The following is a 57,671-nucleotide window of genomic DNA, read 5'->3' as shown; positions in this document are numbered from 1 at the left end:
AACCTGCCGGGCGTGGCTGCGGAATCAAGATGCGGCGCGACGCGAACTTCGGCAGGTCTTTGAGCAAACGTATGGGGCCGACGAGGCGAATCGCTGGCACAACCGCTGGCGGATGTTCTTTATCGCGTGTGAAGAGCTGTTCGCCTACGCCGGCGGCCAGCAGTGGTTCGTTTCTCATTATCTGTTTCAACGATGTCCACAGAATTGAGCGAAGTCTTCCTCAGCTCGGCAAGCGTCATCGCCGGGTTCATGACGCTTGTCTGGGTGGTTAGCTTATGGCGCAAGGACGCCAGCGTCGTCGATGTGGCGTGGGGCTTGGGGTTTGTCCTGATCAGCTGGACGTCGTTTGGGGTGAGCCAGCACGCGAGCCTTCTATTGCCCCTACTGACGACCTTGTGGGGCGTGCGGCTGAGCGGCTATCTCGCCTGGCGGAACCATGGCAAGGAAGAGGACTACCGTTATCGTGAGATGCGCGATCACTGGGGCGCCGCGTTTCCCTGGGTAAGTCTGGTGACGGTCTTCGCGCTGCAAGGCTTTGTGATGTGGGTCGTTTCGCTACCGATTCAGGCCGGAATCGCGACGGAAGCGCCGCCGATGATTTGGCTAGCGATCTTGGGGACCGCCGTCTGGGCGACGGGCGTTTTCTTTGAAGCGGTCGGCGATTGGCAACTGGCCCACTTTCGCGCGACTCGCGCAGATGAGAACGCGGTGCTCGATCGCGGCCTGTGGCGATATACGCGTCATCCAAATTACTTTGGCGACTTTCTGGTTTGGTGGGGCCTTTACCTGGTCGCACTCGCACATGGCGCGCCATGGTGGACGGCGGTTGGACCGGCGGCGATGTCGGTCTTCTTGATGAAGGTCTCCGGCGTGACTTTGCTCGAGAAGTCGCTATCGCAAAAAAAGCCGGGCTACGCAGATTATGTCGCCCGGACCAATGCATTCTTTCCTGGAATGCCGCAAGAGAAGTAGGCGACCTACTTCTCGATCGACAACTTGCGGCGATAGATATTCTTGCCGTGGGCGATGAACAGCGTGCTGTGATCTTCGCCCGCCAGCATGCAGGTGGTCAGCGGTTGATCGGGGTCAACCTTTGGCAGCACGCCGCACGGCCGGCAAGTTGGATCAAAGACCTGGACGCCCAGCGCGCTGGTGACGTAATAGCGGCCCGCCTTGTCGATCGCCATGCCGTCCCCCTTCGCCGCGGCGACGTACGGCGGCGGCTGATTGAAGCGAAACTCTCCCTGGGGATCAATCGGCAGCCGCATCGGCATCGTCGATTGTTTGGCGTCCAGAACGCCGCCCGGGTTAACGCGGAAGGTCCACGTATGGTCGCCGCCGTAGTCGGAAACGGCCAGCGTACCGCGATCGTTGGTCAGCGCGATCCCGTTGGGCTTGGCGATGCCGACGTCGGCCGGCGTCACTTCGCCTGTCTTTGGATCGATGCGGGTAACCTGATGGGCGCCCGTTTCGGTGATCAGGATGAAGCCGTCCTTGGTGACCGCCAGGTCGTTCGGTTTGACCCCTTCGGCGACCGTCTTGATCTCGCCGCTTTTCACATTGATCGAGATCACCCGGTTCTTCGAGCCTTGGCAGCCGTACAAAACGGTCTGATCGGGACTGAACTCAAGCCCGCTGACCGACTCCTTGGCGATTTCGGTCTTCGAGCCGTCGGCCGCGTTGATGCGGACGATCGCCGGGGCCTTCATGTCGCAGTAGTACAGATTGCCAGCATCGTCGGCACACAGGGCGTCGGCAAAGCCGAGATCCTCAGCGACCAGTTCCCAGTCTTCGCCAGGCACAAGCAACGTGAGCAGCGTGTAGTCGCTGCGCAGGTCGTCCTTGGTATTGATCTGCGGCACGTGCGTTTCGTCGCGCCAGAGCCATTTCATCGCCTCAGGGAAGCGGGCGCCGCCGAAATCGGAATTATGCGCATACCCTTCAGCCCAGTCGAAACGATGGTCGTAGCCCATGTACTTGAGCGCCGACGACATCCGCTGATTGGCCCACGGCCAACTGCCGAAGGCGTTGTCGACGTCGCCGCTGGTATCGGCCATGTAAACGCGAATCGGTTTCGGCTCGGTCTTGCGAACCAGGGCGGGGTAGATGTTGCCGCCGCGCAGGTTGGTGAAGCTGCCGACGCTGGAATAAACCTTACGGAAAACGTCGGGCCGCTCCCAGGCCGAGGTAAACGCACAGATGGCGCCCGAGCTCGACCCGCCAATCGCGTGCAGATTGGGATCGTCGGTGATGTTGTATTGCTTGCGAACCTCGGGCAGGATCTCTTCGGTCAGGAAGCGAACGTAGCGGTCGCCGAGACTGTCGTACTCGTAACCACGGTTCGAGAATTTCCCTCTCCTCGGCTCCTTAGTCTTGTCTTGACCGGGGTTGATAAAGATGGCGATCGTCGGGGGCATGTCTCCACGAGCAATCAGGTTGTCATAGACGGTCGGGACGCGCCAACGTCCTTTGACGTCGCGCATCCTTTCGCCATCCTGAAAGACCATCAGCGCCGCGGGCTGATCGGCCTTGTACTGCGCCGGCACGTAGATCGACCAATCGCGGATCGTGCCGGGGAAGATCTTCGATTCCCATGGCTCCATCTGGTGGACGGTACCTTGCGGCACGCCCTCTTGCACGACGGCGTCGGGGTGGGGTTCCCACTTTGGCTTGGTGTTGACGATCGGCACGTTGGTCGACTCGGCATTTTCATCCCACAGCCACTTCAGCGCCTCTGGCAGCACTTCGCCGGCCCACTTGCCGCTGTGACCCCCTTCGGTAAAGACCAGCTTGTAGGGGTAGCCGGCAAACTGCAGGGCGGCGGCCATGTCATGATTGCCCAGCGGCCAACTGCCGTGCAGGTTGCTGAGGTCGTCGACCCCGTCTTGCAGGTAAACCTTGATCGGCTTCGGGTTGTCCTTCGTCTGGCGGATCAAACCGGGATAGGCCCAGCCGCCGCGGATGTTGGTATAGCTGCCGATATTGCTGAGGACCTTGCCGAACTGATCGGGACGCTCCCAGGCGACCGTGAACGCGCAGATGCCGCCTGACGAACCGCCGCAAACGGCCCGCTGCGCCGGATCGGTGGTGACCTTCAAGTCTTTCAGCGCGACCGGCAGGAACTCGTCAATCAGAAAGGTAGCGTAGCGATCGCCAAGCGAGTCGTACTCGTACGAGCGATTGCTGAGGGTTTGGCCGCCGGGGATGGTGGCGGGAATCTTGCCAGGATTGACGAAGACGGCGATCGTGACCGGCAGCTCTTTCTTGTGAATCAGGTTGTCCAGAATCGTCGGCACGCGATAGGCGCCTTTCGCACTGGCGAACCCGAGGCCATCCATGCAAACCAGCAAAGAAGCAGACTGGCTGCCGTCGTATTGGGCCGGCACATAGACTTGATAGTCGCGGACCGTGCCGGGGAAGAGCTTGCTGTCGGTGAACGTACCGGAAGTCAGCTTTCCCTTTGGCACGCCGGGCTGAACGACGCGGTCCGGGTGCTCTTCGGCCAGCGCCGGAGTCAGAGCCGGCGCCAAGGCCAGGCAAGCGAGAATCCAACAGAAAACGGAACGGTGCATGAGGCGACTCCGAATGTCGTGATCGTGTACGGGGGCAATGCACCAGTGCGGCCGCAGGCGGGGAGAGCAAAGCTGGCCGGCAAACGGTGCAGGGCGGGGGGAAATGGGTTTGGTGGCGTTACAGTCTAACTGAACCAAATCGCCGGTGCGACTGCTGGAGTCTGGCCAAGGCGATTTTCGCCAGCTTCCGCGAGCGGGAGTGCCGATTTCGCCGCCGTAAATTGAAAAACGGGCCGGGACAGGGTCGCCCGGCCGATCAGAAAAGGTCCCCTCCAAAATCGATTGGTGGCGAAACCTTGCCGCTCTATAATTGACGCCGCATTCGGATTATTCGTCTCGCCGGCAAGGAAAGCGACTCGCAATGTTGGAAATCTTCGAGGCGATCACGCGGCGTCTCATCGAGTCGTGGAAGTCGGACGAGCCGACCGGTCGCCGCAACGCCTATCGGTGCCGCTGCCAGCGGCCGGTATATTTCTACAACAGCTTTTGCCTGGGCTGTAAGACGCCGCTCGGCTTTCAGCCCGATCTGTTGCAGGTGTTGGCGATGACCCCGGCCGACGAGAAAGACGCCTGGGTGGTCGCTGGCCAGGAAGAGGAAGGCGCCCTCTGGAAACGGTGCGAGAACTTCCACTCGCCGGCCGGCTGCAATTGGCTGGTTCCTGCCGAAGAAGAGGAGCCGTTGTGCCGCTCGTGCCGGCTGAATAACACGATTCCCGGTCTCGACATTGACGAGAATGGGCAATGGTGGCGAAAGATCGAGAACGCCAAACGTCGCCTGGTCGCGCAGCTGCTGCAATTGGGGTTGCCGGTCGTCTCAAAAGTGAGCGAAGACCCAGAGCGTGGAGTGATGTTCGACTTTCTCCGTTCGCCGGAGGGAGGCCCGCGGGTGATGACCGGGCATGCCAATGGCTTAATCACGCTGAACATCGAAGAGGCGAACGACTCGATTCGCGAGAAGACGCGGCACGAGATGCGCGAGCCGTATCGCACGCTGCTCGGTCACTTTCGCCACGAGATCGGTCATTACTATTGGGATCGCCTGGTCGACAAGACCGAGTGGCACAAGAAGTTTCGCGAAGTATTTGGCGATGAGCGCGCGGACTACGCCGCCGCTCTGAAGCGCAATTACGAACATGGTCCTCCCGCCGACTGGGCCAATCGGTTTATTAGCTCTTACGCGTCGGTCCATCCCTGGGAAGATTGGGCCGAATGTTGGGCCCACTATCTGCATGTGGTCGATAGCCTCGACACGGCGCTTCGCTTTGGGCTACGGGGAGAAGAAGTCGAGCAGGCGGTCGAGCCGTTTACGGTCGACGACCTGTACGACCCGAAGGACGAAGACGCCAAGCGGGTGATCCTGCTGATCAACTCGTGGGTGCAACTGACGACGGTCATTAACGAACTGGCCCGCAGCATGGGGCAGCAAGACTTCTACCCATTTGTGATGTCGCGCTCGGTGGTCCGCAAAATTCACTTTATTCATTTGCTCGTCAAGGATGCCCGCGGCGGAACGTCGCTGATCTAGCGATACGAGGCTACGCAAACAGACGAGCGCCATGCTATGACTGCGATGCCCGGGAGTAGTGATAGGTACGGTTGTTGGGGGGGCGATCAGAACGACGCGCGATCGTCGCTCCGAGCGGAGCGCTGAGGCCAAACTCTCGCAACGCGTTTATAGGGAACCTGGCAAGGGGAAAGAGATCCGCAATCGGTCACGCTGCCGCCCGATTGGCGGAGAATAACGCACCCCTTAATAATATGTCTCAAAACTATAGCGCCGCCAGCGAATTATCATGAATCCTCGCTTCGCGCGCGGCATTTTGGGCGTGGATGGCCTGTCGACCGCTTGCGGAGCAAACGACAAGTTACCAGTCTTGCATCATCTTGGCGTACTGTTTTTGTTTGTCTTCCTCAAATTGAACCAGGTCTTGGAACAGTTCCTGCAATTGGGGTGACGATGTTGTCGCGGCGAGATCGCGATAGGTGGCGATCAACTTGTCGGCGAACGCCAGGACTTGCCCGACGATTTCTTCCGCCGACATGTCGGCGGTCAATTCGATCTGTTGCAGATTTTCGTTGATGTCCTCTTCCGAGGTGAACTGCAGCCAGGTCTCCAGCTGTCCGTTTCCGCCGGCGTCTTTTTCAAAATGCCGCACGGCGATGTTGAACTCCTCTTCGTGCCGCTCGATAAACTCGAAGAGGAGCTGCATCCGCGAGTCCGGCTCGGCGGTGCGAAGCTTGCGGCACGACTTCATCACCTGGCGATGGGCCGAGCGTATTTGATCCAGGATCTCTTTGACAGGTTTGGAAGACATCGGACACCTCCCTTTCTCAAATCGGCGTGAAAAACTTGGCGGGCAGGGGGCACGCGTCACAACGGCGGTCGGACCCTCTCTTTCAGTTTACCTGACGCACTCGATCACGCTGGTATCGGCGGCAGGGATACCGAAAAGAAAGGTGGAGCTGCAGTGGCGGATCCTTCGCCCACAAATCGAGTTTGGCGGCTGGCGAGTTTCCCAGGTAGAATGGTAGGTTGCCGTCACCGGTTCGCCCCCGTCTTGGAGAAACCCCTTGTCGCATCGAATTGTCATTGCAATTCTAGCCTTTTTCGTTGGGATCGAAGCAGCCTGGGCCGCAGGTTTAGACGTCCGGCAGTTTCTCACAAGCCATTGCACCAGTTGTCATGGAGAGGATGCCCAGGAAGGCGATTTGCGGTTCGATCAGCTGACGCTGCACGAGACGACGCCGGCGACGCTCGACACCTGGCGGCGAATCGTCACGGCGCTCGAAAATGGCGAGATGCCCCCGCCCGAAGAAACGCAGCCGGCGGCCGCGACAGTTCGGTCCGCCATCGACGACATCGTGGCCAGCGTCGCCCGACCAGCCAAAGCCGTGGGACCGGCGACGCGACGATTGAACCGGAAAGAGTACGAGCATACCGTCTGCGATCTGCTGGGGATCGACCAACCGCTGGCCGATCTGTTGCCCGAGGATGGCGACGCGCAAGGCTTTGACAAAGGGGCGGCCGGGCTGAGCATCTCTTCGGTGCTGCTAGAACAATACTTGGAAGCGGCCAACGTCGCCTTCGACGCCACAATCCGTCGCATTCGTCCGCTGGAGCCCGAGACGCGGCATATCGAATTGATGGAGGTGAAGGAGAACGTCGATTCGGTCAAGAAGGCGAAAGGTGGGACGCTGGAAGCGGAAGGCTCGTTCGTCAAATTCACCCCCGGTTGGCCGCCTGCCCGGATCGATCCGGCTCATCCAATTGAGGATGGCGTTTATCGCTGCCGCGTCGCCTTGTGGCCTTATCAGGCGGGCGATCGGACGCTCTCGGTTTCGCTCTACGTCGGCAGTCTGTTTGGTTCGACGACGCGCAAGTTGATCGGCGTCTACGACGTGACCGGGACCTCCGATAAGCCGCGGGTGATCGAGTTTACGACCGCCATGAAAGCGGGCGATACCGTTCACATCTTGCCGCAGATCTGGCCCGAGCATGTCACGTGGCGCGACAAACATGAGAAGCGTCCTGGTATCGCCGTCGCGTGGGCGGAGACGTACGGGCCGCTTGATCAAGATTTTCCTTCCCAGGCACAGCGGCAGTTGTTTGGTGACGTGGACAGCCTACACTTGGTCGAAGACCAGCCAGTTTGGATGCGCCATCGCAAAGGGGTCAAGTCGTGCCGCGTTGAATCGGATCACCCCGAGGAAGACATTCGGCGGATCTTGACCAACGTCCTGCCCAAGGCGTTTCGCCGGCCGGTCGACGCAGAGACAGTCGAGCCTTACGTTGAACTGGCCTTGCAGTGTCATCGTAGCGGCCAGTCGTTTGAAGATGCCGTCCGCACTGGCGTGACGGCCGTCTTGTGCTCGCCGCAGTTTTTGTTGCTGGAGCGATCAGAGCAGCTAGACGACTACGACATCGCGTCGAAGCTTTCGTACTTTCTGTGGTCAACGGCGCCTGACCAAGAGCTGTTGGATTTGGCGGCCGCAGGCAAGCTGCGTGACAAGCAGGTGCTAAACGGTCAAGTCGAGCGAATGATCGCCGATCCACGGATCGAACGCTTTGTGACTGACTTTACGGGGCGGTGGCTCGACCTGGACGACATTGAGTTCACCACGCCCGACTCGAAACTCTATCCGGAATTTGATTTCCTGTTGCAGCAGGCGATGGTCGAAGAGACGCGGCGGTTCTTTCAGCAGGTGCTGAAAGAAGACTTGAGCGTCATCAACTTTGTCGACGCCGACTGGACGATTGTGAACGAGCGGTTGGCTCGGCACTATGGAATTGAACAAGTCCGCGGTAACGAACAGTATCGCAAAGTCGGCTTGCCGGCCGATTCGCTTCGCGGCGGCGTCCTGACGCAAGCGAGCGTCTTGAAGGTGACCGCCAACGGCACGTCGACCTCACCAGTCACCCGTGGCGTCTGGGTGTTGGATAACATTCTCGGTTGCCCGTCTCCGCCGCCGCCACCGAAGGTGCCGGCCGTTGAGCCCGACATTCGCGGGGCGACGACGATTCACGAGCAACTCGCGCTGCACCGCCAGGACGCCATGTGCGCCAGCTGCCATCGGCGGATCGATCCGATCGGATTTGCCCTGGAAAAATTCGACGTCATCGGCGGTGAGCGGCAGTGGTACCGTTCGATTGGCGAAGGGAAGAAGCTGCCCGGCAAGGTCTCTTACCGCATTGGTCAAGATCTGCAAACTGCCGGCACGCTGCCCGATGGGCAAGAGTTCGCCGGGTTTGCCGAGTTTCGCGAACTGATGGCGGACCGGCGCCCGCAGATTGCCCGAGCGATCGCCACCAAGCTGTTGGTTTATGGCGGCGGACGCCCGGTGACGTTCGCCGATCGGCGGCAGATTGAGGAAATCGTGCAGAGCACCGAGTCGCACGACTACGGTTTGAAGTCGATGATCCAAGCGATCGTCACCAGCGATTTGTTTCTGTCTCCGACCCCGAACCCCTAGGACCGCGCAAGCTGCAACAGCGCCCCAACCATTCACCTGCCGCTTGACGAAAGAGAGAAACGTAATGAAGGCGATCCACCGTAGACGATTCTTGCAGTCTTCCGGCGTAGCCATTGGACTGCCGTTGCTGGCGAGCCTAGGCGTTGGTAAAGCCAAAGCGAGCGAACCGGAACAGCCCCGCGGCGACATTCGCCGGATGCTGTCGATCTGCTCGCCCCTCGGTTATTACGGGCCCTATTTCTTTCCGGAAGGAGAAGGCGCCGACTACAAGCCGTCCCCCTACCTCGAGCCGCTGCAGGCGGTTCGCGACAAATTTACCGTCATCTCGGGGCTCAGTCATCCTGACGTCAACGGCGGGCACAGCGCTGAGAAATCGTTTTTGACCGGCGCCGCGCACCCGGGACGCCCTGGTTTTCAAAACACGATCTCGGTCGATCAATACGCCGCCGAGTTTATCGGCCGGGCGACCCGCTTTCCGTCGCTTGCCTTGGGGCTGAACGGGACGAGCATGTCCTGGACGCGAGCCGGCGTTTCGATCCCGTGCGAAAGTCGCCCCTCCCGGTTGTTCGCCAAGCTCTTCTTGGCCGGCACCGCGGCCGAGCGGGCGACCCAACTGCAGCGCGTGCAAAACGGGCAAAGCATCATGGACCTGGTCATGGATCAGACCAAGAGCGTGGCCCGCGATCTGGGAAAGCAGGATGGTCAAACCCTCGACCAGTACCTGAGCAGCATTCGCGATTTGGAGCAAGGTCTGCGGAACGCCGAAGATTGGATCGACAAGCCAAAGCCGGTCGTCGATCGCAAACCGCCGGAGGATATCGCCGATCGGTCGGAACTGACCGCCCGGATGCAGTTGATGTACGATATGATCTTTCTCGCGTTTCAGACCGATTCGACCCGGCTGATCACCTTGTCTGGCGCCGGCGACAATGGCGTCGTCGCGCTCGACGGCGTCGAAGATGGCTGGCACAACCTCAGCCACCACGGACGCGACGAAGAGAAGATCAAGATGCTGGCGATCATCGAACTGGAAGAGATGCGCCTGTTCGCCGAATTGCTGCAGAAGTTGGACGACGTCCAAGAGGGAGACGTCACGCTGCTCGATCAAACGTCGATCGTGCTAGGGTCGAACCTCGGCAATGCGTCGAGCCACGACAACTCGAACCTGCCGATCATCGCCGCCGGCGGACGCTTCCAGCATGGCCAGCATCTCGCCTTCGACCCCAAAAATCCGCCCCCCCTGTGCAACCTGTTCGTCAGCCAACTGCAGCACCTGCAGATCGAAGTCGACCAGTTCGCCAGCGGCGGCACAACGCTCGCCGGGCTATCGGCAAAGCAGGGTTAGCAGTCCGTTGATTTTCTCAACGGACTGCGAGCCGCGAAGAGCTACGCTCTGAGCCTGGCGAGGTTGAAAAATGCCACGATGGCATTTTTCAATAGGCTGCTAGTCTTGGGGCGCTTTATAGTTGCGACATCGCAGTATTTTGGGGACTTGGCTTTCGCCGTTAGGACGACCGTCTGGGAGATCGTCACGCAGACGAAGATGGACGCCGAGGGCTATGCGGTCGCGAACCTACCAAACAGGAGAGGGATGTGACGTTTACTTGTCCCAGTAACGGAGACAAATGAATTTCCATCGGCGCAAAGAAAAAGCCGCCAACGACTTACGTTGACGGCTTTTCAATCGAGCGGAGAGAACGGGATTCGAACCCGTGGAACGGTTTTACACCGTTCACCGGTTTAGCAAACCGGCGCATTCGACCACTCTGCCATCTCTCCTTGGGGAACGAACAGGTTAACTTTTGCCTTCGGTTTCGGCAATGGGGAGACGCAGAAATCGGTGGCCTGGTTCGAGGTTTGGGGGTGGAATTGTCGGACTAATCGGCATAGATTCCTGCGATTGGGAGAGAAAATCGCGGCAAACCAGCGTAAATCTGGCGTTTTGGCGGCGAACTCTCGATCCCTTCAACAGCCCCCGGTTTGTCGAAAAATCTTCCGGCGATCGTGGTGGGCTCGATATTCGCCCTGCCCGCGGAGCTGTCTGAATGACTCGCCTGTCCTCGATTTTCGTGCTTTTCGTCTGTTCTTCCTTGGCGTCCGCCGGGGAGGCGAGCCTGGGAGAAGCGGTTAATTCGATCCAAAGCGGCGAGATCCAGAAACATCTCGATATGCTGGCCGACGATTCTTTCGAGGGTCGCGAGGCGGGGAGCCGCGGCGGTCGGGCAGCCGGCAACTATCTCGTGGAGTTCCTGAAGGACCACGGCCTGAAGCCGGCCGGCGACAACGGAACCTACTTCCAATGGTTTGGCAGCGAGTACCGCAACATCCTGGCGATGCTGCCGGGCAAGAATCCAGAGCTGGCCGAGCAGGTGATCGTCGTCGGCGCCCATTATGACCATGTCGGTTATGGGAATTCGACCAACAGCTTTGGCCCAACCGGATACATCCACAACGGGGCGGACGACAACGCCAGCGGGACTTCCGGCTTGCTGGAAGTCGTCGAGGCGTTCTCGAAGCTGGCTGAACCGCCGCAGCGGAGCGTCTTGTTCGTCTTTTGGGACGGCGAAGAGAAGGGGCTGCTGGGGTCAAAGCATTGGCTGCAGCACCCAACGATCGACTTGGCGCGGGTCAAGTTCTACATCAACCTCGACATGATTGGGCGGCTGCGGAAAGGACGCGTCGAAGTCTCCGGAGGCCGAACCTCGCACGGGTTGCGCCGGCTGATCACCAGCGCGAACGAAGGGACGCAACTGGCCCTGGATTTCCAGTGGGAAGTGAAAGCGAATAGCGATCACCACCCGTTCTTCGAGCGAAGCTTCCCGTACGTGATGCTTCACACCGGACTGCACGATCAATACCACCGACCCCAGGACGACGTCGAGTTCATCTCGTACGACGGCGTCGAGTCGGTCGCGCGGATGGCGTTTCAGCTGATTTGGCTGCTGAGCAACGAAGAATTGCCGCGCAGCTTCCGCGACGCCGCCCGACGCGAAGGACCGTCGCAGCGGCGCCAGTTTGAAAGCGCCTACACGGGACGTCGCACGCGACTGGGGATTCGCTGGGCGACCGATTCCGAGATCAGCGACGGCCTGATCATCAAAGAGTCGACCCCTGGTTTGCCCGCTTACCAGGCGGGCGTCCGCAACGGCGACAAGATTGTCAAATTCGCTGGGCTGCCGGTTAACGATATCGAACAGTTCCTAATCAACGTCCAAGCCGCCCCCAACGACACGACGATCACGGTCGAACGGGAAGGGGAGGAAGCGTCGCTGGAGTTGCCGCTGACGCTGAACGAAAAGCCGTCGCCGCTCGGCATTCGCTGGCGCAGCGACGAAGCGAACCGCGACCTGGTCTTTTTGACCGCGGTCGTGCCGGGATCGCTGGCGGCCTCTTCGGGGCTGCTGGTTGGCGATCGCGTCTATGAGGCGAACGGCCAGCAGTTCCAAGACGGAAATCAGTTCTTTGGCCTCGTGACTGACTTTGCCAAGCCGCTACGTTTGGTGGTCGAGCGTCAGGGGCGTTTGCATACGATCGAAGTCGACACGACGAAGCTGCATGGGATTCTTGGCATTGGCGAGATGCCGGAAGAACTGGCCGCAGAGGAGTCGGCCGTAGAAAAGAACCCCGCTCGGGAAAACCCGGCTTCTAGTGAGCAGTAATCCAGGCATCCAGGTTCGGCGTCTTTTTGACGTTTAGTTTTCCTTGGTCTAGGGTCGTCACCGCCGCGGCATGATCGGCCTGCCGCATGAATGGGGAAAACCGTTGGTCGCTCCCATGACGCTAATGGCGGAAGCCCACGCATCGGCCTGCATCGCGGTGGGGGCGAAGACGGTGACCGTGCTACTGGTCGTGACGCCGTAACCAGTCTGCGGATTGAGAATGTGCGAATAGCGCTTGCCGTCAATCTGGACAAACTGATAGGCGTCGCCCGAGGTCGCGACGCCGCAGTTGGCCAGCTCCACCAGCATCACCTCGGCGCCCGGTTGTTTCGACTGAGCGACCGAAATCTTCCAGCCGGCCGCTGAAGGAGGCGCGTCGCCAATCGCCATGTCTCCGCCGGCGTCGACCAGCGCTTGCTGCAAGCCATGTTTGGCCAACGTGCGCAATCCCGCGTCAATGATGGCGCCCTTGGCGACTCCGCCCAGATCGATCCGCATGTTGGCGGCGGTCAGCTCGGCCGTGTGCATGGCGGGATCGAGTAGTAGCTTCTGATAGCCAACGGCCGGCAGCAGTTCGGCGATGGCTTCTCGGTCGATTTCCTTCCGGCGGCGCATCCGCCGCCATGCTTTGGTAAGCGGGCCGATCGTGACGTCGAAGGCGCCATCGGTCGCCTGACTGACCTGCTCGGAGTAGAACAGGACGTCCCACAGTTCAGGGCCAATCTGCCGCTTGCCGGGGCTCGCTTGGCTTAGCTGGGTGACCTCTGACTTGGCCTCGTAATCGCTGAGAATGCCGTTCTGCCGCTGCATCTCGGCGAAGGCGGCGTTGATCGCCTCTTCCGCTTTCGCCTGTGACGGGGCGTAGGCGACGATTTTGACCACGGTGCCCATCAGCGGACGAACGCTTTCGTACCGCTGCCACGATGCGCTCGGCTCGGCTGCGGCGATGCGCAGTAAGAAGACGAGGATCGGGGCGACAAGCAACGCGGAGCGAATCATCAGCAACTCAAGCGGGGGGAGGGCAAAAGGCGTTTGGTCCTATTATACCTTCCGCCTGGGTGATCGCCTGAGATTGAAGTCGGAGCCCTAAATTCCCGCGTGTTCAAGAAAAAAAGAACCCGCATCGAGAAGGTAGGGGGACTCGATGCGGGTTACGCAACAACGGTCTGCGAGGGGCTGGAATCCTCGCAAGCCGTCAAACAATTTGTTGCGGGTCGGAGGCCGAAACGCAGACTTCAGCCAGCGTATCGATCGGGTCATCGGCGTCGGGGGCTTTCGCCAGCCCCTCTGTCCACTTCTGTCCGTCAATCGCGCCAACCGGAGGGCGAACGACGGCGTGAGACGCAATGTCGTAGACGCCAAATAAGACGCTGACGTCGGTTCGACCGAGACTGTTGACCAGCAATCGCAGTTGGTGCGCTGATCCGGCGGCGTTGAGCATCGTGGCGACGTCGATCAACCTCTTGTGATCGGCGTCGCGGCGGAAATCGATGCCCATCGTCGACGATTGAATCGACTGGGCGGCGAGCGAGACCGCGGGATGAATGCGCTGCAAGATGCTGCGCAGACCGACCGACGACAGCCCCAGGTTCATCCCCCAAGTTTGCAGGAACGAGTCGACCGTCGCAGTGACCGCGCCGCAGCCGCTATGTCCCAGCACAACGACCGTTTTGACCGACGACATGTGCGAAAGGGAATACTCCACGCTCCCGAGGCATTCGTCCCCCATCGCCTGTCCGGCGGTACGAACTTCAAACAGATCGTTGACGGAACGGCTGAAGAGTTGCGACACCGGCACGCGGGCGTCGGAGCAGCCGCAGACGATGGCGAACGGCGCTTGCTTGGGAACCTGGCCGGTGGGGAAATCGGTTTCGAGCTTGGTGCGGCGCTGGGCCGGATCGAGCTGATCGGGCGTTTCTTGTGCGGTATAGGCGCTGGCGATCCAGTTGCGGAAAGCGAGGTTGCCTCGTTCCAGGGCAGTTTGAGCGGCGGCGGCGTCAGCTGGGCGTTCCATGGGCGTGCTGTGCAAATACTTGAGGTTCGGATTGTAGGCGAAGCCGGTAGTCACGTGACGCAATCCTAAGGGAGAACGCAGTCGCTGCGAAGTGTGGATCGGTTGGCGGCGCCTGTGGGGCGAGTCAGCGCTCGCTGCACAGGCGGTTGGTTGATCGTTTGAGCTGGTTAGCGATCGCCGCGGAACGACTGGTCCCGCTCATCGACTTCGACGTAGTCGGCGAAGGCGAACAAGGCGTATTGGCTCAACTGGGCGAACTGAGCGGCATGGATCCAGTCGAGGATCTTCGCCCCGACGTCGTTGGAGGTGATGATCTCGACTCGCAGCAGCCCGTCGCCACCGTACAGGTCGCCGGTGACGGCGTGATGTCCCTGGCCATGGCATTTGATGATGCTGTAGTAGCGAACTCCCAACTCCGAAATTTTGTCGAGCATCAGGCTCTGAAGAGCGGCGTCCATCACAATGGTGACGCGTCTTGCATTTTTGGTGGTGAACACAGGAATGACTCCAAATGAGCGTTGGTGTAGGAAAGGGAGGCCGTCGGCCTATTCGCGGGCATCAAATAACGACCGACGTACCTCCGCTGATTTCAACTGGGCCTAGGTGACCGGCAACGATTCAGTCACAAACTTCGCGAGCTCGATGTAGATCGGGATGCCCAACGTCACGTTCCAAGTAAACGTCAGACCGAGCGAAGCCGCCAGCGGCAACGTCGGGCTGGCTTCGGGAATCGCAATCCGCTGCACCGCCGGAACGGCGATATAGGATGCGGCTCCGCAAAGCACCGCCATCAAGGCGTACGTCCCCAAGTGGAAGTGATGGCCCAACGCCATGCTGTATCCGTGCAGCGCCACGATGCCGATCAGGGCGAACAGGTTAGGCGCCAGTAAACCAAACACAATGAACCCGATCCCCGCCGACTTCAGATCTTGCAGACGGCGGCAAGCGGTGATGCCCATTTCTAACAGGAACAAGCAGAGAGCCCCTTTGAACATCATCACGAAAAAGTTGTTCGGGCCTTCGACGACATGCGGATCGACAAGCGCCTGGCGACCGCTGATGAAGCCGACGATCAAACCGCCGAACAACATGAACAGGCCGGGGTTCAGGAAGACCTCGTGCAAGATCTTCGGGCTCAAGATGCCGCCGTCTTCATGGGCGCCGGCAGCCGCAGCCGCTCCGACCGATTTGGGCACGAGCTTCTGCGAGTCGTCATGAGCGTACGGATCGGACGAATCGTCGTCCAGCGAATCTTTGCCGACCGAGTCATGATAGCCCGGTTCGCCGGGCATGTTGCCCGAAGGATCCATGCCCTGGCGACGCAAACGCGAGATCAGAAACAGGCCGACCAGGCAGCCGGGGATTTCCATCACGGCCAGCATGACCGGCATATAGCTGTCGGCCAAGATGCCCAGGGTGGCGAGAATGCCCAGGCAGGTCACAAACGTACCTGCCGAGTCCGAGCCATAATAGGAACCGACGGTCACCGCATCGATCCGGCGCATCGGGGTTGTTGTTCGCAGGATCCAGGTTGCTGCGACTCCGATGAACGCGTTCACGATGAACCCCACTACGGCCAATCCGCCAGCAACCGCCAGTTCCGAAGTCGCCAGGGCCGCCATCAGCTCGCCGCCGTGCCAGCCGATCGCAACCAACAGATAAATGGTCAAGCTCTGGTACAAAGCTTTCGGAAATTCAAAGGGAACATGCAGCAGCGGAATGGCGAAGCCCATGAAGAAGAAGAGCAACAGCGGCTGAAACAAGTTCGAGACGAAGTTGTGCACGATCGATTGAACGATGCCGTCGTTCGAGTGGTCGATAAACGGCGTCAAACGCAGCGCCCCTTGGTGATCGGCGGTCCGAATCTTTTCCAGTTTCGAGCTGTCGAGCTGCAAGCCGACGACCAGGGTCGGGTAAAGTTCAGGCTCGCCATGTTCGGCGACCGCGTCTTCCGCTTCTCCTGCGCCTTCTTCGGCCGGCTTGGCGGGTTCGGGCTGTTCGCCGCGAGCCGGTTCGACCGAGTGCACGACTACCTTCTTCAGGATCTTCTCGACGTGGGCGTGATCGCCGCCGATGGTAACCAGCGAAACGTCGACCAGGTCGCCCGCTTTCACTGCCGACGGATCTTCAACTTCGACGATCGTCTTGAAGACCTTCGTACCGATCGGTCGGGTTTTCAGTTCGTCGGACGACTTTGACTTGCTCACCGGGGCCGCCTTCGCTTCCTTGACCAGCGCTTGTCCCAAGATGACCTGCGACACGGCGGTCGCTTCGCCCTCTTGCGCGGTGGCGGCGCCTGTCGTCCAGAACACGCACTGACCAACGGTCGTCAAGACAATCGCCAGGCAGGCGGCTTTCCACCACCGGCGCCGGCCGGCAGTTGCACGATTCGCAGAGCGGTTATTCAGCTCTTGCATACTTCACCTATAAAACTCGAGTGGGGTTGATCGATGGATTGAGGCGGACTTTCTGCGTAAAAGTCGACGCCAGGTTTCGCTTTGACGGCAGATTGATTTCTCGTGTAGTTCAAGTCGATCGCGCGGACGATCGGTTAGAAGAAATCAGAACTGCCGCACTTTCAAAACGAAATAAGTTCAATGTGCATGTTGGGGCGAGAAGGCGACGGGGCCTATGCCGCCGGCGGACCGCGAAGCAGAATGGCGGTCGCCGCAAGCGTTGCGTCGTGCTGCTGCCGCTCGTAGAGCACCGAGCAGGCGACGTCGTTAGCGAGGTGAGAGAGAAACGTCGTGGTCGCCTCTGGGAAGATAGACGCGACTTCCGAGTCGGCGTCGAACTGTCCCTCGGCGGTCAGCACCGGACTTTGGGATTGGCGGTCGCTGGGGGAGAAATAGGCGCTAACCAGCGCGGTCAGCAGCACCGCGACCAGCGGTATCGCCAATGAGCGAGCCAGATCGCCTCGCAGCAGGGCCATGCCGATCACCGCCACATCCGACGTCAACGTTTCGCAGCCGCCCACTTGGGGGTGCGAAGGGCGATTGACCGGGATTGCGACTTGGTGCGTTGCCATGGCGTTACTGGAAGCGAAGCTCTCTTGCGGCGGTGTTGCAAATCAAACGGCTGCGAGCGAAACGGACGCCCTCCCGGCGTCAGCAGACCTGTGCGGCGGCTGGATGCGACCGAAGTCGCAGCCGCCGCTCAGGTGCTGGGGAACGCTGCGTATCAACTGTGAATCGTGGGGTCCGCAAGTCGGTTTGTTGTCCTGTTCCAGTGCGGAATGCCGGGAACACGTGCGGAGGCTGGCATTGTGGGAATGTTTTTTTCGGGTCGTCCGTCGCGATAGTTTCGCCCGATTTTGGGGCCTGCTCATGCGGCGGGTGTTGTGCATTTCCAACGTTATGCAATTCTGCGTGGTGATGCCGAAAAGTGCAAATACGTCTAGAATTAAAAAACGTTCATGTTCCCCGCGCAGCGGCGGAATAGTGCGTAGATTTAGCGGTTGCTGCGGCAGCTCGTCTGCCGCTTGAAAACTGAAAATGACGCTTGGATTGCCGTAATGCACATTTTAGTGGTCGAAGACGAACAGCTGTTGGGCAAGTCGCTGTCGCGGGGTTTGACCGAGGCCGGGCACGAATGTACTTGGACCCGCAGCGGTGAGAAGGGGCTGGAGTATGCACGGACCCAGCAGTTTGACGCCATATTGCTCGACCTGATGCTGCCAGGGATCGGCGGGCTGGAGGTCGTCCAGAAGCTGCGTGACGAGGGAATCGGCACTCCGCTCTTGATTTTGACCGCTCTCGGTTCGGTCGATGATCGCGTGCAAGGGCTGGATCATGGCGCCGACGACTACATGGTCAAACCGTTCGCCTTTCCCGAGCTACTGGCCCGGCTGAACGCCATGTGGCGCCGCGCCACGCCGAGACCGGCGCTCAACTACGAGGCCGGCCCGCTGGCGCTCGACCTGGGAAGTCGAAAGGTGACGCGCGATGACAAAGAGATCGACCTGTCGCCTTCGGAGTTTAGCATTCTGGAATTGCTGATGCGCAACGCCGGTCAGATCGTATCGCGAAAGATGCTCAACGAGCATCTCTGGGGACAAGACTGGAACGGGATGACCAACGTCATCGACGTTCACATCAACCATCTGCGGCAAAAGGTCGATCGCGGTTTTGACGAGCCCCTGATCCACACGGTCCGTGGCCGGGGCTACGTGCTGCGAACGTCGTGATGCCGACGTCGCCTAGAATTGCAACTGACAACGAGCCGCGAAGATGTTTGCATTGCTTTCGCCAATCGTCGGATCGTTCAACATCGCATGGATGTAGTTGAACTGGAACTTGGTGAACTTATTGACGTACCAGTTCATGCCGAGCGTCAAGTCGTTCAACTGACGGCCTGGATGCGTCGCCGGATTGCCGAGCCACGCGCCGTTGAAGTCGGCGTACGACCAGCGCGCGGTCGCTTCCCAAGCCCCGATGCCGCCGTAGCACGGCTTGACGTCATGAAACGGCGTGATCGTCTTAAAGACGCCCGTCTTCCGATCGTACGGCAGCTTCTCGCCAGTCAGCACATAGCGAAACTGAATGTAGGCGCCTTCGATCGTTTCGTTGGTTCCGCCAATCTGATCCAACTGCAGCCACTGCGCTTCGGACTGCACGTACAGTCGCCCCCACGCGGCCGCCGCTTCCAGGCGGTACGAACTGATGTTGTTGGTCGGGACGGTGCCGGTGTTGATAAACGGCGGCACGCTCGACAGGATCGTTGGAATGTTCCCGGCGCTGTCGACGATTTGAATTTCAGGCTGCGACGCGAAGCCCGCCTCATTCATCGCCGGGTCGACAAAATAATAGTCGGCGCCCAGGTGAAGCAACCGTTCGCCGTCGTCTTGATAGAACGGCAGAATCGTGTAACGACCGACAAAGCCGTATCCGCCGTTATCGCCGCCGACGTTGCCGAACGAATCGCTCGGGTAGCGAATCACCGACGCCGCCCAGGTCATGTCCTCGGCTTCGTTGTTGTTAAAAAAGCCGATACCGGTCTGGCGGAAGGGCGCCATCGAGAAGATGAGCGAGCGTTCCAGAAAGGGGATCTCGCGAACGCTGGTCAGCTCGTCCATGCCGAACGGCTGTCGCCAGCGACCGATGCGTACGGTCCCCAGCATGGCGACCTCTTCAAACTGCAGCCAGACGTCGACAAACCGCGCCTGACTGATCGCAAAGTCGTACTCCATGATGTAGCTGACGTTGTCGGCGACTTTGCCCTTAGCGGCGAGACGGGCTCGGCGAAAACCGTCGCTGTTCTGTATGTCGCCGACCGTATCGAGGTTCGCCTGGTTTTGATCGAACCAGTCGGTGTCGAGGTGAAAGAAGCCGCTCACTTTGACCGTTGGATAAACGGGACCGGCCGGAGGGCAGGGGGGAAAACCGGCGTTGGTGTTGATCACCATGCCCGCCTCTTGCGCCGGGATCCCGTAGCCTGCTTCCTGGTAGGTCGGACCGACCGACTTGACCGCCGAAAGCTGGCTCCGCAACAGTTCAATCTCGTTTTCCATCATCAACAGACGCCGCTCGACATCGGTTTCTTGACCGTAGAGTCGGGGAGCCGCGATGGCGGTTGCGACCAGCACAAACAGAGTCGCTATCCGGCAAGTCATGAGGTTTACTCCAAAACAATAGATCGTTCACGATGTTGGGGGGTGCTCCACTTTCATCGGCTTGCGCATTTACCAAAGTCAAGTATTAAAATACCTTAAGGTCTCTGTGTTACCCCGTTTAGACTGCAGCTATCATGCTGGCATCGCGGGTAGGCAAGGGCGAACACGCCGAAGGTGAAGTATGAATTCCGATGAAAACTGGATCGGCGCACGGTGGAAATCGCTGAAAACGGCGTCGCAAACGCTCCGCTTTCGGTTGATGGTCTGGAACGCAATCGTCGTGGTCCTGGCCGCCGGCGCTACGCTAGCGGGACTGCGAGAAGGAGTCCGCTTCGCCCTCTACCACGAAGTTGATCAGCTGCTAGCGGAAGACATGCGGCAAATCGTGTTGATGCTCGAGGAGCGTCCCGTCGACCTGCCCGACATGTATCAGACGCTCGAGCAGCATGCCGAAGGGCATATCCAACACGGCTGGTTTGTGGCGTTCCTGGATCAAGAGGGGAAGGTCGTCTGGTCCAGCGCTAAGGCGCCCGACGAAGCGATCGATTATCCCGAGAAGCTTGCCGAGTCGCGGCCGACCGAGGTCGACGCGATTCGGTTCATCCAGCACAGGCTAGAGAAACCGTCGGCAGGGATCGCTGCGGTTCGCTTGGGAACCAGCTTGCGGTCGATCTGGGACGATCTGGCGCGGGTCGATCGACAAGTGCTGGGGGCTTCGGGCCTGGTGTTGTTGCTGGCGCCGATGTGCGGCTATTGGCTCGCCGGCCGGGCGACCGAACCGTTATCGGACATGATTCACGCTTCGGCGCGATTGCGGCCCAGTCATCTTGAAGAGCGTCTGCCGTGGCGCGGCACCGGCGACGAACTGGATCAGTTGGCCGCGACGATCAATGGTTTGCTCGACCGAATCGCCGTCCATGTCTCGCGTAAGCAAGACTTGCTGGCCAACGCGGCGCACGAACTGCGGACCCCGTTGGCCGCGATTCGCAGCAGTATCGAAGTGACGCTGAACGAACCGCGCAGCGTCGAGGACTATCAAGAGCTGCTGGGCGAATTGATCGAAGAGAACGATCATCTCGAGAATCTCGTCAACCAGCTGCTGCTTCTTTCCGAAACCGAATCGGATCGCCACTTCATTCATCTGCATCCGATTTCGCTCGACCAGGCGGTGCAGCGCTCGGTGGAGATGTTTCGCGGAGTGGCCGAAGAAAACGGGCTTGCCTTGCATGCCAAACTGCAGCCAAGCTGGGTGAAAGGCAACGTCGAGCATCTGCGGCAGGTGGTCAACAATCTGCTCGACAACGCGGTCAAGTTCACGCCGGAAGGTGGCGGCATTGACGTCACGCTCCGCCGCTCGGCCGATCAGTCAACGGTCGAATTGGCGATCGCCGACAACGGCTATGGCATCCCGACAGAGGAGCACGACAAGGTGTTCGAACGGTTCTTCCGCGGCGATGGTCATCGCGTGCCGGGAGAACCGACGCAAGGGACCGGCCTGGGGCTCAGCATCTGCGCCGCTGTGATTCACTCCCACAATGGCGAGATCAAAGTCGAAAGCGCCCCCGGCGAAGGGGCCACCTTTCGGATCACGTTGCCGTTGCACGATCTTCGCTCCGAGGATCAATACGGGGAAGTGGGAGAAGAAACGGTTGGTGAATCGGCGAAGCAGGCGGCGAAAGGGCACTAGAGCGGTTTTCTTCAATCTTTAGCAGTCCGTTGATTTTCTCAACGGACTGCGTGATCGCATGGATGCGATCCCAAAATAGCGACGTAAGTCGTTATTTTGCGCGCCGCGAAGAGCTATGCTCTGAGCCTGGCGAGGTTGGAAAATGCCACGATGGCATTTTTCAACAGGCAGCAATACCGCTGCACGATCCAGAAAACCGAAATGGCGCCTGCTTCGTCTCAATATTCGAGCGGCGGACGTGGCGAACAGTTGCCGAGACTTCTTCTCGCAGCTACGCAAAAGGTGCGTTACGCTCTAAAGGTAGCTTCACTTTCTTGCGGACTCCGCTGCGATGACGAATAGATCGACCAAACTTGCTTTGTCGCCAATGCGCCGCTGGCTACGATTTAGTCTGCGAGGAATGTTGGTCTTGGTGTTCGCGCTGGCGATTCCGCTCGCCTGGCTCGGCGCCTTGATAAACGTCTCTCAGCGCGAGACCGCCTTCGCGATGGCGGTCGGAAAAGCGGGAGGTCAGGCCCGCTTCGACTATAACGCTTACGCCGCGTCGTGCATCTCCACCGAGCCGAAGGGGCCATGGCTGATGCGGGCGGTATTCGGCGATAACATTTTTTCACGGATCAGCTCGGTTGATCTGAGCGGGGTTAGAGATACCAGCACAATCGCCAGGGGGCTGGGGCAGTTAACGCAGCTCGACACGTTGTCATTGCCTGCCGGACCGCAAGGCGACCAGTTAATCGATAGCGTCGCCCAATTGCCGCACTTGTATCAATTGACGCTCGATTGTTCGGAGATAACGCCGCAGCAGATGCGCCGTCTGTTGTCCTGTGAGTCTCTCCTGTATTTGGAGCTTCGCGGAGCGGCGGCTGCGGATGAGGTCTTGGCGGAACTGCCGCACGCCGTGCAGATGGCGCGCGTCACGATCGTCTCAGGGCCAACCACGGATCAGGGCATGAAGTCGCTAAGTGAAATCAAGACGATTCGATTTCTGCAGATCGTCGAAGCGCCGTCGATTACCAATCGAGGCTTTCGGCAATTGACCAACGCGCCCGCATTGGGAATGGTCACAATCCATGGCACGCAAATTACCGAGGAATGCGTCTGCGAATTCAAGCAGATGCCAAAATTGGAGACGCTGGCGATAACGCCTGGCACGCTGCAGTTGCGATATAAGCCGATCGCCGCGTATCGACTCGACACCGGCGAAGCGGTCCCTACGCCGCTGCGGCGGTTCGACTGTTGGCCCTCACCGCCAGTTACCGGGCTCGTCCGATGCGTTGACGTCGAACCGAACCGAATTCGGCTCGAGCGTTGGGATGTGCCGACAAACAAGACCGACGAGTAACGCGATATCTATTCGCCCAGCGACCAGCAGTAGATCGTCGCCTCATCGCGCAAAAAAAGCCGATCGCCAACCAGCGCCGGGTGAGAGAAAATCTCCATCTTCTCCTCGCTGAACTTCTGCCGCGAAAGCAGCGTAAACTTGTCCGCCTTCGCGTCGACCAGCAGCAGGTCGCCATTGCCGATCACCAGCAGACGATCCTGATCGGCGATGATCGCGCCATAGTCGCCCAAGGCGGGATCGCGCTGGCGGTACATTTCGTCGAGATCGTTCTTTAAGTCGAGACAATAGAGAAACTTGTCGACGCAAAAGACCTTGTCGCCGACGACGACCGGCGAACTCATGTCGGGCGTCAGCTTCTGGTTTTCCATCACCGGGGTTGGGTCGATCGTGCCGTCGTCTTGAAAGGCGAAAAGCCGGGCGCCGTTGTTTTCGGTGACGATCAACAGCTTGTCGTCGATCACCAGCGGCGTCGGCACGTTGAAGTCGCCCGCCAGCGGCGGCTTGTAGGTCCAGAGGCGTTTGCCGGTTTCAACGTCCCAGCCACCCAGCGAGTCGACGTCGTGCCCAACAATCTGCCGCTTGCCGCCCAGTTCGGCCACGATCAGCGAGCCGTAACTAGGGGCCGAACCGGCTGACTTCCAGGCGAGCTTACCATCGGACAGATAGAAGGCGACCAGCGAAGCTTCGGCCCCGCCGGCCTGAGCGATGACCTTATCTCCAACCACCAAGGGAGATCCGCAGTAGCCCCACGGTAACTCGGCCGTCACCGAGAACTGCGAGCGGAGGTTGGTCTTCCAGCGAATGGCGCCATCGGCGAGATTCACGCAGTGCAAGTCGCCCATGGCGCCCAGCAAGATCGCCGCGTCGCTGACGATGGTTGGCGTCGCTCTTGAAGATTGCCCATAGTCGAGCGAGTCAATCGCCAGATATTCGAGCGTCCAGAGCGATTTGCCGGTGGCGGCGTCCCGACATTGGAAGACGTCTTGAAAATCATCAAAGTCGCGATGGCTGACCAACACGTACTTGTCGTTGGCGGCCAGCCCGCCCAGTCCGCCGCTCGCCACGTCGATCCGCCACAGTTGCTGGGGAGCGGCGGCCAGCGACTTGGGAAGCTGCGGATACCGCCCGTCGCGGTCAGGGCCGCGCCACTGATTCCACGCAGGGGCGAAGTTAGCGATTACTTTTTTTTTACAGCATCCTGCGCGTCGATCGGCATGAAGCCGATCAGCGACTCCAGCTGGCCGCACAGTTCGGGATTCTTGACTACTTCGGCCAAGGCTTGGCCGAGTTCTCCCTGTTCGGCCGCAGTGAGATGCCCGGTGGCGAAGGCGGTGACGAACGGCACTTCCTTCGTTTTAGCGACGATGCGCAGCTCGCCCTTCTTAATCGTGCCGCAACCTTCCAATAGCGGCGCCGCGTAGCTGGAGATGACCGCGGCCGACTTACCGTCCAGTTCCAATATCTTACAGGCGCCATCGCTGCACGCGGCCGAGACTTCCAATTTCTCCGGCAGTTTCACGCCGGCGGCGGTCAGCAGGTCGATGGCGGCCTGATGCTTCTCGGCGGCGTCGACATCGCCGAAGATCACGTGATAGCCAGCCAGGTCGCCAGCCGTTTGAGCGGGGTCGTCTTTGGGGACCACGATCATGCCGTACTGTGTGGTTGAGCCCTCTTTGTCGGTCAGCCGAGCCAGCGCCGTAACGTCGATCTTTCCCTGTTTCCCTTCGTACCGCACGACCGAATCCTTGCCGATGATCAGGTCAACCGAATCGAGGGCAACGCCGTCCTTCTTCAACACCGACAGGGTCGGCGCGAAATGAAGCTCGACCGGGCGGCTTAACTTCTTTTCAAGGAACGCCTGCAGGGCTTCGTACTGCCGCTGGGCGTAACCTTCAACGCAAGGGCAGGAAAGGGGAGCGGCGAGCGGATCCATCACCACCATCGTCAGCTTGGCTGACTGCGGCTGATCGGCGCGGGCCGGCGACGAAGTCAGGCCAACCAACAGGCCGAGGGTGGCGAAGAGGAGAAGGTTACGCATAGGATCAGTCCGAGAAGTGAAGCGGGGTTCAGGAAATGCTCTTCTCGCGAGCACGCGAGAAGAGCAATGGCGCCAGTTGACGAGAGCCTTACAGCGAGGACTCGGTCGTTTCGACTTTGGCTTCCGCGGTTTCAGTCGCTTCCGTTTCAGCCGACTTGCGCTGCATCAACACAATGTGGTTACGGGTGATGTCCAGCATATAGACCTTATCGCTGTCGGGCGAAACGGCGATCGAAACGTTCTTGCAACCCGGCACCAGCTTCACGTCGCCGACAAACTCTTTGAACGTGCCGTCCGCGGCGAAGCGTTTGATGCGGCCGGTGTTCGACTCGGCGGTGTAGACGTCGCCGCTCTTGTTGAAGCAAACGTTCATCGGATTGCAGCAGCTGGTAAAGCCATCTTCGCCACTGCGATCGGCCTTGCCCCAGGTGATGCCGGCGACGCCATCGGCGTCAAACCGAGCGACGCGATGTCGGGCGTTCTCGGCGACGAACAATCCCGCTTCGCAGGCCTGAACGTCCATATGACCGCAGCAACCGCGGAGGTCGGTGACGACGATCTGGCCATCGGCGAACTCCGGGCTCATCCGCCAGACGTCATACGTATAGCCTTTCACGGCCGGCGCGGCGATGTAGACGAATTTGCCATCGCTGCTGACCGACGCGACGTGCAACTTGCGTTGCGAGAGGGCCTTCATCCGTACGGCGATCTTCGCTTCTTTCGATTCGCCCGACTCTTCGGGCTGCGATAGTTCAGCCGCCTGCTGCTCTTCTAGCGCCTTCTGCTCTTCTAGGCGAGTGATGTTATCGGGCAGGATCTTCAGAACCTTTTTCTCCTGGTCGTTCAGCTCTCCCTTTTCTTGCTTCGCCTGCAGTTGGTCCATCATCTTGGTGTACATTTCGATCATCGCCGCGGCGGGACGAGATATTTGCGACAGTTCTTGTTCGGCCTGCTGGCGAAGGTCTTCTTGATTGTCTTCGACCGCTTTCGCATGTGGCGATTTGGCTTTGGACAGCAGTTTGCCTTCGGGCGAGAATCGCATCACCTGGCCATTGCCGGCGACCAGGATCGTGCCATCCGGCGCGGTATTGATCGCTTCCGGTTTGATCGAAATTTGCCAGGCGGCGACTTGCTCGCCACTAGCATCGAGGATCCGAATTTCTCCGGGGCCGCTTCCCATCGCGGTCAGGAGCTGCCCTTCTGCGTTCAAGCAAAACGCGTTGATCGGGCTCTCTTTCGGAATTTCGATCAAGCCGACCTGCTCGTGCGTCGCCTTTTCGTCAATGTTCGCGGGTTGTTCGACGGCCAGCGCGAAACTACTGGTCGCAAAGATCAACGTAAGGACATAAACGAATTGGCGTATTTGCATGACAGGTTCCCCACACGTCGACGAAAAAGAGTTAGCTGAAAAGTGAGAGCGTTTGCTTCTTAATAGTGCCATTATGCCGGTTGGTTGTTCAATTTCCCAAGAGATTTGGGGTGATATTGTCCCTCTTTTTCTGAACTAAATAGTTTCTGGAAACGGGAATTATCTGACAGTCCTTTTTGCGGTCTGCCAGCTATAGGTAGTTCGCGTATCTTCTAGACGAATTCTAGACGAATTGCGCACGACTTTCGTTTTTAGTGCGCAAGACAATGCTGGCCGAAAGCTGCCAGGAAATCGATCGCGTTTGCTAAGGATTGCGCCGTGAAGGACCAATTGCGATGCTGAAGGGTGCAACCAACGCGAATTTCAGGATCCTGCCCGAGCCAAGCAAGAGAAAAACCGCTTCTGAAGAAGCGGTTCTGTACAAATCGCAAGTTGTCCGGTCGCGGCCTAGCTGCCTGTTGGAAAATGCCATCGTGGCATTTTCCAACCTCGCCAGGCTCAGAGCGTAGCTCTTCGCGGCTCCCAAAATAACGACTTACGTCGCTATTTTGGGATCGCATCCGTGCGATCACGCAGTCCGTCGAGAAAATCAGCGGACTGTTAGCGTCGACCAAAGCCGCCGAAGCTGCGAGAACGATCGCCGCCGAAACCGCCCCGGCCGCCAAATCCTCCGCGTGACGGCGGCCCGCCAGACGACGAACTCGAAGAGGAACGACTAGAAGAAGAGGCGGTCGACGCGATCGATTTGCCATCGGCGCCGAGCGCTTCTTTCGCCGTAATAAAACCGTCGCCATTCAAATCATACCGGGCGAACTCTTCCGCCTTGCTATCTGACCAGGCGGCGGAATACTCGCTCATATGGATCTGGCCATCTTCGTCCGAGTCGTTGGAGTTGAACCAGTCGGGAAGACCCTTGGGAAGACGTTCCAGCGGGCTGAGGAAACGATAGGTGTCGACCTTCTCGCCATCGCCGCGGCTCGAGAACGATGAGCGGCTGGCGAAACTCTCGATTCGCTTCTCCAGTTCGTAGGTCGAGATCTTGCCATCTTTGTTGCGGTCATATCGGCCCAGGTCATCTTTGAACCATTCCTCTTTCTCGAGGTAGCCGCTCTTGTCTTTGTCGTGCTGATACATCAGCGATTTGGCGTTTTTAGCGACGCTGTCGTCGCCGTCCGATCCGCGGCGATCATCGCCCCGCTCGTTGTCATCGTCGTTTCCACGACGATTGTTCGAGAAACCGGAGACTCGTTTCGCCAACTCCAGTCGATCAAGCTTGCCATCTTTGTTCAGGTCGGATCCTTCCGGCGGCGTTCGCCAACGCGCGCCCGACCATTCGTAATCGTCGAGGAAACCGTTTTTGTCTTTGTCGTACCGCTCTAGCATGCTGTTGACGCTTTCGATCGTTTTGGCGTCAAACTTGTTTTCCAGGGCCAAATCGCCAAGCGGCGGAGGAGCGTCAAAGCCTTGGGCCAACTCGAGATCGGAATCTTCGCCAAAACCAGGAATGGTTCCCGGGACGCCACCTTCGCGTTGTTTCTTCATGGCGGCGGTCAACTTCTCGATGTCGAGCGGTCCTTTGGCGGTATAGCCGGAACTCTCTTTCATCCGATCGAGAAATCCACGGGCTCGGTCCGAGACTTCGTCATCTTCCAGCTTGCCGTTGCCGTTGCGGTCCATCCGCTTGAGCATTTCAGTCGGATCGAAGCTACGGCGACGGTCATCGCCGCCACGGTCTCGTCCGCGGTCGTCACTACCGCGGTCCCGACCACCCCGACCACCCCGATCTCCCCGGTCGCCGCCACGGTCACCACCTCGCTCGCCCCCGCGTCCCCCCCAACCGCTTGGCGGCTGGGCGTTCGCCAGGACGGGCAGGGTGAGAGTTAACGATAGTATTAGTAGAAGGTTACGCATCGAGAGCGAGTCCCGGGCACAGCCCATATCAGGATTGTTGAATTTCGTGGTTCCCTATTATTAACAACCACGGGCCCAGAGGGTTTCGGTTTTCGAAGAATCGACCTGAAACGGCCGGAACCTCAGGCCCTCTCGCAGGTTAGATAACCGTTGCAAGTCCACAACTCACGCCTTGCCGGGCGTTTGCTTCTACCTATTCGCGGAGTTTCAGATCATGAATTTGCGGTTCGCCCGTTTGTCGCTAATGGTTGCGGCGCTTCTGGTTACGATTAGCTCGTACTCGCTCGCTCAAGGTCCCGGAGGTCGGGGACCAGGTGGTTTTGGCGGTCCAGGCGGTTTCGGTGGGCCAGGCGGAGGCGCCGAATTCGGATTGTTGATGAACCCGCAGGTCCGTGAAGATCTGGAAATTCCCGAGGCCCAATTTGCAGAGATCCAAGAGATTATGGGCTCGGTCCGCGAGAAAATGCGGGAAGTCTTCCAGGGAATGGGCAATTTCCGGGAGATGAGCGACGAAGAGCGAGCCGAATTCCGCGAAACGATGCAGTCCAAAATGGCGGAAGTGCAGGCCGAAGTGAAAGCCGACCTGGAAGAGGTTCTGCTGCCGCATCAGATGACCCGCCTCAAGCAAATTGCCTTGCAACAGCAAGTCCAGTGGGGCGGTGGCCCCGGCGGCGGAACCGGCGCGGCGAACGCGTTGCAGAGCGAGCAAGTCGCCGAAGCGCTCGGCCTGACCGAAGAGCAAATCGAAGAGCTGCGTAAGAAGCGGGAAGAAGTGACCGCGGAACTGCGTGAAAAGATTGCCGCCGCGACGAAAGAAGCGGAAGAGGAGTTGCTGAGCGTGTTGACCCCGGAACAGCAAGCGAAGTGGAAGGAATTGCTGGGCGAGCCGTACGAAATGCAATTCCGCGGTTTCGGCGGTCGCGGCCAGAATAATCGTCCTGGTCAGAATAACCGGCGCGGTGGCGACGGCGACGACGACCGCATTTAGTGGGGCGAGTGAAGCATAACCAGTCGAAAAACCCCTGGTTCGCTCGCTCGAGCCCAGGGGTTTTTTGTTGCGGCTTGTTCGATTTGCGAAACTTTCGCCTGATTTCTGGCGTTGGACCTTAGTAGCCTTACAAACCTTCGAACAATTGAACCCTTTTCCGAGACGAAGAAGTACAATGAAATCCTTCTCGTCTCCTTTTTCCTCCAGCCCCTAATCTGCCTCAATCATGGTCGAAGCCGGCGAAATCTTGGTGCGTCACGGATTGATCTCTGCCGAACAGCTAGAGATCGTCCGTCGCGAACAAAAACTACCAGGCGACGCCATCGACCGCGCCGTGGAGTTGGGGTTCGTGGATGAAGAGGAAGCCCTGAAGGCGCTGGGCGTCGAAGTGGGGCTCGACTTCGTTGATCTAACGACCGCCGACATCGATCTCTCGCTGCTGAAGACGTTGCCGCAGCGGTTGATCTATCGCCAATCGCTCTTTCCGCTGCAGCGCAACAACGGCAGCGTGGTGGTCGCCACGAGCGATCCGTTCGACCTGTATCCGCTCGACGAAGTCGCCGCGGTGACCGGGTTGTCGGTCGTGCCGGTGTTGGCCGCTCGCAGCGAAATCGCCAAGTTGATCAAAGCCAACCTGGGCGTCGGCGGCGAAACGGTCGAAGGCCTGCTGGCGCTCAAAGAAGAGGAGACCGACGACGAAGTCGAACTGCTCGACGATATCGAGTCGGACGGCTCGGAACTGTCCGAAATGGCCCAAGAGGCCTCGGTGGTTCGCCTGGTGAATGAAATCATGCTCGAAGCGATCGAATCGCGGGCGAGCGATATTCACATCGAGTCGCAAGGGAACGGCCTGGTCGTCCGTTATCGTATTGACGGCATGTTGCACTCGCAGCCGGTCCCGCCGGAGATCAACTACTTTCAGGCGGCGATCATCAGCCGTTTGAAGATTATGGCGCGATTGAACATCGCCGAAAAACGCCTGCCGCAAGATGGTCGCATTAAGTTGAAGGTTCGCGGCCGCGAAATCGACATCCGCGTTTCAATGATCCCGATGATTCACGGCGAAAGCATCGTGATGCGTGTGCTCGACAAGGGCTCGCTTACGTTCGACTTGCGCACGCTCGGCATGGACGAAGACGTCTATCACGATTTCAAGAGCATCATCTCGATGCCGCACGGCATCGTCCTGGTGACCGGCCCGACTGGTTCTGGTAAGACGACCACGCTGTATAGTTCGCTGCTTGAGATCCGGGACGAAGCGACCAAGATTATCACGACCGAAGACCCGGTTGAATATCAGCTGGACGGCATCAATCAGATTCAGGTCCATCCGAAGATCGGGCTCACCTTTGCGGCTTCGCTGCGGAGCATCTTGCGTCATGACCCCGACGTGGTGCTGGTCGGTGAAATTCGTGATAAAGAAACGGCCGAGAACGCGGTGCAAGCTTCGCTAACTGGTCACTTGGTGTTCAGTACGCTGCATACCAACGACGCCGCTGGCGCGTTCGCCCGTATGATCGACATGGGCGTCGAGCCGTTTTTGATCGCCAGTACGGTTGAAGGGGTGATGGCCCAGCGTCTGGTTCGGAAGCTCTGCCCGCATTGCAAGACGATCTACGAACCGAAGCGTTCCGACCTGCCGAGCGACTTCCCGTGGGACGAGTTCATGGAGTCGGGCGGCAAGTTGGCCCAACCGAATGGCTGTCGGCAGTGCCGCGGCGTCGGCTATCGGGGGCGAATGGGTATTTACGAGCTGTTGAAAACGACCGAAGAGATTCGCGAACTCGCCCACGAAGGACTGAGCACACACAAGATCAAACTCGCCGCGCAGCGCAACGGCATGCTAACCCTGCGTCAGTACGGCTGGCGCAAGGCGATTTCCGGCGACTCATCGATCGATGAAATTTTGCGCGTCACCAAAGGGGACGTCTAACGCGACCCGCGTCCAACCTACCGAACGCTTTCCAACCTTTTTCACGCTTCCATAGTCACCCATGCCCGACTTCAGTTACATCGCGCGAGATTCTACCGGCCGCAAGGTCAACGGCGTGCTGTCGGCGGCGACCGAACGTGACGTGATCTCGATGCTCTCGGGCAAGTCGCTCTTTCCGATCGAGGTCAAGGCCGAGTCGAAGGGGAGCGGATTTAGCATTGGCGGCAAACGAGTCAGCGCTCAACAGGCGGCGATCTTTTACGCCCAGCTTTCTTCGCTGATCCGCAGCGGCGTGCCGCTGATGCGATCGCTGAAGGTGCTGCGCGAACAAGCGTCGAACGTCGCGATGCAGGAAGTGCTGGACGACATCGTCAGCAAGGTCGAAGAGGGCGCCGCGCTCGACGAAGCGATGCGACGGCACCCCAAGGCGTTCAGCGAGATGGCGATCAACATGGTCCGCGCCGGCGCCGAAGGCGGTTTTTTGGAAGACGCGCTCGATCGCGTCGCTCGGTTTACCGAAGACCAGGAAGACCTGAAGGGGCGGACGATGAGCGCCTTGGCCTACCCGGTCTTTCTAGGCGTGGTCGGCTCCTGTGTGCTTGGCTTTTTGTTGTTGGTCTTTGTACCGCAGTTTGACGAACTATTCGGTCGCCTGCGCGAGCGAGGTCAATTGCCGGCGATTACCGACTGGCTCCTCTGGACCAGCACATCGGTCAAAAGCTTCGGCCTGCCGATCTTGATCGGCGTGATCGGCCTCGGGTTCTTCTTGAACTACCAACTGCAGACCGAAGCGGGCCGACGACGCTGGGACTGGTTCAAGATGAAGATGCCGCTGATGGGGCCGATTTTCCTTTCCTTGGCGGTCGCCCGGTTTTGTCGCGTGCTGGGGACAATGCTGAAAAACGGCGTGCCGATCTTGCGTTCGCTCGAAATCAGTCGCGACGCCGCCGGCAACGTGATCCTGGCTAAGGCGATCGAAGACGCTTCCGAAAACATCAGCGCCGGCGAATCGCTGGCGACGCCGCTCTCGACGTCCGGCTACTTTCCCCGCAACGTGGTCGAAATGATCAGCGTCGCCGAAGAGTCGAACTCGCTTGATACGGTACTGGTCGAAATTGCCGATGGTCTCGAAAAGCGGACCTCACGGCGACTCGATCTGACCGTGCGAATGTTAGAACCCATGATGCTGTTGGTGATGGCAGGCGTCGTGCTTGTCGTCGTCATCGCTCTCTTGCTGCCGATCTTCCGCATGAGCAGCAGCTTGTAAGATTCAATTTTCGTTTCAACGGTTAGGAGTATTTTTGGACATGTCAAAGCGCAATTGCCCCCAGCGCAATCGTCGTCGCCGCGGCTTTACGTTGCTCGAAGTGTTGCTCGTTCTGGTGATCCTCGTGATCCTCGCTTCGTTCGCCGGCGTCGCGATCTTCCGCGCCTACGATCAGGCGAAGGGGGACAGCGTGAAGGTTCAGGTCGAAATGCTGAACCAGGCCTGCAAGCAATACATGCTGAACGTCGGCCAACCGCCGCAAAGCCTGCAAGATCTGGTGAGCGCTCCGGCCGGTTCGACCAAGTGGAAAGGCCCTTACCTGGAAAAAACGCTGCCCGAAGACGCCTGGGGCAACCAGTTCAAGTATGAAGTCGTCAACGGCATGCCGCGGGTCTTCTCGGCTGGTCCGGATGGCGTGGAAGGGACCGACGACGACGTCCCGACCAAGGAATCGTAATTCGCTATGCAACCGCGCGCGACAACTCGAAATGCCGACGGCTTCTCGCTGTTGGAATTGCTCGTCGTGCTGACGTTGCTGGTGATTTTGTTGTCATTGGCGGCGCCGAGCATCATGGCGCCGCTCCGTGGTTCGCGGTTGAAAAATGCCGCGGATACCATCTGCGCCGAGTTCGCCAAGGCCCGCGTCGAAGCGATGGAGTCGGGCCGCGTTCGCATGTTCCGGTTTCAGACCAATACCGGCAGCTACCAGGTCGAGCCGTTTGTGCGGTCTAGCGATACGCAAGAGAACAACCTCGTCGGAGAAGGGGACCGCGTCGTCGGCAACGGCTTGATCGAGCAATCGGTCCAAGCGACGACCCGCCAAGAGATTTTGGCCGAGGGGATCGTCTTCATGGGAGAGCAGGTCGACATCGACATGCGCTCTTACGACACGACCGACGGACAAATCGCTGACGCCCAAGGAGGACTCTCGCGGCCGGTTCTGTTCTATCCTGACGGCACGACCTCCGATGCGATGGTCGTCATGAAGGCGGAAGATGGCGCCATGACGATGGTCAAACTCCGCGGCTTGACCGGCATCGCTAAAATCGGCGAGGTCCAATCAGCGGAGGATCTGTCGTTATGAGTGGTTTGATGCATAGGTTGAGTTCCCGGGCGCCAAATCGCACTTCACGCGGGTTCTCCCTGATCGAGGTCGTCCTGGCCTTCGCGATCCTGGCCGGCTCATTGGCGGTGCTGGGGCAACTGATCAGCATCGGTTTCCGCAGCGCTCGCGAGGCCGAGGGGCTAACCGAGTCGCAGATGCTCTGCCAGACGATTATGGACGAGATCATTGTTGGCGTTCGCTTGCCTGATCCGGTTAGTGACATCCCGATCGACATGCTGACCGACTCCAGCGTCGTGATCCCCAACCGAACGGCCGACTGGGTTTATTCAATCGACTCGCAGCCATCGGCGATGGAAGGTTTGCTGGCGGTGCAAGTGATCGTGCGCCGCGCCAATGCGACCTCGCTGGCCAACGCCGATCAATTTGAGTTGATTCGCTGGATTCCCGATCCGGAAGCGGACCTGCTGGAAATGCCCGACTCAAGCGATCCCAATTCAACCACCAGCAGTAGCAGCGGAGGCGCAATATGAAGACGCCTCGCCAAAATCGCCATGGGTTGTCGCTGCTGGAATTGATCGTCGCATCGGCGATCGCCGTCGTTTTGATGGCGGGGGTCAGCGCGGCGATTCATATGTACTCGAAAAGCGTCGACGTCGGACGAACCAACGTCGAAGAGGCGCAGCTCGGGCGCGCCGTCATGAAATTGATGGAAGACGATCTGCGAAACTGCATCTGGAAGAACGACATCGATTTCTCGTCGGTGGCCGAACTTGCCGCCGATCAAACGGCCGGGGCGAGCGAATTGCTTGACTCGACCGGCTTGAGCGGCGGAATCGAGATGGGGGACGAAGCGGAGACGCTCTCCAACACCACCGACCTAGCCGCTTCGACGACGCCCGCCATGCAGATCGGTCTGTACGGCAATGCGACCGAACTGCAGTTCGACATGAGTCGCTTGCCGCGAGTCGATGAGTACGATCCCGAATTTGTCGGTTTTCGTTCGCTGGCGATCGCCGACAAGCCAAGCGACGTCAAAACCGTCACCTACTATCTGTTGATCCCGGGAACCGCGTATCAAGGGGTGGTCGGCGATCCGGCAGATCGCACCGCCGAGCAAACCGGATTGGTCCGCCGCGTGCTCGACCGTTCGGTAACGCAGTGGGCGATGGAGAACGGCGACACCAAACAACTCGACGCCAGCGGCGAGATCGTGGCGCCGGAAGTCAGCTATCTCAACTTCCGCTATTTCGATGGTTACGAGTGGTACGAAGAATGGGACTCGGCCGCGATGGAAGGCTTGCCTTTGGCGGTCGATATTGTGTTGGCGATTCGTTCGGCCGACGACCGAGCCAGCGCGCAGCAAAGCGACGACCCGTTTGTGGTGGGCGTTGCTGAGGGAGACATGGTCTATCGCCGCTTGATCCGGATCCCGATCGCTGTACCAATTGATCCGTATGCCGAAGAAGAGGCGCTGACCGAAACCGACTCGAGCATGGAGTCGGGACTATGAGTCGTACGCAAACTCAAAAAGCCCGCCGCGGCGCCGTGCTGATTGTGGTGCTGGTCGTGGTGATGATGCTGTCGCTCGGCGCGTACGCGTTTACCGAGTTGATGCAGGTCGAAAGTCACGCCGTTCATCTAACCGGGCGGCAGATTCAAGCCCGAGCGTTGGCCGAGTCGGGCGAGTCGTTTCTCGAATCGTTCTTAGCCCTTGGTCCGGAAGGGATGATCGAACAGGGGGGCATCTATGACAACCCGGCCCTCTTCCAAGGGCAACTGGTTATCGACGACGAAGAAGACGATCGGCAGCGGGGGCGGTTTACGGTGCTCGCGCCGCTGGTCGACGTGGATGGCTACTTGAACGGAATTCGCTATGGCTTGGAAGATGAATCGGCCCGGTTGAATCTGAACGCCCTGTTGATGCTGGACGAACAAGCGAGCAGTGCCGCCGGCGTCGCCAGTTCGGCAGGATTGTCGGGCGAAGATGGCGCTTCGGCGGCCTCGGCAGCGCTGGGCGGTTCCAGCTCTGGCTTGAGTGGACTGGCGAGCGACGAGACGCTCACCTCCGGCAGTACCGGGCGACAGCTCTTGATGGGCTTGCCTGGCATGACCGAAGAGATCGCCGACGCCATTCTCGATTATCTGGACGAGGATGACGAGCCGCGTGAGTATGGCGCCGAGATCGACTATTACTCGGGCCTAGATCCTCCGTACGCTCCCAAGAATGGTCCGCTGGAAACGGTCGAAGAGCTTCTCTTAGTGCGCGGCGTCACGCCGCAGCTGTTGTTTGGTCGCGATGAAAACCGCAACGGGGTGATTGATCCGCAAGAGCAGACCTTCTCGGCCACCGACGATCGGATGGAGCAGCAGATGCTGGACGAAGTGCCGGAGCGCGGATGGTCGTCGTACCTGACGCTTTACAGCATGGAGAAGAACTACGGCGACGATGGTACCGAAAAGATCTTCATCAATGACGAAGATGTCGAGGCGCTCTACGGCCGGCTGCAGGAAGTGTTGCCCCAGGAGTGGTCCGACTTTATCGTCGCTTATCGAATGTACGGGCCGAGCAGCTCGTCCGCCAATGCGACCAACCAGCGGACCGTAACGACTGCGCAGTTCGACTTCAGCCAAGACCCGCAGGGAACGTTCGCAAGCGCGCTCGATCTGATCGACGCCGAAGTTTCGATTTCGCAAGGCGGCAATCAGAATGGCGGCGGAAATGGTCAGACGCAGATCATGAAGTCGCCATTCACGGCGTTCAACGCGGCCGATTGGATGCCCGACTTTATGGAACTGCTGACGGTCAACCAGTCGCCGATCATTCCGGGTCGGATCAACATCAATCAGGCGCCGCGCGAGATTTTGGTCGCCATCCCCGGCATGACCGAAGAAGCGGCCAATGCGATCATCGAGGCTAGGCTCCCCAATGCCGACGAGGATAACCCACTTAGGGCCTACGAAACCTGGATTTGGGTGGAAGGCCTGGTGACGCTCGACGAAATGAAGACGCTATTTCCGCTGATCAACGCCGGGGGCGACGTCCATCGCGCGCAGATTGTCGGTTATTACGAAGGTGGACTCGCATTTAGCCGGCATGAGGCCGTAATTGACGCTACTCAGCCCCAGCCGCGCCTATTATTGTGGAGAGATATCAGCCATCTCGGGCGCGGGCATCCCTTAGAAGTGCTAGGTATCGGGCTCGGTTATTCCGGCGCCGCCAACTAACTCGGAGCGTACGCCTTATGGCGAAAATGATTGGAATTGAATGGGACGGCAGCGAGATCCGCGTCGTCGTTGCGCGCTCGCGCATCGGCGGCTTGACGGTCGACGCTGCGTTTGCCGCCCCCCGGACCAGCGACCTGGCCGAATCGATCCGCACGGCGCTTGCCGACCGCGGCGTCGCCGGCGGACCGGTCAGCGTGACGCTGTCGCGCAGCAATGTCGAATTGCATGTCCTCACGTTGCCGCCGGCGCCGGCGGAAGAGCTGCCCGATATGGTTCGCTTCGCCGCGATGCGCGAGTTCACGGCGCTGACCGACGACTGGCTGCTCGACTACACGCCGATTGAAGAAAACGCCGTCGGTCAGTCGACCGTGTTGGCGGCAGGCATCTCCGGCAAAGGTTTGAAGAGCGTCGAGACGCCCTGTGCCAGCGCCGCGCTGACCGTCGAACAAGTCGGCGTTCGCCCGCTGGCCGCCGCGTCGTTGATTGCCCGCGATCCGGAACATGCGTCGACCGTGGCGATGGTCGTTGAATCAAGCTCCGACGATATCGAACTGACCATCATCGCCGACGGCGCCGTCGTCTTTTCTCGCTCGACTCGCTTGCCTGGCGAGGAAGGTTCGGAAGAGCGTCAAAAGGCGCTGCAGTTGGAAGCCCGCCGAACGCTGATCGCGGCGCGCAACCAGCTAGGGGCGCATGCCGTCGAGAAAATCCTGTTGTTGGGGCAGGAAGAGCTGTCGCCGATGAAGGCGTCGCTCGCCGCGACCTTAGGACTGCCGGCCGATCTGTACGATCCGTTCGCCAGCCCAGCAGTCAAGTACTCGGGCGCCGACAAGCTGGTTCACCGTGGTCGCTATGCGGGGCTGTTGGGCCTGTTGGCCGATCAATCTTCGCCCTCGGCTCACTCGCTCGACCTGCGAAATCCGCGGAAACGCCCGGCCCCGCCCAGCAAGCGGCGGATGTACGTCACCTATGGAACCGCCGCCGCGGTGATCGCCGCCTTGGTGATCGGCGTCATCTGGATGCGGCTCGGTTCGCTGGATGGTCAAATCAAAGAGGCGCAGGAGAAGCTCGCCAAGCTGAAAGCTTCGAACAAGGAAGCGGTCTTGCAGCAAAACGACGTCGAGAAGATCGATCGCTGGCTCGACTCCAGTATTCAGTGGTTGGACCAAGCCTACTGGATGGCCAACACCATGCCCCCGGCCGAAGCGACGATTCTGTCGCGGATGCAGATGGACGCGACGCAAGCAGCCGGCGGCGTGATCATGCTCGACGGCTACGTCGCCGACGATAGTGGAATCAAGAAGCTGGAAAACGCTCTGCGGGACGAGACGCACGAGGTGAGCAATCTCGGCAGTAAGCAGTCGGAAGTCTCCGGCTACGCCTGGAATTTCCAAGAGCGGATTACCGTCGCCAAGCCGACCAGCAATCCCTTTACGGATGAGCCGGAAGAACCGCAGCCAGGGAAAGCCGAGCCTGCGTCCGAAACGGCGGAAGAGAAGGAGCCTGCCAAGACCGAACCGGTAAATACCGAGCCGACGGCTGAGCCAGCTGCCGAAGAGGAGGCCCAATCATGAGCCAACGCGAAAAAGTTTTGGTCGGCGTCGTCGGCATGCTGGTCGTTTTGGGCGTGCTCTATTTCGGCTACAGCCGTTATGCATCCGCCTATGACCAACGAGCGAAACAGCTCGACTCGCTCAAACAGCAGATCGACCGCGAAGAGTATACCGAGATCCAGGCGATCTTCGCCGCCCAGCGACTCGCCACGTACCAAGAGCATTGTTTGCCGGAAGATTACCGCGCCGCCCAATCGCTCTACTCCAGCTGGCTGCATGAGAAGGTGGCCGAAGCGGGGTTTGAGGATGTGGTGATCAAGCCGGTCAGCGGCAAGAAGGTGGGCATGCATGCCGAGTACGCGTTCAGCATTCGCGCGAAAGCGCCGCTGGCGCGGGTGACGCAATTCTGCTATGAATTTTATGCGTTTGACGTGCTGCACAAGATCAAGTCGATTGTGCTGCGTCCGATCCAGGAATCGGAAAACCTGGAAGTGGCGCTGACGGTCGAAGTGGTCGGCATCAAGGACGTCGCCAATCTGGTCGACCCGAAAAAGCAACGACATGATTCGCTGCAGCATGGCAATCTGAAGGACTACCAGGAAGTGATCCTGGCCCGCGACTTCTTTCGCCCTGGCAACAAGCCGCCGCGACTCGTCTCGACCACCAAGCACACCGCCGAAATGGGGAAGACGTTTAGCTACGCCGTCAAAGCGGAAGATCCGGACAAGAAAGATCTCCTTTCTTTCAAATTGGGAGAAGGGGCGCCGGAAGGCTTGAAGCTAAGCGATCGCGGTACGCTGCTATGGAAACCGGAGGAACTTGGCCAGTACAAGTTCAACGTGATGGTCCATGATGATCGCCAGCCGAGCGTGATGGATACCAAGGAGTTTACGATCGCCGTCGTCGAGCCGAAGCCGCCCGAGACGCGTCCCGAACCGAAGCCTTCGTTTGACGACGCCCAGCACGCCTTCCTGACCGCCACGATTGTTTCGGGCGAACAGCCGGAAGCGTGGGTTAGTCTGCGGACCAAGAACAAGATGCTCCGGCTGAAGCCGGGCGAGAAGTTCGAGATCGGGCAGCTGAAGGGAAAGATCGTTTCGGTCGGCGACAAATATATCGAAATTGAGATCGGCGGCGAAACGGTCCAATTGCGAATCGGTCAGCCCTTGAGCGAAGCTCGGGGAAGCGAGGCGCTGTAGCTTCAACGCTGCTCATTTTCGACGCACGCCACACAAGCGCGCCTCTTCTGGGGGCGTGCTTTTTCTATGCCCTTCGCGCAGTGCTAGCGTCGACGCGACAGCGATGGCGCTACTCTCCTTACCGAGACGTTACATCTTCTCACGCGTGGCAAGCTGTGGCGCTTTTCCGGGCAGGAATGCTTGTAGCGATTGGTGGTCACATTCCGATCAAACCAAAAAGTCAAAGTGCGCGGTCGCTTCGTCGAATAGGGCGTCCAGTCCGAAGAAGGGTTTACTGATGCTTAGATGCATTTTGGGGCAGAAAAAATCTCTTATCGTCGCGCTGTTGATGGCGACCTGGACCGCTAGCTCGGTTCTACCTGCTCGTGCTCAGGTTCGAGCGTCAGCAAGCTCGCGAGAGATTCGCAGTTATTCGGTCGATCCCGATCGACTGCAAAACCTGCTCGAGGTTTTCCGGCAGCTATACGCCCAGCAACAAGGGGCCACGTTCACTTCCGACGCCAAGGGAGGCACGCTGGTCGTCGCCGCGACGCCGGAAGTGCAGGGCCAAGTCGAGGCCTTCCTGCAGCGATCCGGCTATCTCCGCCAAGGGGTCGTCAAACCGGCGATGGTTCGACCTGCGGCTGCAGCCCAAACGGTTCGTCGGCCGGTGACCCGCTCGCTGGGCAACGGTCAGATCGAAGTTGAGGTGAAGCTCAACCAGTCCGATTGGCGGCAGTTGGAAGCCCGCACCGCTCAGTTGTTGGGCGAACGTCCGCCCATCGCACTGACCGCCGAAGGCGCCATCGCCACGCTGACGCTGCCGACCAATGGCGACAGGAACATCGCCATGCAGGTCTACCGTAAAGACAACATGGTGGTGCTTCGCGGCGAAGAACCGGGCGTAAAGGCCTGGTCGCAAGTGGTCAACGCCATCGACGCTCAGCCCCGCAACGATCAGTTTCGCACTGATCTAGTCTCGCTTCGTAACGCCCGCCGAGCCGATGTGGCCGAAGCCTTGGCGCCGTTGACCGAAAGCGATACCGAATCGACGAAGAAACAAATCTTCGAAGCTCTCAAGCAGGTCGCCGGACAGCAAAAGATGCGCTGGAGCGGCGACATGGCGGCGATGATCTTCCAGCCGGGTGAAGAGCAAGACGGCGCCGCTGCTGAGGACGCCGCGCCCGGCGCTGACGCGCAGCCCGTCGATCAGCCGGTGGTCGAAGACGAAGTGACGCTGGGCCCTGGCGATGACGCCGGCTTGATTGGCCCGGTTCAGATCGAGTTCCTCGAAGGCCTGGACGTGATTGTCGTCAAAGGTCATCGTCGCGACGTCGAGCGAATCACCCGCATCATCAACGACATCGAACGACTGAGCGCCGAAACGCAGCCGGTCATCGAAGTTCGCGAACTGCTGCACGCCAACAGCGAGGCGGTCGCCGCAACCATCCAGCAGCTGTACGAAGACCTGCTGCAAACCCGCTACGGCGAAGTCAGCATCACGCCGCTGGGTCGTCCCAACGCCATTCTGTTGATCGGACGCCAGCAGAGCGTCGACGGCATCCTGGAACTGATCGACAAGCTGGATCAGCCGACCAGCCCAGAGCGTCTGCTGAAGGTCTTTCAGCTGAGTTACATCTCATCGGCCGACGCGCAAACCCGCGTGACCGAGTTCTATGCTGATCCGGTCAACCAGAACCCCCGAGTTCGCTCGACCGCCGACTATCGCAGTAACGCTTTGATCGTGCAGGCGGGCCCCCGCGACATGGCGGAAGTCGAATACATGATCCGTCAGATCGACGTTCCGGCGGCCGAATCGACGCTGGAGCTGAAGGTCTTTGAACTACGGAATTCATTGGCCGAAGATCTGGCTGCCGTCTTGCAGTCGGCGATCAGCGGCACGCCGGCGGCCGGTACCAACAACCAGCAGCAGGGCAACGCGAACGCCGCGCAAGTGCGGGCGGCGATGCTCTCCTTCATGACGCTCGATTCCCGCGAAGGACAACTGCTGAAGTCGGGCATCCTGACGGAAGCTCAGATCACGGCCGACACCCGCTCGAACGCTCTGGTCGTCCGGGCGCCGCGTGAAAGCATGGGCCTGATTGGGGCGTTGATCCAACGGCTCGATTCGCAGCCTTCGGCCGAATCGCAAATCAAAGTCTTCACGATCGTTAACGGCGACGCCACCCAGTTGGCCACGATGCTGGAAACGTTGTTCGGCGTCGGTACGCAAGGTGGTCAAAACCAGAACCAGTTGCCGTTCAGCGTGGGCGCCGGCGGCGACGCTTCGCTGATTCCGATTCGCTTCTCGGTCGACGCTCGCACCAACAGCATCATCTCGTCGGGCTCGGCCGCCGAACTGGCGATCGTCGAGGCGATCTTGCTTCGCTTGGATCAAGACGACGTCCAGCAGCGTCAGATGTTGGTCGTCAGACTGAAGAACTCGAACGCCGAGTTGGTCGCCGCTTCGCTGACCGAATTGCTGCAGACCGAAAGCCAACTGCAGCAGATCGATCCGACGCTGACCAGTTCGTTCCAGCAGGTCGCTCGCGAAGTGATCGTGGTGCCCGAAACGTTCAGCAACAGCCTGATCATCACGGCGACGCCGCGGTACTTCAAAGAGATCGTCAAGATCGTCGAAGAGCTTGACGCTCGGCCGCCGATGGTCTCGATTCAGGTGCTCATCGCCAACGTTCAGTTGGGCAAGGTCGAAGAGCTTGGGTTCGAGTTTGGCCTACAAGACTCGCTGTTGTTCGATCGCAGCACCGTCTCTAGCGGCACGCTTGATCCAGGTTTCAATTTCAATAACAGCGCCTTGGGCAACTCCGCCGCGGCCGGTAGCCTGGCGACCGCCAATGCGATTGGTTCGCAGGGGCTGTCTGACCTGGGACTTGGACGCACCAATTCCAGCCTGGGATATGGCGGTTTCGTCTTCTCGGCCGCCAGCGAGTCGGTCAACGTCCTGATTCGCGCCCTGCAGCAAGACCAACGGTTGGAGGTGCTGGCTCGCCCGCACGTCATGACGATGGACAACCAACCGGCGTTCATTCAGGTTGGTCAACGCGTGCCGTACATCACCGACACCCAGGTCACCAACCAAGGTACCGTCAACTCGATTACGCTGGAAAACACCGGCGTTATCTTGAACGTGATCCCGCGCATCAGCCCCGACGGCATGGTTGTGATGTACGTCCAGGCCGAACGTTCGGAAGTCGGCAACGAAGCGGACGGCATTCCGATCTCGATCAACCAGAACGGCGACGTCATTCGCGCTCCGCGGATCGACACCCAGACGGCGACGACTACGGTCAGCGCTCGCTCGGGCCAGACGATCGTCCTGGGTGGGCTCATTCAGAAACGAACGACCGTGGTATCGCGACGCGTTCCGATCCTGGGCGACATTCCGGTGGTCGGTACGCTGTTCCGCTACGACAGCTTTGACGGCGACCGTAGCGAACTGATGATCATCTTGACCCCGACGGTCGTTGATTCGGATCAAGATGTCGAACGTCTCCGCGAACAAGAGATGGGCCGCATGAGCTGGTGCCTGGCCGATGTCGCCGACATCTATGGGGCCGAGGCGTTGTACGGCGTCGATCACTCGATTCCGGAAGGGGAAATCATCGAGATTCGCCCTGACTCGAATCCGACCGGCGAAACCCAGTTGATCATGCCGGGCCCCGAGATGATTCCGGCTCCTGCGACGCAGCCGGTTGGATCCGGCGTGATGATCCCGGCCGGAATGCAATCGACGGGGGCGAGCATGAACCACTCGCCCGATATGCAGCCGGCCGTTTACAACAACTCGGCCAATCCGAACGGGGCGCCGCAATTGACGCCGGCGTCGCTGCAACCGGCCAGCAACTTTGGAGTAGCGCCAGCCGCGTACAACGGCATGTCGTATCCGCAACGTCCGCAAATGATTCGCCTGCCGGCAGTTGGCCGGTAGAAGTGGTGCGGCGGCGGTTTTCAGGCAGATACAACGACAACGACGGAAAGGGACAAGGATGTTCCAAGCTTCAAGACGCGGCGCGATTCTCGGGCTTTTGATTCTGACGATTGGCGTCGGGTGCAACACGATCACGCGTCGCGCACCGCGGATGCCTTGGCAAGACAAGGACGAAGAGGAATATGGCGAACCGGCCAAGCTGGTCGCCATCTGGAAAGATCAGGTAATGGTGCCGAGCGGCGGGCGTCCAACCCGCGGCTTTGGCGGCCGCGTTTATTTCTATGATGCGACCCAAAAACCGATTCGCGTTCGCGGTACATTTACCGTCTACGCCTATGATGACGACGCCCAGCAGGTGAGTCGCACCAACAAACCGGATCGCAAATTCGTGTTTGATGAATGCGATTTGCAGAGTCACTACAGCGCGTCGAAGATCGGCCACTCGTATAGCTTCTGGATTCCTTGGGACGCCATGGGAGGAGAACAATGCTGCATCACGCTGGCGCCGTTCTTCCAAGCTGAGGGGGGCTCGCTAGTTTCCGGTGAGCAGAGCCGTACGATCTTGCTGGGACATGTCAGCGGCGAAGAAGAGACGCAGCCGGCGGAACAAGTGCCGTCAGGCCCGGTGATGATCAACTACGCCACGCAGCCCGCATCGTACGTGCCGCCTGGGCAACAACCGATGCAACAGCAGCCGATGGCGCCGCAGCCGACGCTCAATCGCGAGCACCTGCGGACGACGACGATTCCGGTTCCCTCGATGCTCGAGCAACGGCTCATGATGCAGGGCGATACCAGCGGCATCAACCGCAAGCCGATCACCCAGCCGGCTGTGCCAACTCCGCCGCCGGTGCAGACCTTCAATCGGTACCAGCCGCGCAGCTTTTACCAGCAAGGCGCCGCTCAGTATCAGCAGCAAGGCGCCGCGGCTTATCCGGCGGCTCCGGTTCAATACCAGCAACAGCCGGTCCCGCCGCAGTATCGTGATCCGCGGCAGCCGCAAGCGGCGGCGGGTCAGACGTACCAGCCATGGCAGCGAGAAGGCGCCGGCGGAATGCATGCCGGCGTGAACATCCGGAACTTTCGCCCCGACTTTCACAACTCGGCGGAGTTCAGCGAGTATCTAGCGACCGGGCGTCGGTCTACTGGCGAAGAGGTTGCGGTTCAACCTGCAACTCATTCTTTACCTCCGCAACCCCTGGCTCCATCTTCACAAACCGTTCCGCCACAGTTTTCAGGTCCTCAGATTCAACCGAACCAGTCAACGTGGCCACAGAGCCATCCATCGCAACCGATACGTTAGGCCATGGCAGCGAACGCCGAAGCGAGCGGCCGACTACGGCCGAGTTGATCGTCGGGTGACGGAACTTGACGACCATCTTGGTCGGGATCTGCTTTTGTTCGCCGGTGTTGCCGAAGTTTTGCCCAAACGCCTGGTTGCCGAACATCGAACTCATGCCGCGGGCAAACTGGTTCATCGCCGAGTTGCGATTGGTCGACGACGCGGCTCCACCGGTCGCTGACGCGCCAAACGGGTTGACGGCGTTATTTTGCTGCATCTGCTGGGCTGCCGAGTTGACCGCGCCGGTCGACGTTCCGCCGGTTCCGCTTTCTAGACCGCTGCCGGTGGTCCCCCCCGATGTGCCGCTGGTCAGCGACTGCGGGGTCACTTGGGTGGCGTTGGAGAACGCCGAGGCGGACGGCGTGATGGAGTTGCCAATGTTGCTGTTGCTATTACCAGTGCCAAAATTGCTGGTCGGCTGAGAGATCTGGCCATGAGCGACACCGACAAAGGTGAGCAAAGCGACGGCCGGAAGGGTAGCCGTCAAAATTTTCCAACGCATTTCAGCAAGCTCCAGTAGTTGAACCGCGCAGTTCACTAGCGCATTGTCGCGAAAATTGGCCGATCAGGCAATGTTTTTCGCCCAGTGTAGGCGGGAAAAATGCCCGCGGATCGTACCATTTTCCATCATCGACCAGCTAGCCAGGCCAGCCACGAGATTTCGAGCCGAGGCGATTCTCCGCCGCGACCCCCAAAATCGGCGCCATCCCGATTTTTTCGCATCGGCGACCTTCGAAACTTTGCCGCTGCGAGCGAAGTAGTTGTTTACGTAACTCCAAAGCGGTGGTTTGGCGCCGCTCCTTGTCCCCAAAATTCGTAACAAGGCGTTCTGACATGCGTTTCTTGCTGGCTTGCTCCGTCATTTGCGCCGGATGGCTGATTTCCGGCGCCTCGACGGTTTTCGCGGCTCGGCCGGCCGCTTCTGACATTTTGCCCGACGCCACGGTCGTTTACGGGCGCCTGTCGAACATCCACGAGATCCGCGAGAAGTTTGGCGAGACCTCCATCGGCAAGATGATGAGCGACCCCCAGATGCAGCCTTTCGTCGCCAGCGTCTGGGCCGCGGTGACTGACTCCGTCGCTCAGCTCGAAGACCAGGTCGGCATCAGCCTGGACGAGGTCCTCTCGATTCCACAGGGAGAAGTCGCCTTCGCCCTGATGCCGCAGGAGAGCGGTCCGCTGGCTTTCGTACTGTTTATCGATCTAGGAGATAACCCGACCGCCGCCCGCAAGGCGATGGAGACGCTGGAAGAGTTAGCGACCGGCGATGGCGCCGCGCTCGACTCGCAGACTTTCAAAGGGACGAAGCTGAACATCATCGACGGCCGCAACGGACCGCTCGTCTATTGTGAACAGGACGAAACGCTCCTTCTCTCGAACAGCACCGAGGCGCTCGAAGATGTGATCGAAAACTGGAGCGGGCAGCGCGACAATCCGCTGTCGCAGAACCAGAAGTTCGTCACGATCATGGCGAACTCACGCGGCGCCAGAGACGAGCCGCCGCAACTGGTCTGGTTTGTTGATCCGATCGAAACGATGCGGGAAGCGGCTGCCGGCGGACGCGGATCGGGCTATATGCTCGCCTTTTTGCCGGTGTTGGGGCTGGACGGAGTCAAAGCGGTCGGCGGCAGTCATGTGATGGCGACCGAAGACTTCGATTCGGTCTCGCATCTGCACGTGATGCTCGAGCGTCCCCGCACCGGCGTGCTGGCGATGATCGCGCCGCAAAATGCCGAAACGACGCCCGAGATGTGGGTGCCGGCCGATGTGACCAGCTATATGACGGTCAACTGGGACGTCGACAAGACGTACAACGCCCTCGAAACCTTGTACGACAGCATTCGGGGCGAAGGCAAACTGGCCGAAGATATCGACCGCCGGATCAACAACCAACTGAAGATCGACTTTAAGGCTGAAATCGTCGACAACCTTGATGGTCGCTTTACGCTGATGCGGTGGTACGAGCCGCCCGCCCGGATCAACAGTCAGGGGATGATGGTGGCGGCGAAGGTGCGCGACTCGGCGGCGGCTCGCCAGACGATGGAAGCGATCGTCGCCAACTTCTTTGAAGGGGACCTGGGGCTGACGGTCGAGCGGCACGACGCCGGTGCAGCGACTTATTGGACCTTCATTCCCCCCGATCGCCCGCTGCCTGACGACATGGACGAAGCCCGTCGTCGCCGGATCGAGCGCGCCCGGCGGATGCGTCCCGAACCGACCTTCGGCGTGATGGGCGAATACATCTTCGTCGCGGATCGCCCCAGTTTGATCGAGCAGGCGATCCGCACTCAGGCGACCGGCGAACGTCGGCTGTCGGACGACCTTAGCTACAAGCTGATGCTCAGCAAGTTGCAGCGACAAGCGGGCGAACGCAACATCAGCGCGATCAGCTTTAGCAAGCCGGAGCAAACGCTGCGGATGTGGTACGAACTGGCCGAGGCCGATTCGACCAGGGAGTTCCTGGGCGAGCTTTCGGAAGAGAATCCGTTCCTGGGGAACCTGAAGACGCAGCTCGAGGCCAACCCGCTACCGCCGTTCGGCGTACTCTCGAAGTACATAGCGCCCGGCGGCGGCATCTGGATCAACGACGAGACCGGAATTCACTACATCGCCTTCCAGCTGAAACGAGCGGAAGGCTTGTAGACCGGGCGCATCGCCGCTAGTCGTCGATCGGCAACCGCCGGATCTCGCCAGGGATGACCACCTGGTGAGTTTCGGCGCTGTGGATCGCGGCGAAGCAAAGCGACAGACTCGCCAGATTGTCGGCGGCCGAGTGAATCGGCCGCCGTTTTTCTTCGATCGCCCGCAATAGCTCTCCCATTGAGCCGTGAAATCCGTCCGGGAACCAACTGCCGGTCAACTCGGGTTGGCTGACGCCGTCGGCGTTGTAGAGCGTCACCGTCTGTTCTTTTTCGTTCGGCCCCAGGCTGTAAAGGCTTCCCTGGTCGCCGGCGATATAGGTCCGATCTTGGCGGCCAAACATCGTCGCCGCGTCAAATGATAGCGACGCTTGAGTGTGATCAAATTCGATCGCCACTTGGGCGCCCAGCGGCGGCATCATCGTCTGCGTTTTGGTGCGGGTCGTCGATGCGAAGACTCGCAGCGGCGTCTGATCGCGCAGCAGGCATTGGATCATGTCGAACCAGTGGATCGCGTAGTCGTACAGGATCAGATGCTTGATCTTGGCGAACGGCGTTCCCTCGGTCCAGCGATGGTCCCAATGAACCGACATGTGGACGCCGTTAATGTCGCCAAGCAAACCTTGGCGGACCGCCTGGCGGGCATAGCTGAAATGAGGCGCCCAGCGGCCGTTCTGATTGACGGCCAGCTCGCGACCGCAGTCTTGGGCCAGTGCGACGAGCCGCTCTCCTTCGTCCAGATCGAGGACGAACGGCTTTTGGCTCAGCACATGCTTGCCGGCCAACAGGGCCGCTTTAATCAGCGGTGGGCGGACCGCCGGGTGAGTCGTAATGTCGACCACCTCGATATCGTCCCGCTTCAAAAGGTCGGCGGCGTCGTGGTAGACGTCGGCATTGGGGTAAAACTCGTCCCGGCGACGCTCGGCGTTCTCGCGATTGATGTCGCACAGCGCGACAACCCGATAGCCGGCCGCCTTGTAGGCGGTGAGATGCTCTTTGGTGATTCCGCCGCAGCCGATCAGGCCGATTCCCGGGGCGTAGTTTTGGGGGTCCTGTGGGCGGTACGGAAGCTCGGGCGCGGGGACTAGCTCGAGGGCGCCAGGCGGGGGAACTGTTTTTCGTATTTTTTCCGCAGTCACGTCGGATCAAACCTTCCTGGGTGCAAGGAAAAAAGTAATCGAAAATCGCGTCAGGCCGCTCGCATTTTGGGGCCCAATTGGATGACTATAACGATAGGCGCCACCGGCTGAGAAGCAATTCCCAGGGCGCGTGGGGATGTTGCATCTGGGACGTAAATCAGGTAGTACTGGAGAATTACGCACAAGCTGCTTGCACTCGGCAACCCACCGGACGCAAATTCATCGGACGTAGGGCGACATACCGCATGAGCGAAGACACGACCAAAGAAACGGACAGGAAGCGGATTCTGTTGGTCGACGATGATGCCGAAATCGTCGAGACCCTCCGCTATGCGCTCGAGGCACGCGGCTATGAGACGCTCGTTGCCCGCGATGGCAATCAAGGTTTGGCGCTGGTCGAGCGCGAAGATCCCGATCTTGTGATTCTCGACATGATGATGCCGAAACGGAGCGGTTTTCTCGTTCTGGAAAAGCTGCGTCAGACCCGCCCGGTGCCGATTCGGGTGATCATGGTGACCGCCAACGAGGGAAGCCGGCACAAGGCCTACGCCGAGATGCTGGGGGTCGACGACTACATCCGCAAGCCGTTCCCAATGGATCGGCTGCTCGATAGCGTGGCCAACCTTCTGGACCAGTAGGTCGTCGCTAACGACGGCAAAAATGGAACTCTCAGGGACGCTTGGTTCCTGCCTATCTTCGCGCCGGTTTGGCAATCTACGCCGAGCTGGGAACAGTCCCGCGGCAAAACTCCTGCTCAATTCTCGCAATTTCAAAAAATTTGCCGAGCGGGTTTTCTGCGCGCGAATTGTACGAAAACCATTGCGATTCAACAGCTTCCCGATTCGTTCCATTTTTCACAATGCGAGCCGTCGGCGTAAACCGTAAAACTTTCTATTGCTACGCATCGGCACTCTACCGATACTTGCAAATGAGGGTTAAACGTTATCCGACTCGTGGTGGTAAATGCGTCTGGATAACGAGGTTTCCGTTCCTCGATTAACTCTCGCTTCTTTCGTCGCGATCTTTTTAAATCTCTGCGCGCCGTGTGCTTCAACCTCTCCTTTGGGAATGTGCATGCGCGTGCGCAGAAAGATAAAGGATCGCTCGGATTTAGCGAGCAGGACGTGGTTCGACCGCCTCCCTGGTTCATCGCATTAGACGTTGGCGCCTTAGTCGACGTCGCATCAAAACAATTCTCCGCCCCAGTCGGCTCATGCGCCGATCGACGCATCTTTCGTTTCGACGAAAGGAAGCAGCTTGGCTGCCGTGGGAGAAGGAGGGTGATATTCGGATGGCGAAGGGCTCAGACATCGTCGCTCTGTTGACGGAGCGTCAGAATCTAGAACAGTTCCGCAAGAAGAACTGGCATGGAAGCTTTCTGGAATACCTTGACCTGGTCGCGGAAAGCCCGCTGATCGTTCGCAACGCGTTCCAGCGCTGCTACGACATGATCATGGGTTACGGTGTCGAGCAGTACGAGGAGTCGCGGGAAGTCCGTACGCATTACAAGTTCTTTGACGACCCAGTCGATGGAGGTCGCGACGCGATCTTCGGGCTTAGGGACGCCCAGATCCAATTGGTCAACGCGCTCAAGAGTGCGGCTAACGGATACGGTATCGAAAAACGCGTGCTGTTGTTGCATGGCCCGGTCGGCAGCAGCAAGAGCACCATGGCCCGGCTGCTGAAGAAAGGGCTGGAGCGCTATTCGACGAAAGACGAAGGCGCCCTCTACTCGCTGGGCTGGGTCGTACCCGGCGACGACAACGTTCATTGGTGCCCGATGAACGAAGAGCCGCTGCACCTGATTCCCGACGCTCACAGAGCGGAAGTTGCGGATAGGTTCAATTCTGAATCGCCGCACCTCCGCTACCCGGTCAAGATCTCCGGCGACCTCTGCCCCTTCTGCCGCTTCATGTTCAACGAAGCGATGCATCAAAAAGGGGGCGATTGGGGCAGCGTCATCAAAGACGTCCGCGTACGTCGCATCTTGCTCAGTGAGCAAGATAGGGTTGGCATCGGCACCTTCCAACCGAAAGACGAAAAGAATCAGGACTCGACCGAACTGACCGGCGACATCAACTATCGTAAGATCGCCGAATACGGCACCGATAGCGATCCGAGGGCCTTCAACTTCGACGGTGAGTTCAACGTCGCCAACCGCGGCATCGTCGAGTTTATCGAAGTGTTGAAACTGGACGTAGCGTTCCTGTACGACCTGCTTGGCGCCAGCCAGGAACATAAGGTCAAACCAAAGAAGTTCGCCCAGACCGACATCGACGAAGTGATCCTCGGTCATACCAATGAGCCTGAGTATCGCCGCCTGCAGAACAACGAGTTTATGGAGGCGCTCCGCGATCGTACCGTCAAAATCGACGTCCCGTATGTCACCCGCCTGGCGGACGAAATCAAGATCTACGAGAAAGACTACAACAACGAGCGAGTCAAAGGAAAACATATCGCTCCGCATACCATCGAGATGGCGGCGATGTGGGCGATTTTGACCCGGTTGGAAGAGCCGAAGAACGCCAACTTGACGCTGATGCAAAAGTTGAAGCTGTACGACGGTAAGTCGCTCCCCGGCTTCACGGAAGAGAACGTCAAAGAGCTGAAGTCGCAAACGAAACGGGAAGGGATGCTCGGCATTTCTCCGCGCTACGTGCAGGACAAGATCTCTAACGCTTTGGTGGCCCATCCCGACGCGACGTCGATCAACCCGTTTATGGTGATCAACGAACTGGAGACCGGGCTCAAGAATCACTCGCTGATTACCAGCGAAGAACAGAGAGACCATTATCGCGAATTGCTGGAGGTGGTGAAGGAAGAGTACGAGAACATCGTCAAGAACGAAGTTCAACGGGCGATCGCCGCCGACGAAGATGCGATGCAGCGGCTCTGCGCCAATTACATCGACAACGTCAAAGCCTACACGCAGCGCGAGAAGGTCAAAAACAAGTTTACCGGCCAGTATGAAGAGCCGGACGAGCGGTTGATGCGGTCGATCGAAGAGAAGATCGATATTCCGGACAGTCGCAAAGACGACTTCCGCCGCGAGATCATGAATTACATCGGCGCCTTGTCGATCGACGGCAAGAAGTTCGACTACAAGACCAACGAACGCTTGTACAAAGCGTTGCAATTGAAACTTTTCGAGGATCAGAAGGATTCGATCAAACTCACCAGTCTCGTCTCTAACGTGATCGATCAAGATACGCAAGAGAAGATCGATGTGGTGAAAGGTCGGCTCATTCGCGACTACGGCTACGATGACGAAAGTGCGACCGACGTGCTGAACTTCGTCGCCAGCATCTTCGCCCGAGGCGACGTCAAGAGTTAACGTTTCGCTGCGGCTAGGTGCGAATGAATCCGCTTATTTGGTTCGTCAGCAATGATCGCTGACGAGAAGGAGCCTTGAACGTGTCGTTAAAGATTGACCGTGATGCGTCTCGTTTCAAGGAGATTGTGCGAGGACGTATTCGCAACAACCTCCGTAAGTACGTGACCCACGGCGAGATGATCGGCCGTAAGGGGAAGGATCTCGTCAGCATTCCGGTTCCATCGCTCGACGTGCCTCATTTTCGCTATGGCAAGAATGAAGGTGGCGTCGGCCAAGGCGAAGGGGACGTCGGCGACCCCGTCGGCCGCGGACAAGATGGCGATGGCGCCGGCGAAGCTGGCGCCGAACCGGGGCGGCACTTGCTGGAAGTGGAAGTCTCGCTCGACGAACTGGCGACGATGCTTGGCGACGAGCTGGAATTGCCGCTGATCGAGCCGAAAGGGGACGCCAATCTGAAGCAAGAGCGGCATCGCTACGACAGCATCCGCAGCAGCGGTCCCGAGTCGCTACGACATTTTCGCCGGACGTTCGTCAAGGCGCTGCGGCGGCAGATCGCCTCGGGCGGGTATTCGCCCGACAACCCGGTGATCATTCCGATTCGGGAAGATACGCGATATCGCGCCTGGTCAACGATCGAACAGCCCGAAGCGAACGCGGCGATCATCTACATGATGGACGTTTCGGGCTCAATGACCGACGAACAAAAGCAAATTGTGCGAACCGAAGCGTTCTGGATCGACACTTGGCTAAAGAGCCAGTACAGCGGCGTTGAGCGTCGCTACGTGATTCATGACGCAGCCGCCAAAGAGGTGGACGAAGAGACCTTTTATCACACGCGGGAAAGCGGCGGTACGCGGATCAGCACCGCTTACAAAACGGCGGGCGAGATCATCGACCGCGACTTTCCGGCGAGCCAATGGAACATCTACTGCTTCCAGTTCTCTGACGGAGACAACTGGGGCGAAGATAACCAGCGTTGTATGCGAATGCTGGAAGAGAAGTTTTTACCCATCTGCAACCTGTTTTGTTATGGCCAGGTCGAAAGTCCCTATGGCAGCGGCGAATACATTCGTTCGCTGGCCGGTCATTTCGGCCGCGGTCACGAGAACTTGATCCTTTCCGAGATTGAAGATCGCGCGGCGATCTACGATTCGATCAAGTTGTTCCTCGGAAAGGGCAAGTAGTTCGCTTCTTCAAACAAGGAGTCCATGATGGATATCGGTTCGCAGCTTCATAAATATCAGGTCAGCGTCGGGCACGCTTCGGTCATCGTCCAGTCGAACTCGCCGGTCGATGCGATTCGGATGGCGCGAGAAAAACTGTGTCGCGATTTCCCTCGCTTGTGGGACGTGATCTCCAAGCTGGCCGACAGTCGCTTTCAAGTCCTCGATCTCTGGCCGACAGCTTAAGGCGACGCGCGGAATTCACCGTAGGGAGACAGATCGATCATGCCCATTACCAATCGGACCTTTGCGAATCTTCCGGCCGAGCTGGTCGACGTCCAGCTGGAGATGGAAGAATATGCCGCCGGGTATGGGCTCGACTTTTTCCCGACCATCTTTGAGCTGGTCAATGTCGACCAGCTCAACGCGATCGCGGCGTATGGCGGATTCCCAACTCGCTATCCGCATTGGCGTTTCGGGATGGAGTACGAGAAGCTATCGCGCGGCTATCACTATGGGCTGCAGAAGATTTACGAACTGGTGATCAACAACGATCCCTGCTACGCCTACTTGCTGTCCAGCAACGAGTACGCCGATCACAAACTGGTGATGGCGCACGTTTACGGGCACTGCGACTTTTTCAAGTGCAACTATTGGTTCAGCCAGACCAATCGCAAGATGATCGATAACATGGCGAACCACGGCAATCGGATTCGCCGCTATATGGATCGATTTGGCGTCGAAGAGGTCGAGAGCTTCATTGACAACTGCCTCAGCATCGAAGACCTGATCGACATCCATTCGCCCTTCATCCGCCGCTATGCCCCGGACGAATCAAGTCAGTTCAAGTCGCCGACCGACGCGGGCGAAGCCGAGCTTCCCCCGTCACGGCGACTACCGGCCAAGGGATACATGGAGTCGTTCATCAATCCCAAGCCGCGGCTCGACGACGACCTGGCCGAGGTTCGTGAGACCAAGGCGATCCACGCCCCGGCTGAGCCGATGAAAGACGTCATGCTGTTTCTGCTGCAATACGCACCATTGAAGCAGTGGCAGCTCGACGTATTGTCGATCGTCCGTGACGAGGCGTACTATTTCGCTCCGCAAGGGCAGACCAAGATCATGAACGAAGGTTGGGCCACCTATTGGCACTCGACCATCATGACGCGGCACGGTCTGAACGCCTCGGAAGTGATCAGCTACGCCGACCACACCTCCGGTACGCTGGCGACCAGTCCCTCGCGACTGAATCCGTACAAGCTGGGGCTAGAGCTGATCCGCGACGTCGAAGATCGCTGGAATCGCGGTTGCTTTGGTCAAGAGTACGACGACTGCGACGACATGCGCGAGCGGGCCGATTGGGACAAGCAGTTGGGCCTGGGCCGCGAAAAGATCTTCGAGGTTCGCCAGATTCATAACGACCTGACCTTCATCGATGAATTCTTGACGCTCGACTTTTGCCGCCAGAACAAGCTGTTTCAGTTCGGCTACAACAAGCACGCCGACTACTACGAGATCGAAAGCCGCGAGTTTCCCAAAGTCAAGCGGCAGTTGCTGTTCAGCCTGACCAATATGGGACGGCCCGAAATCTATGTGAAGGACGGAAACTACAAGAATCGCAACGAACTTTATTTGCAGCATCGTTTCAATGGAGTGGAGCTAAAGCTGAACTACGCCCATGACACCCTCAAGAACCTGTTTGCGCTCTGGCGGCGACCGGTTCATATTGAAACGGTCCTGGACGACCACGTGACGATCGTCTCGTTCGACGGAACGAACCATGAGATCAAGAAAACCGACGAAAAAGTGATCGCGCTCGAGGACGAATAGTCTCGCTCGATCCGGAAGGGCAAAACCATGTCGCAATCGATTCAAAACCAACTCGACGCCCACGGCGCCAAGCCGCGCGATCTTGATATTACGTTACCCGGCGGCAAGCTCCGCTTGCGCGACGCGTCGGTCGAAGCGGTCGGCGTTTCGGCCAGCGGCGCCCACTACGCGCCCAACCAAGACTGGAACGTCAGCGGCGAGTCGGGCCAACAACTGGCCGGCAAGCTGAAAGACCGCGTCCACTATCTGCTCGAACCGCTCGAGGTGATTGAGGTCGAGGCCGAGTCGATCCTGCTCCGCTCGGACAAACCGCACCAGTCCGAAGACGAGCGAAGCTATTACGAAGGGTGGGCCCGGCCAGACGGTTTCGACCTGCAGCGCTACAAGGCCGCCCCGAAACAGACCCGCGAGTCAGCCCCACTGCGCATGACCCGCGACGTGGTCGAACGTTTGGCCCGCGATCTGGATAGCCTGGCTGGCGAGTAAGATTCAGAGAGGAATGGGACACGGAGGCCACGGCTGAAGAACTCGAAGAGACGCGGTCAGAAGCGGGAAGGCGGTGGTTGGTATTCAACGCAGTCGAGCCAAATTCAGAAAAATGCCGTAAATCGGACTGTCTGCAACGGTTAATCGGGACTATTCGGTTGTCTTCTTACCGTGTATTCCGTGCCTCTGGCCGTGCCCTCCGTGTTCCATCGCTTGGATCATCAAGCAGGGCATCTACTTCTGAAGAGGCGTGCGATTTGCTACGATTTGGAGGTCGTCTTGAACTGCATCCTGTCTTCTAGCAAAGCTGTTTTCGCATGAGTCACGGTCGCCCAGGTCAAACGCCTCCCCCGCCGCCATCGATTGTCCCGACCGAAGGGTGGCATTGCGCACACTTCTACTATTCGTTCGATCGGGCGATTCTCGGAGCGTTTGACGCCGACGAGATGGAAGCGGGCCGAGCCGAGCTGATCACGATCTTGAATCCGGACGAAGGGCTCGTCGAGCGGCTGCAGACGTCGATCGTCAGCGGCCACAAGGCCGATTTCGGCGTGATGATGATGGATCCCGATCCGTTGAAGATCGACTCGATCCACCAGGCAGTTCTCGCCTCGACGCTGGGACCGGCGACTCAAGCGACCTACTCGTTCGTCTCGATGTCGGAAGTTTCGGAATACGTCCCGTCGGTTGAGCAGTATGGCGAGCGGCTGGTCCGCGACGGCGAAGTCGCCGGCAGCGAAGCGTACGAAGCCAAGGTCAACGCCTACCGTCAGCGCGAGCCGATGATGCGCAAGCAGCGGCTGACGCCGGAGTTCCCGCAGTGGCCGGCGACTTGCTTCTATCCGATGAACAAAAAGCGAAAGGTCGGCGAGAACTGGTTCACGCTTCCCTTTAGCGAGCGGAACTCGCTGATGGCCGAGCATGCCCAAAGCGGCATGCAGTTCGCCGGCCGGGTATCGCAGTTGATCACGGTCAGCGTCGGCCTGGACGACTGGGAATGGGGCGTCACCTTGTGGGCCCGCAATCCGGAATACCTGAAAGAGATCGTCTACAAAATGCGGTTTGACGAAGCGAGCGCCCGCTATGCCGAGTTCGGACCGTTCTACACCAGCTATGTCAGCACGGCGGAAGAGATGCTGAATCATTGCCACGTCCGTTAATCGGGACGGGGCGCTGTTCCGCGCATAAGGCGAACGTGATGGCCAAAGACAATCGTCCGCTGCGACTTTCCGATGTCGCTCGTCCCGCTTTGGGCGAAGGGGAGGCCAACCCGTTTGCCGAACGCCATGATCCCAAGGTGGAGGCCGAGTCGACGTTCGCCGCTGGCGAAACGTACCGCGCCGGCGACTACGAAGTGACGGTCGGGCATCGCGGCGGATTATTGCTGCTGCTGGGACTGGTGGGCCTCGTCACGTCGATCACGCCGCTGGTGATGGCGTTCTTCTTGCCGGAAGATCGCGTGCTGTTGCTCATCGTGCAGCCATTCTTGGGGCTGCTGTTTGGGGCGCCCGCCTGGCTGTTGGCCCGCGGCGATCTGAAAGCGATGAAAGTCGGCGCGATGGACAACAGCGGCAGGATTCGAACTCGCACGGCGATGATCTTCGGCGCGATCGCCACGGCCAGCGTCTTTCTGATGATCCTGGGGGTGATCACCTGGATCTTTGCCAGCGTGTTGGGCATCCAAATCGGCTAGAGCGTTTTTCTGATAGCGGTATCGTTTCTGGCGCCGGTGAGGCAAGCTGGTCAACGCCGACCAGCGCGGGCGCAACCAGCCAGAACGCTACAGATTGAAGAAAACCGCTCTAGTTCGAGTGAGACTTCCGCCGCTGAAGATCGAGCCGCGGATGGATGCTTCCAGCGGACTTCGTCGGCCCAGGTAGCGGGAGCTACCTGGGCTAACCAGTTGGTGCTTGGGTTACTCTTTATCCGATTCGGCGGGCGGGGCGACGGGGGCCGGTTTGTCCTTCGCCTCTTCCATCGGCATCGGGGTCGGCTTTTCGATCGGCATTGGGTTATCTTCGTCGATCGCCGGCTTGGCGCCTTCCTTTTTGAACTTCGGCACAAAGAACAGCCGGACCTTGGTTCCTTCTTCGGGAATGCGATCGGTGAACGCCTCGAAGGTTAGATTGGCGTTTTCCTGGCTGCTTTCGACCGGCAGGTCCAGGGTGGCCGTCATGAAGTTGCTGACGCAGACCAGATCGCCTCCTTCGGCGGTGTAAACTTCTTCGCCGGTCCGTTCATCCTTCCAGAAGTAGCTGCCGGCAAAGACCCAGTTGGTCTGCAGGGTCTCTTTGCCGCCCGACTTGCGGATCCAGTCTTTGGCGTTGGCGATCTGCGTCTTTCCATTATTGTCCTTCCACTGGACATAGATTGCGATTTCTTCACCGGTCGCCGGCGAGAACTTG

The 57,671-nt window shown here is 59.2% G+C and carries 45 protein-coding genes and 1 tRNA gene (2 of these 46 running past the window's edge); 30 read left to right on the top strand and 16 right to left on the bottom strand.

Annotated features, from left to right (window positions below; translation table 11 throughout):
• Both Enr8_RS09690 and Enr8_RS09685 read left to right on the top strand, forming a co-directional pair.
• On the top strand, positions 1-208 hold the 3' end of the coding sequence (locus Enr8_RS09690) for an SAM-dependent methyltransferase (protein ID WP_246120023.1). Its footprint begins 920 nt before the window's first position; 208 of the gene's 1,128 nt are visible here — the last part of the coding sequence; its start codon lies beyond the left edge, outside the window; its stop codon occupies positions 206-208.
• Positions 193-972 carry a DUF1295 domain-containing protein gene (locus Enr8_RS09685; protein WP_246120022.1) on the top strand — a complete coding sequence of 260 codons (780 nt, stop codon included), beginning with the start codon at positions 193-195 and terminating at the stop codon, positions 970-972. Before Enr8_RS09690 ends, Enr8_RS09685 begins: the two co-directional genes overlap by 16 nt.
• 5 nt (positions 973-977) lie before the next feature.
• On the opposite strand, the gene Enr8_RS09680 is transcribed toward Enr8_RS09685, so the two are convergent.
• A complete protein-coding gene (locus Enr8_RS09680; protein ID WP_146430887.1) occupies positions 978-3,572 on the bottom strand; it encodes an alpha/beta hydrolase-fold protein in 2,595 nt (864 codons plus the stop codon).
• A 361-nt stretch (positions 3,573-3,933) separates the two neighbouring features.
• Between Enr8_RS09680 and Enr8_RS09675 the strand changes: the two genes are divergently transcribed.
• A complete protein-coding gene (locus Enr8_RS09675; protein WP_146430885.1) occupies positions 3,934-5,097 on the top strand; it encodes a zinc-binding metallopeptidase family protein in 1,164 nt (387 codons plus the stop codon).
• A gap of 340 nt (positions 5,098-5,437) precedes the next feature.
• Here the strand turns inward: Enr8_RS09675 and Enr8_RS09670 are convergent, their stop codons facing one another.
• Entirely contained in the window at positions 5,438-5,887 is a 450-nt protein-coding gene (locus Enr8_RS09670) for a hypothetical protein (protein WP_146430882.1), read from the bottom strand.
• 256 nt (positions 5,888-6,143) lie between these two features.
• On the opposite strand from Enr8_RS09670, the gene Enr8_RS09665 reads away from it, so the two are divergent.
• Positions 6,144-8,543: a DUF1592 domain-containing protein gene (locus Enr8_RS09665; RefSeq protein ID WP_146430879.1), complete on the top strand. Its 2,400-nt coding sequence runs from the start codon at positions 6,144-6,146 to the stop codon at positions 8,541-8,543.
• 64 nt (positions 8,544-8,607) lie between these two features.
• A complete protein-coding gene (locus Enr8_RS09660; protein ID WP_146430876.1) occupies positions 8,608-9,888 on the top strand; it encodes a DUF1552 domain-containing protein in 1,281 nt (426 codons plus the stop codon).
• A gap of 344 nt (positions 9,889-10,232) precedes the next feature.
• Here Enr8_RS09660 and Enr8_RS09655 read toward each other — a convergent pair.
• Positions 10,233-10,322, bottom strand: a tRNA-Ser gene (locus Enr8_RS09655).
• Positions 10,323-10,588: 266 nt separating this feature from the next.
• On the opposite strand from Enr8_RS09655, the gene Enr8_RS09650 reads away from it, so the two are divergent.
• A complete protein-coding gene (locus Enr8_RS09650) occupies positions 10,589-12,202 on the top strand; it encodes a M20/M25/M40 family metallo-hydrolase (RefSeq protein WP_146430873.1) in 1,614 nt (537 codons plus the stop codon).
• Between the two features lie 57 nt (positions 12,203-12,259).
• Here Enr8_RS09650 and Enr8_RS09645 read toward each other — a convergent pair whose 3' ends face one another.
• From Enr8_RS09645 to Enr8_RS09625, 5 genes are all read right to left on the bottom strand, one after another.
• On the bottom strand, positions 12,260-13,201 hold the full coding sequence (locus tag Enr8_RS09645; protein WP_146430871.1) for an FAD:protein FMN transferase: 942 nt from the start codon (positions 13,199-13,201) through the stop codon (positions 12,260-12,262).
• Between the two features lie 196 nt (positions 13,202-13,397).
• Entirely contained in the window at positions 13,398-14,270 is an 873-nt protein-coding gene (locus Enr8_RS09640) for a carbonic anhydrase (RefSeq protein ID WP_146430868.1), read from the bottom strand.
• Between the two features lie 113 nt (positions 14,271-14,383).
• Positions 14,384-14,713 (bottom strand): P-II family nitrogen regulator, encoded by a 330-nt coding sequence (locus Enr8_RS09635; protein ID WP_146430865.1) that lies wholly within the window; start codon positions 14,711-14,713, stop codon positions 14,384-14,386.
• Between the two features lie 102 nt (positions 14,714-14,815).
• Positions 14,816-16,549 carry a sodium-dependent bicarbonate transport family permease gene (locus Enr8_RS09630; protein WP_222434835.1) on the bottom strand — a complete coding sequence of 578 codons (1,734 nt, stop codon included), beginning with the start codon at positions 16,547-16,549 and terminating at the stop codon, positions 14,816-14,818.
• A 296-nt stretch (positions 16,550-16,845) separates the two neighbouring features.
• Positions 16,846-17,244: a hypothetical protein gene (locus tag Enr8_RS09625; RefSeq protein ID WP_146430861.1), complete on the bottom strand. Its 399-nt coding sequence runs from the start codon at positions 17,242-17,244 to the stop codon at positions 16,846-16,848.
• Between the two features lie 486 nt (positions 17,245-17,730).
• Between Enr8_RS09625 and Enr8_RS09620 the strand changes: the two genes are divergently transcribed.
• The gene (locus Enr8_RS09620; protein ID WP_146430859.1) at positions 17,731-18,402 is read left to right on the top strand and encodes a response regulator transcription factor; all 672 of its coding nucleotides are present in this window, start codon (positions 17,731-17,733) and stop codon (positions 18,400-18,402) included.
• Positions 18,403-18,414: 12 nt separating this feature from the next.
• Here the strand turns inward: Enr8_RS09620 and Enr8_RS09615 are convergent, their stop codons facing one another.
• Positions 18,415-19,827, bottom strand: coding sequence for an OprO/OprP family phosphate-selective porin (locus tag Enr8_RS09615; RefSeq protein WP_146430857.1), 1,413 nt, complete (start codon positions 19,825-19,827; stop codon positions 18,415-18,417).
• A gap of 181 nt (positions 19,828-20,008) precedes the next feature.
• Between Enr8_RS09615 and Enr8_RS09610 the strand changes: the two genes are divergently transcribed.
• A complete protein-coding gene (locus tag Enr8_RS09610) occupies positions 20,009-21,514 on the top strand; it encodes a sensor histidine kinase (protein ID WP_146430855.1) in 1,506 nt (501 codons plus the stop codon).
• 367 nt (positions 21,515-21,881) lie between these two features.
• Positions 21,882-22,856, top strand: a complete 975-nt coding sequence (locus tag Enr8_RS09605) for a leucine-rich repeat domain-containing protein (RefSeq protein WP_186767542.1) — start codon at positions 21,882-21,884, stop codon at positions 22,854-22,856.
• Between the two features lie 8 nt (positions 22,857-22,864).
• On the opposite strand, the gene Enr8_RS09600 is transcribed toward Enr8_RS09605, so the two are convergent.
• The 4 genes from Enr8_RS09600 to Enr8_RS09585 all read right to left on the bottom strand — a co-directional run bounded on the left by Enr8_RS09600 (position 22,865) and on the right by Enr8_RS09585 (position 28,174).
• Positions 22,865-24,103 (bottom strand): outer membrane protein assembly factor BamB family protein, encoded by a 1,239-nt coding sequence (locus tag Enr8_RS09600; RefSeq protein WP_146430851.1) that lies wholly within the window; start codon positions 24,101-24,103, stop codon positions 22,865-22,867.
• Positions 24,034-24,894: a PhnD/SsuA/transferrin family substrate-binding protein gene (locus Enr8_RS09595; RefSeq protein ID WP_146430849.1), complete on the bottom strand. Its 861-nt coding sequence runs from the start codon at positions 24,892-24,894 to the stop codon at positions 24,034-24,036. Before Enr8_RS09595 ends, Enr8_RS09600 begins: the two co-directional genes overlap by 70 nt.
• Positions 24,895-24,982: 88 nt before the next feature.
• A complete protein-coding gene (locus Enr8_RS09590; protein ID WP_146430847.1) occupies positions 24,983-26,263 on the bottom strand; it encodes a hypothetical protein in 1,281 nt (426 codons plus the stop codon).
• Positions 26,264-26,863: 600 nt separating this feature from the next.
• Complete coding sequence (locus Enr8_RS09585) at positions 26,864-28,174, bottom strand: EF-hand domain-containing protein (RefSeq protein ID WP_146430845.1); 1,311 nt, start codon at positions 28,172-28,174, stop codon at positions 26,864-26,866.
• A gap of 214 nt (positions 28,175-28,388) precedes the next feature.
• Here Enr8_RS09585 and Enr8_RS09580 point away from each other — a divergent pair, with 214 nt between their 5' ends.
• The 11 genes from Enr8_RS09580 (at position 28,389) to Enr8_RS09530 (ending at position 43,333) form a co-directional block, all read left to right on the top strand.
• Positions 28,389-29,162, top strand: a complete 774-nt coding sequence (locus tag Enr8_RS09580) for a hypothetical protein (RefSeq protein ID WP_146430843.1) — start codon at positions 28,389-28,391, stop codon at positions 29,160-29,162.
• Positions 29,163-29,388: 226 nt separating this feature from the next.
• Positions 29,389-31,095 carry a GspE/PulE family protein gene (locus tag Enr8_RS09575; protein ID WP_246120021.1) on the top strand — a complete coding sequence of 569 codons (1,707 nt, stop codon included), beginning with the start codon at positions 29,389-29,391 and terminating at the stop codon, positions 31,093-31,095.
• Between the two features lie 61 nt (positions 31,096-31,156).
• Complete coding sequence (locus tag Enr8_RS09570; protein ID WP_146430839.1) at positions 31,157-32,362, top strand: type II secretion system F family protein; 1,206 nt, start codon at positions 31,157-31,159, stop codon at positions 32,360-32,362.
• 40 nt (positions 32,363-32,402) lie between these two features.
• On the top strand, positions 32,403-32,819 hold the full coding sequence (gene gspG, locus Enr8_RS09565; RefSeq protein WP_146430837.1) for a type II secretion system major pseudopilin GspG: 417 nt from the start codon (positions 32,403-32,405) through the stop codon (positions 32,817-32,819).
• A gap of 6 nt (positions 32,820-32,825) precedes the next feature.
• The gene (locus tag Enr8_RS09560) at positions 32,826-33,446 is read left to right on the top strand and encodes a prepilin-type N-terminal cleavage/methylation domain-containing protein (RefSeq protein WP_146430835.1); all 621 of its coding nucleotides are present in this window, start codon (positions 32,826-32,828) and stop codon (positions 33,444-33,446) included.
• An 8-nt stretch (positions 33,447-33,454) separates the two neighbouring features.
• Positions 33,455-33,958 carry a type IV pilus modification PilV family protein gene (locus Enr8_RS09555; protein ID WP_146430833.1) on the top strand — a complete coding sequence of 168 codons (504 nt, stop codon included), beginning with the start codon at positions 33,455-33,457 and terminating at the stop codon, positions 33,956-33,958.
• The gene (locus tag Enr8_RS09550; protein ID WP_146430831.1) at positions 33,955-34,938 is read left to right on the top strand and encodes a prepilin-type N-terminal cleavage/methylation domain-containing protein; all 984 of its coding nucleotides are present in this window, start codon (positions 33,955-33,957) and stop codon (positions 34,936-34,938) included. Before Enr8_RS09555 ends, Enr8_RS09550 begins: the two co-directional genes overlap by 4 nt.
• Positions 34,935-36,653, top strand: coding sequence for a type II secretion system protein GspK (locus Enr8_RS09545; RefSeq protein WP_146430829.1), 1,719 nt, complete (start codon positions 34,935-34,937; stop codon positions 36,651-36,653). The genes Enr8_RS09550 and Enr8_RS09545 overlap by 4 nt, the downstream gene beginning before the upstream one ends.
• 17 nt (positions 36,654-36,670) lie before the next feature.
• Positions 36,671-38,227 carry a type IV pilus biogenesis protein PilM gene (gene pilM / locus Enr8_RS09540; RefSeq protein WP_146430827.1) on the top strand — a complete coding sequence of 519 codons (1,557 nt, stop codon included), beginning with the start codon at positions 36,671-36,673 and terminating at the stop codon, positions 38,225-38,227.
• Entirely contained in the window at positions 38,224-39,405 is a 1,182-nt protein-coding gene (locus Enr8_RS09535; protein WP_146430825.1) for a putative Ig domain-containing protein, read from the top strand. Before pilM ends, Enr8_RS09535 begins: the two co-directional genes overlap by 4 nt.
• 277 nt (positions 39,406-39,682) lie before the next feature.
• Complete coding sequence (locus Enr8_RS09530) at positions 39,683-43,333, top strand: secretin N-terminal domain-containing protein (RefSeq protein WP_186767540.1); 3,651 nt, start codon at positions 39,683-39,685, stop codon at positions 43,331-43,333.
• A 1,142-nt stretch (positions 43,334-44,475) separates the two neighbouring features.
• Here Enr8_RS09530 and Enr8_RS26600 read toward each other — a convergent pair.
• Positions 44,476-44,619: a BON domain-containing protein gene (locus Enr8_RS26600; protein WP_390620170.1), complete on the bottom strand. Its 144-nt coding sequence runs from the start codon at positions 44,617-44,619 to the stop codon at positions 44,476-44,478.
• A gap of 82 nt (positions 44,620-44,701) precedes the next feature.
• Between Enr8_RS26600 and Enr8_RS26125 the strand changes: the two genes are divergently transcribed.
• On the top strand, positions 44,702-45,097 hold the full coding sequence (locus Enr8_RS26125) for a hypothetical protein (protein WP_246120019.1): 396 nt from the start codon (positions 44,702-44,704) through the stop codon (positions 45,095-45,097).
• A 412-nt stretch (positions 45,098-45,509) separates the two neighbouring features.
• Positions 45,510-47,318 (top strand): DUF3352 domain-containing protein, encoded by a 1,809-nt coding sequence (locus Enr8_RS09520; protein ID WP_146430819.1) that lies wholly within the window; start codon positions 45,510-45,512, stop codon positions 47,316-47,318.
• A 16-nt stretch (positions 47,319-47,334) separates the two neighbouring features.
• On the opposite strand, the gene Enr8_RS09515 is transcribed toward Enr8_RS09520, so the two are convergent.
• Entirely contained in the window at positions 47,335-48,453 is a 1,119-nt protein-coding gene (locus Enr8_RS09515; RefSeq protein WP_146430817.1) for a Gfo/Idh/MocA family protein, read from the bottom strand.
• 245 nt (positions 48,454-48,698) lie between these two features.
• Between Enr8_RS09515 and Enr8_RS09510 the strand changes: the two genes are divergently transcribed.
• The 8 genes from Enr8_RS09510 to Enr8_RS09475 all read left to right on the top strand — a co-directional run bounded on the left by Enr8_RS09510 (position 48,699) and on the right by Enr8_RS09475 (position 56,959).
• Positions 48,699-49,091, top strand: coding sequence for a response regulator transcription factor (locus tag Enr8_RS09510; protein ID WP_146430815.1), 393 nt, complete (start codon positions 48,699-48,701; stop codon positions 49,089-49,091).
• A 653-nt stretch (positions 49,092-49,744) separates the two neighbouring features.
• Complete coding sequence (locus Enr8_RS09505) at positions 49,745-51,787, top strand: PrkA family serine protein kinase (protein WP_146430812.1); 2,043 nt, start codon at positions 49,745-49,747, stop codon at positions 51,785-51,787.
• Positions 51,788-51,867: 80 nt separating this feature from the next.
• Positions 51,868-52,971, top strand: coding sequence for a DUF444 family protein (locus tag Enr8_RS09500; protein WP_146430810.1), 1,104 nt, complete (start codon positions 51,868-51,870; stop codon positions 52,969-52,971).
• Positions 52,972-52,998: 27 nt separating this feature from the next.
• Positions 52,999-53,196 (top strand): hypothetical protein, encoded by a 198-nt coding sequence (locus Enr8_RS09495; protein WP_146430808.1) that lies wholly within the window; start codon positions 52,999-53,001, stop codon positions 53,194-53,196.
• Between the two features lie 39 nt (positions 53,197-53,235).
• Positions 53,236-54,780 (top strand): SpoVR family protein, encoded by a 1,545-nt coding sequence (locus Enr8_RS09490; protein WP_146430806.1) that lies wholly within the window; start codon positions 53,236-53,238, stop codon positions 54,778-54,780.
• A gap of 27 nt (positions 54,781-54,807) precedes the next feature.
• Complete coding sequence (locus Enr8_RS09485; protein WP_146430804.1) at positions 54,808-55,266, top strand: hypothetical protein; 459 nt, start codon at positions 54,808-54,810, stop codon at positions 55,264-55,266.
• Between the two features lie 317 nt (positions 55,267-55,583).
• Entirely contained in the window at positions 55,584-56,426 is an 843-nt protein-coding gene (hemQ, locus tag Enr8_RS09480; RefSeq protein WP_146430802.1) for a hydrogen peroxide-dependent heme synthase, read from the top strand.
• Positions 56,427-56,464: 38 nt separating this feature from the next.
• The gene (locus Enr8_RS09475; protein WP_146430800.1) at positions 56,465-56,959 is read left to right on the top strand and encodes a hypothetical protein; all 495 of its coding nucleotides are present in this window, start codon (positions 56,465-56,467) and stop codon (positions 56,957-56,959) included.
• A gap of 222 nt (positions 56,960-57,181) precedes the next feature.
• Here the strand turns inward: Enr8_RS09475 and Enr8_RS09470 are convergent, their stop codons facing one another.
• Positions 57,182-57,671, bottom strand: partial view of a YdjY domain-containing protein gene (locus Enr8_RS09470; protein WP_146430798.1) — the 3' portion only. Its footprint extends 341 nt past the window's final position; the window shows 490 of its 831 coding nt (coding positions 342-831); the start codon falls outside the window, past its right edge; it ends in the stop codon at positions 57,182-57,184.

The sequence above is a fragment of the Blastopirellula retiformator genome (assembly GCF_007859755.1).
Taxonomy (GTDB): domain Bacteria; phylum Planctomycetota; class Planctomycetia; order Pirellulales; family Pirellulaceae; genus Blastopirellula; species Blastopirellula retiformator.
The sequence above is the reverse complement of the archived record's forward strand: the minus strand, read 5'-3'. Positions and strand labels throughout refer to the sequence as shown.

Coding starts and splice junctions, on each gene's coding strand:
- Enr8_RS09685 (WP_246120022.1), top strand. CDS start 193: ATGTCCACAGAATTGAGCGAAGTCTTCCTCAGCTCGGCAAGCGTCATC.
- Enr8_RS09680 (WP_146430887.1), bottom strand. CDS start 3,572: ATGCACCGTTCCGTTTTCTGTTGGATTCTCGCTTGCCTGGCCTTGGCG.
- Enr8_RS09675 (WP_146430885.1), top strand. CDS start 3,934: ATGTTGGAAATCTTCGAGGCGATCACGCGGCGTCTCATCGAGTCGTGG.
- Enr8_RS09670 (WP_146430882.1), bottom strand. CDS start 5,887: ATGTCTTCCAAACCTGTCAAAGAGATCCTGGATCAAATACGCTCGGCC.
- Enr8_RS09660 (WP_146430876.1), top strand. CDS start 8,608: ATGAAGGCGATCCACCGTAGACGATTCTTGCAGTCTTCCGGCGTAGCC.
- Enr8_RS09650 (WP_146430873.1), top strand. CDS start 10,589: ATGACTCGCCTGTCCTCGATTTTCGTGCTTTTCGTCTGTTCTTCCTTG.
- Enr8_RS09645 (WP_146430871.1), bottom strand. CDS start 13,201: ATGATTCGCTCCGCGTTGCTTGTCGCCCCGATCCTCGTCTTCTTACTG.
- Enr8_RS09625 (WP_146430861.1), bottom strand. CDS start 17,244: ATGGCAACGCACCAAGTCGCAATCCCGGTCAATCGCCCTTCGCACCCC.
- Enr8_RS09620 (WP_146430859.1), top strand. CDS start 17,731: ATGCACATTTTAGTGGTCGAAGACGAACAGCTGTTGGGCAAGTCGCTG.
- Enr8_RS09615 (WP_146430857.1), bottom strand. CDS start 19,827: ATGACTTGCCGGATAGCGACTCTGTTTGTGCTGGTCGCAACCGCCATC.
- Enr8_RS09610 (WP_146430855.1), top strand. CDS start 20,009: ATGAATTCCGATGAAAACTGGATCGGCGCACGGTGGAAATCGCTGAAA.
- Enr8_RS09605 (WP_186767542.1), top strand. CDS start 21,882: ATGCGCCGCTGGCTACGATTTAGTCTGCGAGGAATGTTGGTCTTGGTG.
- Enr8_RS09595 (WP_146430849.1), bottom strand. CDS start 24,894: ATGCGTAACCTTCTCCTCTTCGCCACCCTCGGCCTGTTGGTTGGCCTG.
- Enr8_RS09590 (WP_146430847.1), bottom strand. CDS start 26,263: ATGCAAATACGCCAATTCGTTTATGTCCTTACGTTGATCTTTGCGACC.
- Enr8_RS09585 (WP_146430845.1), bottom strand. CDS start 28,174: ATGCGTAACCTTCTACTAATACTATCGTTAACTCTCACCCTGCCCGTC.
- Enr8_RS09580 (WP_146430843.1), top strand. CDS start 28,389: ATGAATTTGCGGTTCGCCCGTTTGTCGCTAATGGTTGCGGCGCTTCTG.
- Enr8_RS09575 (WP_246120021.1), top strand. CDS start 29,389: ATGGTCGAAGCCGGCGAAATCTTGGTGCGTCACGGATTGATCTCTGCC.
- Enr8_RS09570 (WP_146430839.1), top strand. CDS start 31,157: ATGCCCGACTTCAGTTACATCGCGCGAGATTCTACCGGCCGCAAGGTC.
- gspG (WP_146430837.1), top strand. CDS start 32,403: ATGTCAAAGCGCAATTGCCCCCAGCGCAATCGTCGTCGCCGCGGCTTT.
- Enr8_RS09560 (WP_146430835.1), top strand. CDS start 32,826: ATGCAACCGCGCGCGACAACTCGAAATGCCGACGGCTTCTCGCTGTTG.
- Enr8_RS09555 (WP_146430833.1), top strand. CDS start 33,455: ATGCATAGGTTGAGTTCCCGGGCGCCAAATCGCACTTCACGCGGGTTC.
- Enr8_RS09550 (WP_146430831.1), top strand. CDS start 33,955: ATGAAGACGCCTCGCCAAAATCGCCATGGGTTGTCGCTGCTGGAATTG.
- Enr8_RS09545 (WP_146430829.1), top strand. CDS start 34,935: ATGAGTCGTACGCAAACTCAAAAAGCCCGCCGCGGCGCCGTGCTGATT.
- pilM (WP_146430827.1), top strand. CDS start 36,671: ATGGCGAAAATGATTGGAATTGAATGGGACGGCAGCGAGATCCGCGTC.
- Enr8_RS09535 (WP_146430825.1), top strand. CDS start 38,224: ATGAGCCAACGCGAAAAAGTTTTGGTCGGCGTCGTCGGCATGCTGGTC.
- Enr8_RS09530 (WP_186767540.1), top strand. CDS start 39,683: ATGCTTAGATGCATTTTGGGGCAGAAAAAATCTCTTATCGTCGCGCTG.
- Enr8_RS26600 (WP_390620170.1), bottom strand. CDS start 44,619: ATGGATGGCTCTGTGGCCACGTTGACTGGTTCGGTTGAATCTGAGGAC.
- Enr8_RS09520 (WP_146430819.1), top strand. CDS start 45,510: ATGCGTTTCTTGCTGGCTTGCTCCGTCATTTGCGCCGGATGGCTGATT.
- Enr8_RS09510 (WP_146430815.1), top strand. CDS start 48,699: ATGAGCGAAGACACGACCAAAGAAACGGACAGGAAGCGGATTCTGTTG.
- Enr8_RS09505 (WP_146430812.1), top strand. CDS start 49,745: ATGGCGAAGGGCTCAGACATCGTCGCTCTGTTGACGGAGCGTCAGAAT.
- Enr8_RS09495 (WP_146430808.1), top strand. CDS start 52,999: ATGGATATCGGTTCGCAGCTTCATAAATATCAGGTCAGCGTCGGGCAC.
- Enr8_RS09490 (WP_146430806.1), top strand. CDS start 53,236: ATGCCCATTACCAATCGGACCTTTGCGAATCTTCCGGCCGAGCTGGTC.
- Enr8_RS09485 (WP_146430804.1), top strand. CDS start 54,808: ATGTCGCAATCGATTCAAAACCAACTCGACGCCCACGGCGCCAAGCCG.
- hemQ (WP_146430802.1), top strand. CDS start 55,584: ATGAGTCACGGTCGCCCAGGTCAAACGCCTCCCCCGCCGCCATCGATT.
- Enr8_RS09475 (WP_146430800.1), top strand. CDS start 56,465: ATGGCCAAAGACAATCGTCCGCTGCGACTTTCCGATGTCGCTCGTCCC.